Annotated in this window: 52 protein-coding genes and 6 pseudogenes; 27 read left to right on the top strand and 31 right to left on the bottom strand. The window is 54.1% G+C overall.

Annotated features, from left to right (window positions below):
* Window positions 1-135: 135 nt before the first annotated feature.
* Both AC5S26_RS27520 and AC5S26_RS27525 read right to left on the bottom strand, forming a co-directional pair.
* Window positions 136-600, bottom strand: a pseudogene (locus tag AC5S26_RS27520) (low affinity iron permease family protein).
* A 21-nt stretch (window positions 601-621) separates the two neighbouring features.
* Window positions 622-1,116 carry a YciE/YciF ferroxidase family protein gene (locus AC5S26_RS27525; RefSeq protein ID WP_494188160.1) on the bottom strand — a complete coding sequence of 165 codons (495 nt, stop codon included), beginning with the start codon at window positions 1,114-1,116 and terminating at the stop codon, window positions 622-624.
* Between the two features lie 320 nt (window positions 1,117-1,436).
* Here AC5S26_RS27525 and AC5S26_RS27530 point away from each other — a divergent pair, with 320 nt between their 5' ends.
* The 4 genes from AC5S26_RS27530 (at window position 1,437) to AC5S26_RS27545 (ending at window position 5,205) form a co-directional block, all read left to right on the top strand.
* Window positions 1,437-2,312 (top strand): SDR family oxidoreductase, encoded by an 876-nt coding sequence (locus tag AC5S26_RS27530; RefSeq protein WP_494188161.1) that lies wholly within the window; start codon window positions 1,437-1,439, stop codon window positions 2,310-2,312.
* Window positions 2,312-3,214: a DUF72 domain-containing protein gene (locus tag AC5S26_RS27535; protein ID WP_494188162.1), complete on the top strand. Its 903-nt coding sequence runs from the start codon at window positions 2,312-2,314 to the stop codon at window positions 3,212-3,214. The genes AC5S26_RS27530 and AC5S26_RS27535 overlap by 1 nt, the downstream gene beginning before the upstream one ends.
* Window positions 3,215-3,269: 55 nt before the next feature.
* Window positions 3,270-4,484, top strand: a complete 1,215-nt coding sequence (locus tag AC5S26_RS27540; protein ID WP_494188163.1) for a DUF763 domain-containing protein — start codon at window positions 3,270-3,272, stop codon at window positions 4,482-4,484.
* Window positions 4,485-4,575: 91 nt separating this feature from the next.
* A complete protein-coding gene (locus tag AC5S26_RS27545; RefSeq protein ID WP_494188164.1) occupies window positions 4,576-5,205 on the top strand; it encodes an alpha-ketoglutarate-dependent dioxygenase AlkB in 630 nt (209 codons plus the stop codon).
* Here AC5S26_RS27545 and AC5S26_RS27550 read toward each other — a convergent pair.
* The 6 genes from AC5S26_RS27550 to AC5S26_RS27575 form a co-directional block, all read right to left on the bottom strand.
* Window positions 5,182-6,870, bottom strand: a complete 1,689-nt coding sequence (locus AC5S26_RS27550) for a PHP domain-containing protein (protein WP_494188165.1) — start codon at window positions 6,868-6,870, stop codon at window positions 5,182-5,184. The two genes, AC5S26_RS27545 and AC5S26_RS27550, sit on opposite strands and share 24 nt — an antisense overlap.
* 69 nt (window positions 6,871-6,939) lie before the next feature.
* Window positions 6,940-7,629, bottom strand: coding sequence for a cysteine hydrolase family protein (locus AC5S26_RS27555; protein ID WP_494188166.1), 690 nt, complete (start codon window positions 7,627-7,629; stop codon window positions 6,940-6,942).
* A 200-nt stretch (window positions 7,630-7,829) separates the two neighbouring features.
* The gene (locus AC5S26_RS27560; protein ID WP_494188167.1) at window positions 7,830-8,804 is read right to left on the bottom strand and encodes a hypothetical protein; all 975 of its coding nucleotides are present in this window, start codon (window positions 8,802-8,804) and stop codon (window positions 7,830-7,832) included.
* Window positions 8,798-9,514, bottom strand: a complete 717-nt coding sequence (locus AC5S26_RS27565) for a glycosyltransferase family 2 protein (protein WP_494188168.1) — start codon at window positions 9,512-9,514, stop codon at window positions 8,798-8,800. The genes AC5S26_RS27560 and AC5S26_RS27565 overlap by 7 nt, the downstream gene beginning before the upstream one ends.
* Window positions 9,511-10,086: an SAM-dependent methyltransferase gene (locus AC5S26_RS27570; protein ID WP_494188169.1), complete on the bottom strand. Its 576-nt coding sequence runs from the start codon at window positions 10,084-10,086 to the stop codon at window positions 9,511-9,513. Before AC5S26_RS27570 ends, AC5S26_RS27565 begins: the two co-directional genes overlap by 4 nt.
* Entirely contained in the window at window positions 10,083-10,772 is a 690-nt protein-coding gene (locus AC5S26_RS27575) for a PIG-L deacetylase family protein (RefSeq protein ID WP_494188170.1), read from the bottom strand. The genes AC5S26_RS27570 and AC5S26_RS27575 overlap by 4 nt, the downstream gene beginning before the upstream one ends.
* A gap of 591 nt (window positions 10,773-11,363) precedes the next feature.
* On the opposite strand from AC5S26_RS27575, the gene AC5S26_RS27580 reads away from it, so the two are divergent.
* Genes AC5S26_RS27580 through AC5S26_RS27590 form a run of 3 tightly spaced genes read left to right on the top strand, consistent with a single transcriptional unit; the run spans window position 11,364 to window position 14,063 of the window.
* Window positions 11,364-12,152 (top strand): SDR family NAD(P)-dependent oxidoreductase, encoded by a 789-nt coding sequence (locus AC5S26_RS27580; protein ID WP_494188171.1) that lies wholly within the window; start codon window positions 11,364-11,366, stop codon window positions 12,150-12,152.
* 39 nt (window positions 12,153-12,191) lie between these two features.
* On the top strand, window positions 12,192-12,842 hold the full coding sequence (locus tag AC5S26_RS27585) for an SRPBCC family protein (RefSeq protein WP_494188172.1): 651 nt from the start codon (window positions 12,192-12,194) through the stop codon (window positions 12,840-12,842).
* Window positions 12,843-12,869: 27 nt separating this feature from the next.
* Window positions 12,870-14,063 (top strand): zinc-dependent alcohol dehydrogenase, encoded by a 1,194-nt coding sequence (locus AC5S26_RS27590; RefSeq protein WP_494188173.1) that lies wholly within the window; start codon window positions 12,870-12,872, stop codon window positions 14,061-14,063.
* A 103-nt stretch (window positions 14,064-14,166) separates the two neighbouring features.
* On the opposite strand, the gene AC5S26_RS27595 is transcribed toward AC5S26_RS27590, so the two are convergent.
* The 5 genes and pseudogenes from AC5S26_RS27595 to AC5S26_RS27615 form a co-directional block, all read right to left on the bottom strand.
* On the bottom strand, window positions 14,167-14,598 hold the full coding sequence (locus AC5S26_RS27595) for a DUF3147 family protein (RefSeq protein ID WP_494188174.1): 432 nt from the start codon (window positions 14,596-14,598) through the stop codon (window positions 14,167-14,169).
* 10 nt (window positions 14,599-14,608) lie between these two features.
* Window positions 14,609-14,947 carry a DUF3147 family protein gene (locus AC5S26_RS27600; protein WP_494188175.1) on the bottom strand — a complete coding sequence of 113 codons (339 nt, stop codon included), beginning with the start codon at window positions 14,945-14,947 and terminating at the stop codon, window positions 14,609-14,611.
* Window positions 14,948-14,952: 5 nt separating this feature from the next.
* The gene (locus AC5S26_RS27605; protein ID WP_494188176.1) at window positions 14,953-15,483 is read right to left on the bottom strand and encodes an inorganic diphosphatase; all 531 of its coding nucleotides are present in this window, start codon (window positions 15,481-15,483) and stop codon (window positions 14,953-14,955) included.
* 738 nt (window positions 15,484-16,221) lie between these two features.
* Window positions 16,222-16,383, bottom strand: coding sequence for a DUF3309 domain-containing protein (locus AC5S26_RS27610; RefSeq protein ID WP_494188177.1), 162 nt, complete (start codon window positions 16,381-16,383; stop codon window positions 16,222-16,224).
* 253 nt (window positions 16,384-16,636) lie between these two features.
* A pseudogene (locus AC5S26_RS27615) lies at window positions 16,637-16,798 on the bottom strand (DUF892 family protein); the annotation flags it as partial.
* Window positions 16,799-17,502: 704 nt separating this feature from the next.
* Between AC5S26_RS27615 and AC5S26_RS27620 the strand changes: the two are divergent.
* Together AC5S26_RS27620 and glgX are read left to right on the top strand one after the other, a co-directional pair.
* Window positions 17,503-18,012: a DUF4142 domain-containing protein gene (locus tag AC5S26_RS27620; RefSeq protein WP_494188178.1), complete on the top strand. Its 510-nt coding sequence runs from the start codon at window positions 17,503-17,505 to the stop codon at window positions 18,010-18,012.
* A 115-nt stretch (window positions 18,013-18,127) separates the two neighbouring features.
* Complete coding sequence (gene glgX / locus AC5S26_RS27625; RefSeq protein ID WP_494188179.1) at window positions 18,128-20,287, top strand: glycogen debranching protein GlgX; 2,160 nt, start codon at window positions 18,128-18,130, stop codon at window positions 20,285-20,287.
* 733 nt (window positions 20,288-21,020) lie between these two features.
* Here glgX and AC5S26_RS27630 read toward each other — a convergent pair.
* Window positions 21,021-21,191, bottom strand: coding sequence for a hypothetical protein (locus AC5S26_RS27630; protein WP_494188180.1), 171 nt, complete (start codon window positions 21,189-21,191; stop codon window positions 21,021-21,023).
* A 461-nt stretch (window positions 21,192-21,652) separates the two neighbouring features.
* Between AC5S26_RS27630 and AC5S26_RS27635 the strand changes: the two genes are divergently transcribed.
* Window positions 21,653-21,958 (top strand): hypothetical protein, encoded by a 306-nt coding sequence (locus tag AC5S26_RS27635; RefSeq protein WP_494188181.1) that lies wholly within the window; start codon window positions 21,653-21,655, stop codon window positions 21,956-21,958.
* Between the two features lie 127 nt (window positions 21,959-22,085).
* Here AC5S26_RS27635 and AC5S26_RS27640 read toward each other — a convergent pair whose 3' ends face one another.
* Window positions 22,086-23,348 carry a PAS domain-containing protein gene (locus AC5S26_RS27640; protein WP_494188182.1) on the bottom strand — a complete coding sequence of 421 codons (1,263 nt, stop codon included), beginning with the start codon at window positions 23,346-23,348 and terminating at the stop codon, window positions 22,086-22,088.
* 378 nt (window positions 23,349-23,726) lie between these two features.
* On the opposite strand from AC5S26_RS27640, the gene AC5S26_RS27645 reads away from it, so the two are divergent.
* Together AC5S26_RS27645 and AC5S26_RS27650 are read left to right on the top strand one after the other, a co-directional pair.
* Window positions 23,727-24,260, top strand: a complete 534-nt coding sequence (locus AC5S26_RS27645) for an MFS transporter (protein ID WP_494188183.1) — start codon at window positions 23,727-23,729, stop codon at window positions 24,258-24,260.
* Entirely contained in the window at window positions 24,242-24,811 is a 570-nt protein-coding gene (locus AC5S26_RS27650; protein WP_494188184.1) for an RBBP9/YdeN family alpha/beta hydrolase, read from the top strand. The genes AC5S26_RS27645 and AC5S26_RS27650 overlap by 19 nt, the downstream gene beginning before the upstream one ends.
* A 420-nt stretch (window positions 24,812-25,231) precedes the next feature.
* Here AC5S26_RS27650 and AC5S26_RS27655 read toward each other — a convergent pair whose 3' ends face one another.
* The 5 genes from AC5S26_RS27655 to AC5S26_RS27675 form a co-directional block, all read right to left on the bottom strand.
* Window positions 25,232-27,469, bottom strand: coding sequence for a xanthine dehydrogenase family protein molybdopterin-binding subunit (locus AC5S26_RS27655; RefSeq protein ID WP_494188185.1), 2,238 nt, complete (start codon window positions 27,467-27,469; stop codon window positions 25,232-25,234).
* Window positions 27,469-28,494 (bottom strand): FAD binding domain-containing protein, encoded by a 1,026-nt coding sequence (locus tag AC5S26_RS27660; protein WP_494188186.1) that lies wholly within the window; start codon window positions 28,492-28,494, stop codon window positions 27,469-27,471. The genes AC5S26_RS27655 and AC5S26_RS27660 overlap by 1 nt, the downstream gene beginning before the upstream one ends.
* Complete coding sequence (locus AC5S26_RS27665; RefSeq protein ID WP_494188187.1) at window positions 28,491-29,210, bottom strand: 2Fe-2S iron-sulfur cluster-binding protein; 720 nt, start codon at window positions 29,208-29,210, stop codon at window positions 28,491-28,493. The genes AC5S26_RS27660 and AC5S26_RS27665 overlap by 4 nt, the downstream gene beginning before the upstream one ends.
* Before the next feature lie 755 nt (window positions 29,211-29,965).
* Window positions 29,966-30,172: a hypothetical protein gene (locus AC5S26_RS27670; protein ID WP_494188188.1), complete on the bottom strand. Its 207-nt coding sequence runs from the start codon at window positions 30,170-30,172 to the stop codon at window positions 29,966-29,968.
* A 523-nt stretch (window positions 30,173-30,695) separates the two neighbouring features.
* Complete coding sequence (locus tag AC5S26_RS27675; RefSeq protein ID WP_494188189.1) at window positions 30,696-31,175, bottom strand: hypothetical protein; 480 nt, start codon at window positions 31,173-31,175, stop codon at window positions 30,696-30,698.
* 1,326 nt (window positions 31,176-32,501) lie between these two features.
* On the opposite strand from AC5S26_RS27675, the gene AC5S26_RS27680 reads away from it, so the two are divergent.
* The 6 genes and pseudogenes from AC5S26_RS27680 (at window position 32,502) to AC5S26_RS27705 (ending at window position 40,224) form a co-directional block, all read left to right on the top strand.
* Window positions 32,502-35,747 (top strand): efflux RND transporter permease subunit, encoded by a 3,246-nt coding sequence (locus tag AC5S26_RS27680; protein WP_494188190.1) that lies wholly within the window; start codon window positions 32,502-32,504, stop codon window positions 35,745-35,747.
* Between the two features lie 25 nt (window positions 35,748-35,772).
* Window positions 35,773-36,978 (top strand): efflux RND transporter periplasmic adaptor subunit, encoded by a 1,206-nt coding sequence (locus AC5S26_RS27685; RefSeq protein ID WP_494188191.1) that lies wholly within the window; start codon window positions 35,773-35,775, stop codon window positions 36,976-36,978.
* 1,097 nt (window positions 36,979-38,075) lie between these two features.
* Window positions 38,076-38,348 (top strand): DUF3892 domain-containing protein, encoded by a 273-nt coding sequence (locus AC5S26_RS27690; protein WP_494188192.1) that lies wholly within the window; start codon window positions 38,076-38,078, stop codon window positions 38,346-38,348.
* 12 nt (window positions 38,349-38,360) lie between these two features.
* Window positions 38,361-38,603 (top strand): annotated as a pseudogene (locus tag AC5S26_RS27695) (hypothetical protein); the annotation flags it as partial.
* A gap of 368 nt (window positions 38,604-38,971) precedes the next feature.
* On the top strand, window positions 38,972-39,172 hold the full coding sequence (locus AC5S26_RS27700) for a cold-shock protein (RefSeq protein ID WP_494188193.1): 201 nt from the start codon (window positions 38,972-38,974) through the stop codon (window positions 39,170-39,172).
* Between the two features lie 539 nt (window positions 39,173-39,711).
* Window positions 39,712-40,224, top strand: a complete 513-nt coding sequence (locus AC5S26_RS27705) for a DUF3800 domain-containing protein (protein ID WP_494188194.1) — start codon at window positions 39,712-39,714, stop codon at window positions 40,222-40,224.
* Between the two features lie 149 nt (window positions 40,225-40,373).
* On the opposite strand, the gene AC5S26_RS27710 is transcribed toward AC5S26_RS27705, so the two are convergent.
* Window positions 40,374-43,019, bottom strand: coding sequence for an ABC transporter permease (locus tag AC5S26_RS27710; protein WP_494188195.1), 2,646 nt, complete (start codon window positions 43,017-43,019; stop codon window positions 40,374-40,376).
* Complete coding sequence (locus tag AC5S26_RS27715) at window positions 43,016-43,360, bottom strand: PadR family transcriptional regulator (protein WP_494188196.1); 345 nt, start codon at window positions 43,358-43,360, stop codon at window positions 43,016-43,018. The genes AC5S26_RS27710 and AC5S26_RS27715 overlap by 4 nt, the downstream gene beginning before the upstream one ends.
* Before the next feature lie 316 nt (window positions 43,361-43,676).
* On the opposite strand from AC5S26_RS27715, the gene AC5S26_RS27720 reads away from it, so the two are divergent.
* From AC5S26_RS27720 to AC5S26_RS27740, 5 genes are all read left to right on the top strand, one after another.
* Window positions 43,677-44,024: a PadR family transcriptional regulator gene (locus AC5S26_RS27720; protein ID WP_494188197.1), complete on the top strand. Its 348-nt coding sequence runs from the start codon at window positions 43,677-43,679 to the stop codon at window positions 44,022-44,024.
* A 2-nt stretch (window positions 44,025-44,026) separates the two neighbouring features.
* Window positions 44,027-46,735: an ABC transporter permease gene (locus AC5S26_RS27725; RefSeq protein WP_494188198.1), complete on the top strand. Its 2,709-nt coding sequence runs from the start codon at window positions 44,027-44,029 to the stop codon at window positions 46,733-46,735.
* Between the two features lie 56 nt (window positions 46,736-46,791).
* Window positions 46,792-47,073, top strand: a complete 282-nt coding sequence (locus AC5S26_RS27730) for a GntR family transcriptional regulator (RefSeq protein WP_494188199.1) — start codon at window positions 46,792-46,794, stop codon at window positions 47,071-47,073.
* A gap of 235 nt (window positions 47,074-47,308) precedes the next feature.
* The gene (locus tag AC5S26_RS27735) at window positions 47,309-47,932 is read left to right on the top strand and encodes a recombinase family protein (RefSeq protein ID WP_494188200.1); all 624 of its coding nucleotides are present in this window, start codon (window positions 47,309-47,311) and stop codon (window positions 47,930-47,932) included.
* A 327-nt stretch (window positions 47,933-48,259) separates the two neighbouring features.
* Window positions 48,260-48,382, top strand: a complete 123-nt coding sequence (locus AC5S26_RS27740; RefSeq protein ID WP_494188201.1) for a hypothetical protein — start codon at window positions 48,260-48,262, stop codon at window positions 48,380-48,382.
* Window positions 48,383-49,440: 1,058 nt separating this feature from the next.
* Here AC5S26_RS27740 and AC5S26_RS27745 read toward each other — a convergent pair.
* The 5 genes from AC5S26_RS27745 to AC5S26_RS27765 form a co-directional block, all read right to left on the bottom strand.
* The gene (locus AC5S26_RS27745; RefSeq protein WP_494188202.1) at window positions 49,441-49,725 is read right to left on the bottom strand and encodes a helix-turn-helix domain-containing protein; all 285 of its coding nucleotides are present in this window, start codon (window positions 49,723-49,725) and stop codon (window positions 49,441-49,443) included.
* A gap of 178 nt (window positions 49,726-49,903) precedes the next feature.
* Complete coding sequence (locus tag AC5S26_RS27750; RefSeq protein WP_494188203.1) at window positions 49,904-50,896, bottom strand: AraC family transcriptional regulator; 993 nt, start codon at window positions 50,894-50,896, stop codon at window positions 49,904-49,906.
* Between the two features lie 131 nt (window positions 50,897-51,027).
* Entirely contained in the window at window positions 51,028-51,255 is a 228-nt protein-coding gene (locus AC5S26_RS27755; RefSeq protein WP_494188204.1) for a peptide deformylase, read from the bottom strand.
* A complete protein-coding gene (locus AC5S26_RS27760) occupies window positions 51,176-51,388 on the bottom strand; it encodes a peptide deformylase (protein WP_494188205.1) in 213 nt (70 codons plus the stop codon). Before AC5S26_RS27760 ends, AC5S26_RS27755 begins: the two co-directional genes overlap by 80 nt.
* Window positions 51,389-51,721: 333 nt before the next feature.
* Window positions 51,722-52,072 (bottom strand): hypothetical protein, encoded by a 351-nt coding sequence (locus AC5S26_RS27765; RefSeq protein ID WP_494188219.1) that lies wholly within the window; start codon window positions 52,070-52,072, stop codon window positions 51,722-51,724.
* Here AC5S26_RS27765 and AC5S26_RS27770 point away from each other — a divergent pair.
* Window positions 52,025-52,138 (top strand): annotated as a pseudogene (locus AC5S26_RS27770) (DDE-type integrase/transposase/recombinase); the annotation flags it as partial. The gene AC5S26_RS27765 and the pseudogene AC5S26_RS27770 sit on opposite strands and share 48 nt — an antisense overlap.
* A gap of 38 nt (window positions 52,139-52,176) precedes the next feature.
* Window positions 52,177-52,764 (top strand): annotated as a pseudogene (locus AC5S26_RS27775) (Tn3 family transposase); the annotation flags it as partial.
* A gap of 116 nt (window positions 52,765-52,880) precedes the next feature.
* Here the strand turns inward: AC5S26_RS27775 and AC5S26_RS27780 are convergent.
* From AC5S26_RS27780 to AC5S26_RS27790, 3 genes are all read right to left on the bottom strand, one after another.
* Window positions 52,881-53,228: a hypothetical protein gene (locus AC5S26_RS27780; protein WP_494188206.1), complete on the bottom strand. Its 348-nt coding sequence runs from the start codon at window positions 53,226-53,228 to the stop codon at window positions 52,881-52,883.
* Window positions 53,225-54,196: an NCS2 family permease gene (locus AC5S26_RS27785; RefSeq protein WP_494188207.1), complete on the bottom strand. Its 972-nt coding sequence runs from the start codon at window positions 54,194-54,196 to the stop codon at window positions 53,225-53,227. Before AC5S26_RS27785 ends, AC5S26_RS27780 begins: the two co-directional genes overlap by 4 nt.
* 78 nt (window positions 54,197-54,274) lie before the next feature.
* Window positions 54,275-54,499 (bottom strand): hypothetical protein, encoded by a 225-nt coding sequence (locus AC5S26_RS27790; RefSeq protein ID WP_494188217.1) that lies wholly within the window; start codon window positions 54,497-54,499, stop codon window positions 54,275-54,277.
* 287 nt (window positions 54,500-54,786) lie between these two features.
* Between AC5S26_RS27790 and AC5S26_RS27795 the strand changes: the two are divergent.
* Both AC5S26_RS27795 and AC5S26_RS27800 read left to right on the top strand, forming a co-directional pair.
* Window positions 54,787-54,927, top strand: a pseudogene (locus tag AC5S26_RS27795) (HU family DNA-binding protein); the annotation flags it as partial.
* Window positions 54,928-55,395: 468 nt separating this feature from the next.
* Window positions 55,396-55,791: a hypothetical protein gene (locus tag AC5S26_RS27800; protein ID WP_494188208.1), complete on the top strand. Its 396-nt coding sequence runs from the start codon at window positions 55,396-55,398 to the stop codon at window positions 55,789-55,791.
* 123 nt (window positions 55,792-55,914) lie between these two features.
* Here the strand turns inward: AC5S26_RS27800 and AC5S26_RS27805 are convergent, their stop codons facing one another.
* Entirely contained in the window at window positions 55,915-56,685 is a 771-nt protein-coding gene (locus AC5S26_RS27805) for an alpha/beta hydrolase (protein WP_494188209.1), read from the bottom strand.
* Window positions 56,686-57,049 lie beyond the last annotated feature (364 nt).

The following is a 57,049-nucleotide window of genomic DNA, read 5'->3' on the forward strand; positions in this document are numbered from 1 at the left end:
GACAAGGATGCGACAAAGTCGCGGAATGGAGGAACAACTAAGTACTGGGCAACGAGCACTCAACTCCAGAGAGCTGAACGTCAATGCCTCACAGTCGTAGGATGCAATTTATTCCTGCTGTCGCGAACTATTTTTCTATTGCTTATCGAGGCGAAGCGAAGAGCGTTCCTCATCGCAATCGGATCGCATCTGCGTGTAGTTCTCGTGGATTGTGTCAAGCTCTTCGTCACTGAGCTTCTCGATGTCCATCATCTCGTTCTTTGCGTTGTCGATCGCGTAAATTAACTCATCGAGCTTGAGGTTGATGGCGTGCGCATCACGGTTCTGAGTGTTCTGAATGATGGAAACCATCAAAAAAGTGATGATAGTGGTGCCGGTATTACTCACCAACTGTCATGTATCGGAGTAATGGAAAAGAGGCCCAGTTAGCGCCCAAACGAGGATGATGACAATTGCACCGACAAAGGCCCATTTAGAGCCAAGCCAATTCGAAGCACCCGAAGCGAACTTTCCAAACGCATCGCCTTGCCGTTGACTGCGACCGCTATCGGCCACGAGTTTAGTGACTTCAAGTCGACTCGTATTATCTAGATTCCTCATTTGAGTGTTAAGGGCGGCTGTTCAGCCCTCCTGCTTGGCCTGGTTGTTAACCTTCTTTGACGCGCCAGTCAGTGTTTTGTCCGCGTTCTTCTCTTCCGCCAATGTCTCATCGAGGAGGGCCGCTACTTCCTTCTGTCCAAGTGCTTTCGCGAATTCGCGAGCCGAGCCGTACCCGGCCATCTCGTAATGCTCTACTCGCTGGCAGGCGGAAATGAGAGCAGCGTCCCGCACCAGGCCCTTTTCGGTGTCTTCCAGTACTTCAGAACCTTCTTCAAGAACGCCTTTCATGCCGACACAGGTCTTGCCCGACATCTTTTTGCCAAGCAGTTCGCCGATCCTCTCAAGGCGAGCGACCTGGCCCCTGGTCTCTTCGAGGTGATTTGTCAGCCCTTGTTTCAGCTCAGGTGTTGAAACAGCTTTGATGATTTTAGGGAGGGCGCGAACGATTTGCTTCTCCGCCGAATAGAGATCTTTTAACTCATCTACCAAGAGTTCTTCTAGAGTTCCTACGCTCATGCTTCACCTGTATCAAGTGGAATAGATTCCGTGAGGTGAGATATGGGAATGGAAAAAAGAGTTGTACAGTGACCACGGCGAATTTGTTACTCAGGCATCTAATGAAAGTGATCGTCATGGCTACGCCTCCGCCGCTCTCCAACCCATGGATCGACCGTCCACCCTTGATGCCAGAACCATTTCGAGAACACCCTAAACTGACACCCAGATCGACCAGATAATTCAAGTCAATCCAGACTCTGGCCGGATAAGGGTCGGGCTACGGATTCTTGAACGTGGTTCGCTGTTAGTGCATCACAGAATGGCAAGGGAGAATCGCCATGGGCATCGATCCGCGGGAAATAGGACCAAAGCCGCCCTTTCCGAAACAAGAACAGACTCATCCCGGAACCGTCAAAAAACTCAATCCGCCTGCTGACCACGGCGAAGAGAGCTACATAGGCACGGGTAGGCTGAAGGGCCGTGCGGCAATCATCACCGGAGCCGATTCAGGCATTGGGCGGGCGGTTGCTATTGCATTCGCTAAAGAGGGTGCGGATGTGCTGTTGAGCTACTTGCCAGAGGAGGAGCCGGACGCTGCAGAAGTTGTTGCTGTCATAGAAAAGGCCGGGCGCAAAGCCGTAAAGCTTCCTGGCGACATTCGCAAGCCCGAATATTCGCAGGCACTCGTCAATACTGCATTGAAAGAGCTTGGCCGACTGGACATTGTAGTGAATAACGCGGGTTTTCAGATGACGCATGACAAGCTAGAAGATGTACCGCTCGACGAGGCAAAGCATACCTTCGATACCAACATCTTCGGCACATTCGCTCTCACTCAGGCTGCGCTCAAAGAGCTGAAGCCGGGTGCCTCTATTCTGAACACAACTTCAATCCAGGCATATCAACCGGGCGAGAATCTGGTAGCTTACGCTGCTACGAAAGCAGCAGTACTTAGTATGACGAAATCGGTCGCGAAACTAGCGATGGAACGGGGGGTACGTGTAAATGCCATTGCACCAGGACCGGTATGGACGCCGCTGATTCCCTCGACGATGCCGCCCGAAAAGGTTGAGAAGTTTGGCGAAAATACCGTTTTCAAGCGGCCAGCACAGCCGGTCGAGTTAGCCAAGCTGTTCGTCTTTCTGGCCAGCGATGATGCGAGTTATGTCACTGGGGAAGTCTTCGGCGCAACGGGTGGAAGGACACCGTACTAGTGGCCGGTAAAGTGCGCATCGGTATTTCAGGATGGCGCTACGCTGGTTGGCGGGGCGTGTTCTATCCACCGAAACTAACACAACGCAGCGAGCTTGCCTTCGCCGCAAAGAACTTCAACTCGATTGAGATCAACGGGACGCATTACTCCCTCCAGCGACCGGAATCTTTCGCACAATGGGCGGCAGAGACGCCGGATGATTTTGTATTCGCAGTGAAGGGATCGCGGTTCATCACGCACATGAAGAAACTCCGAGACGTCGAAGAAGCTCTTGCGAACTTTTTCGCACAGGGTGTTCTGCTTCTGGGCAGAAAGCTGGGGCCGGTACTATGGCAGTTTCCGCCGCGGTTTGTATTCGATCCAATGAACTTAGAGACTTTCTTCAAAATGCTACCGCGAACGATGAAGCAAGCAGCTCAGCTCGCTGCCGCGCATGGGTCAAAGTTGCGTGGCCGGGCTCATACAACCATCGAACGAGGAACCACAAAGCAAGTGATCCGGCATTGCGTCGAAATCCGGCACGAAAGTTTTGCTGTTCCGGAGTTCATCCAACTGCTACGGCTATATAGCATTGGCTCAGTTGTAGCGGACACAGTGGAGTGGCCATTATTGATGGACGTGACCACTGACTTCGTCTATTGCAGGCTACATGGGTCGGAGCAGCTCTACGCGAGCGGTTACGACGATAGAGCCCTCGATGTCTGGGCCGACCGTGTGGCCGCTTGGACAAGAGGAGGCGATGCGCTGAGTGGCCGCTTCGCTTGCGGGGAACGGTGCGAAAAGATTCCGGCGCGTGACGTTTATGTCTACTTTGATAACGACATGAAGGTACGAGCTCCTTTTGATGCCAAGAGCCTGCGCGAACGGGTGCAGCGGCGGTTGGATCCGCAAATTCTCGCCTGATCGGTAAGCTTGATTTAAGGCGAATAAAGAGCGAAAATACTAGTTGAACAACGATATGAAGCGCTCAGGCACAGCCGATCTTCCACTTCACGGCGGGCGTGTGCCTGCTTGGCTCGCAACTCGAATGACAGAGCTGGGTACTGCCATTGCCGAACAGGTCATCCTGAACTATGGACAATCCGAATTTCTTACTCGATTGAGCGATCCGTTCTGGTTTCAGGCGTATGGCGCCGTGATGGGTATGGACTGGCACTCCTCCGGAATTACTACCTCTGTGCTCGGAGCGCTGAAGCGCGGAATTAATCCGCGTTTCTCGGAACTTGGTTTGATGGTATGCGGCGGCCGTGGTCGACACTCCGTTCGTACACCAGAAGAGTTGCGTGCATTTTCGTTAAAGACTGGGCTCGATGGTGATACTTTGGCACGCACAAGCCGATTAACCGCGCGCATTGACAACAACGCGCTTGCCGATGGCTTTCAACTCTATCTGCATTCTTTCGTAATAACTCAGTCGGGGGAGTGGGCTGTCGTGCAACAGGGGATGAATTCCGACAACCATATGGCGCGGCGATATCACTGGCATTCGGCAAGTGTGCGCGATTTCGTGTCTGCCCCGCATACAGCCATCGTAGGCCAGCCACAGGGCGAGATACTCAACCTCGTTGACGTACGCGCAGTGAAGGCCCAGAGGGCGTTGCTCACGATTGTGAAGGAACCAGTCACGAGTGCCTTGAATGAGGCCCGTAAGCTCGTCATGCCGTTGCACCATGACGTTCGAGCCAAGGATGTGGACCTGAAACGATTAGGCGCAGTTTTGGCCGTTGCGCACGAGCAAGATCTTCGCGACTTTGCCTCGTTACTCCTTGTTGAGGGGCTTGGGCCGCGAACGTTACAATCCCTGGCGTTGATTGCGGAGGTCGTTCATGGAGCACCAGCGCGCTTCTCCGATCCAGCACGCTTTTCGTTCGCTCACGGCGGCAAAGACGGACATCCGTTTCCCGTTCCACTCAAGACCTACGATGAATCGCTCGGGGTACTGCGACGCTCTCTTGAGGCGGCTCGCCTCGGCCATACTGAGAAACTTGAAGGTTTCCGGCGTTTAGATCGGTTAACCCATAAAGTTGAGAAAGAGCGCGAACCGCTAGCGGAATTCGACGTTGCGATCAGACATGAGCGCACGATCTCCTCTACCGTCGGAGGGCGGACGGTGTTCGATGACAAAACGCCAAAGAAGACAACCATTCCGACATCACAGTTGGGTTTGTTTTGAAGAGCACCTCTAGCACTCGAAAGGCTTTGGTGGATGCGACTCGGTGTTCGCGATCAGCCCAGGGGGGGTGGGGATAAAGGAGCGAAGTTCCATGACTTCTGAAAGATCACTGTTTCCTGAACTGGTCTCTAAACAGCGAGGTCTCCTGCCTGACGGCTTTCGGTATGAAGAAGACATCATCAGCGAAGCTGACGAAGCCATTCTGGTGAAGTCTCTTGCCACGCTTGACCTGAAGCCGTTCGAATTTCATGGCCATTTAGGCAATCGCCGCGTCACCTCTTTTGGGCTTCGATACGATTACGCACGACGTGCCGTGAAGGTTACGGATGGATTTCCGGCTTTTGTTGCCGACCTGCGGAACAAAGTGGCTAAATTTGTGGGTCGGAAGGTCGACGAATTTCAGCAAGGCGGAGTTAATGAATATCCGCCGGGAGCCGGGATCGGCTGGCATAAGGACAAGCCCCAGTTTGGTGTCATCGTCGGCGTTTCGCTCCTGGCCCCCGCGACTCTGCGCTTCCGTCGTGAGGAGGGAACAGGTTGGATCCGAGCGTCTCAAAGGCTCGAGCCGCGCTCGATTTACATCCTGGAAGGTGAGGCGCGAATTACATGGGAGCATAGCGTTCCGCCGGTGGATGCCCTGCGATATTCCTTAACTTTTCGGACCGTCGCAGAGGGTTTCAAAGTTGATACTCAGAAACTATCTCTTGAAAAGTTGGGTTAGCTTTTCCAGAGGTTGGCAATTTAATACAGAAGTTTTTTCGAGGCCGGCCCTCCTGGCCTGTTCGATTCCGTAGCGGATCGTACCAAATTCGTGAATGCTGTGTGCATCGGTGGATATGGCGATGAGTATGCCGAGTCCTGCTGCAACTCTCGCGTTTTCCGCCGAAAGGTCCAAGCGGTCTGGACTTGAGTTTATCTCAAAGAAACAACCAACCTGCTTTGCGTGGGCAGCGATACGCTCCATGTCGATCTCGTAACCAGGGCGCTTCAAGAGAAGTCGGCCGGTAGCGTGTCCGAGGATCGTAAAAAATCGGTTGTCCATTGCGCGCAGGATCCGCTCGGTCTGTTTCTCCCTTCCAAAGGCGAAACGAGAATGGATCGAACAGACGGTGTAATCCAACTCGCACAGCAGTTCGTCCGAATAGTCGAGTCCGCCGTCCGCTAGGATATCGACCTCGGCCGATTTGAGGACACGAATTCCATTGAGATGCTCATTGAGCTGGTCGATCTTTCGAATCTGTATCCACAGTTTCTCTTCTGATACGCCGCCCGCGATCTTCAGGCTCTGCGAATGATCACTGATGCCGATGTACGTATATCCCGCGTCTTTCGCTGCAGCTGCCATCTGCTCAATCGAATTTGATCCATCACTTGCCTTAGTGTGCATATGAAGGTCGCCTTGGATATCCCCTTCAGTTACGAGAGTAGGAAGGGTTCCTCGACGGGCCTGGCTGACTTCCTCTAGCCCATCTCGCAGTTCGGGCTCGATGAAGGCGATATCGAAGTTATCATAAAAGGATCGTTCCGTAGAAAATGAGCCGTTGGCTGCAAGAGAAGTCAGGTTGCCACTAACTGCAACGAGCTTCTTCAAATGAGCCTTGCTTCCTGTGTTCCGGATCAATGAAAGACCCCAGTTTCTCGCCTCAGCCAAGCCAATACTCAACAGTGGTCCAGAGGAGAGCGCAAACACCGCCGACTCCTTCGCGGTTTCCACGATTGACGTTCGCCCCCCGTAACGCTCCATTTGGACGGTCAGTTTGGCAAAATCCTCTGTCTCCACTACAAACGAAAGTTCTTCAATCACTTCCACCCGACGCCGATAGTCGCCAACTGCCTGGGCGCGTGTGGCGCCAGCACGCTTGAGTAGATATGTCTCGATTGACAAGACCAAGTCATGCGCGTGATACAGAAGAATGGCACCCGTTTGCACGAGTCCTTGTCTGACGTGCTGAGCCATTCGCGAACCGAAAGTCTGTTCAATAAGGCCGTTCTCCAATGCTTGGTGTAACGCTTCAACCGATGAAATTTGAAGCTTCTTGAAGATGCGCAGGACTCGTTTGGGATCGAGCCTCGAATAGCTACTGATACTTAGAAGTTCCGGGCTCGCATTAGCCCGCAACTTCTCAAGACTTCCGAGGGTCCCGGTCAGAACAATCTCGCGGATGGCAGCGCTGATAGCCTCTCCGATGCCGGAGTACACAGTAAGATCCGCACTACTCCGGACGAGTTCGTCGATGCTTTCTCCCAGGCCCCGAATCGTATTTGAGGCACGCCGGTATGCCTTGATTTTGTAGGGATTAGCCTTCTCCATCGACAATAGTTGCGCCAATGTTGAGAGCCGATCCGCAATCTCCGCGTTGGTAAGAGCCGGGATATTGTTCTGCATAGTCACATACCGATCACGAGCGACACCTTCTCTCGCCGTCGATGCATACTAACTCCGATTGAAATGGAACTAGCATGCCCCATCGGCCCGCTTCGAGATTTGCGCTGCACGAACGAGATTGGGCAACCTGAGCGAAGTCGAACGCCTGAGGTTCGCTCCAACCATTGCCTCCAACTGTCTCAGGGCCTGAGCGTGTTCCTTTTCATTGCGCGCACACGAGCAATCCGATGGAATGTATATGTCGAAGCCGCGCATGTTCGCGTCATGCGCCGTGACGGTGATGCAGCTGTTGGACGTCAGTCCGGTCAGAATCAGCGTCTCCACCTGCAGATGCTCCAGGAGCACCTGTAACGGCGTCATGTAGAACGCGGAGTGCATCGGCTTCAGCACGAAGTAATCTTCGCCGTCTGGGAGCAGCGGCCGTACAAACTGCGAACCCTTGGCCTCCAGGCAGCGGCCCATCAACACCGCCTTTTCGCTACGCCAGTCGCCGAAGTTGTCGTTCACATACAATACCGGGATGCCCATCTCACGCGCGCGCGTTTTCAGCCTCACTAACGCATCCCTTATTTTGAGAGCCTCCTCCAAAATCGCATCCCCATCTGGAAACTGAAAGGTGGTTAAAACGTCGATCACTAGCAGCGCAAGAGGCACTGGTGAAGGGCGCGTTTGTGCATGCTTCCGAGATTTCATGTCATTTGTGATGCCGGCTCTGGGATCACTTGCCAAGCGGAAGGGAAGTTTGCGATCCGCGTTCATTAGTGATCGTGGTAGGCCCTGAAATCTAAAGTGTTGTCCAATCAGACAGCACGCGACCTGTCTTATGCGAATGCCTTTAGAATCTGACCCTTAGCAGTTTAGATGGAGCATTCGGCATGATGCGCCGAATTGGACGGTAGGTTATAGATGGTTCCCGGGTAGGCAGCGTTCGGATCGGCTCTACTTAGTCTTGTGTTGACTCAGTCTTTACCCTCTGACCCATCTCCGGCCTTAGCACCAACGAGTCCAATAATGCTTCTTCCCAGCGCTTCAAGATCGCGTTCTGCGTGCGATTGCCTCAGATAAAGATCTAGCTCTTGATAGCGGCGAGAGACGTCCTCGTCCATTGCGATTGGGTGCGGCCCATAGGCTCGCGCCAGCCGTCGAATGACCTCCGTGCAGGCTTGTTCCACTAGGTGTCTAACTGTCAGAGCACGCTGCATTCCTTCTTCTCGATTATGTGGGCAAAGGTCGATCTGATGTCCTGCCGAATCTAGGTACGATTTGAGGGCCCAGATGGATGCGTGCATCGCTCCGAGATGCGCCATGGTATGAGGATCCTGTCTCTGCTGCCGCCTGGCATAGTCGACGAGGCCAGCCGCACCGCCCGCCCAGCATGCAGCAGGACCGCATGCCCCGTGCCAGAATCCGGGGCGCTCGAGATACCATTTCGGCTCGCCGATCAAGTCGCTTCTGGATATAGGCACGTCGTCAAACACGGCGGTTTCTGTCCTCGTGTCACCGAAGGCTATCGTCTTCCATGCCGAACCATCAAACCGAATGAGATGAGCGTTTAGACGCAGATCGATATCGACCAATCGATGCTCACTTCCGCCTACAGTGAGCAATGCCCGATCAATGAGGCCTGCCCCACTGCAAAAGGCCTTGTGTCCGCTCACTTGAAACGAATTCCCGGAACTGTTCAAAGTGAGTTGCTGGCCTGGCTTCTCAGAAGCCCATACTCCATACATGCAGTCTGGCTTAGCCTCTCGACCGCTTTCGGCAAGAATTGCCACAGCATCCCAATGAGCTTCGGCCAGTCGGGCCAGAGAGAGGTCGGTTCGCCCGATGTCGAACAAGCGCCTGTGGCGTTCTGCGGTAGACCCGGCCCCGGGCAACGGGAGACTGTCTCGAAGCAGAGCGCTTAGAGTTTTCGCCTTGTCCGCGCTCAGCATGCTCTGACCTCATCATGAGAGGCCAGAGCGTCGGCGAAGCCGTGTGGCGCGCGACCAACACGCCGGCCGCTTGTGACGACGTGAATACGTGCGGTGGAATGCCGCCGCGAAGCAGATCGTACTAGACGGTTCCAAAGATCGTGGTCCTCTGCAGTCTCTAGATCTCGCCAGCCACCTAATTGAAGATACGTATCCGCTCGAACACCAATGTTCGCCCCGTGTACATGAGGGTGAGATCCATCGGAGTGGATGACGTAGCTGTCGCGAAAACGCATATCCGTGCCGGCGCCATGCTCTTCAAAAGAATCTACGCTAACGATGCCTGCAATCGCTTCTATTCCGTCCTCAGCGATAGCAAGCTGATCAACCAGCCAGGTCTTCGGCACGCAACAGTCGGCATCCGTATTGGCAAACCAACACCGGTCGAGCGGGCCCAAGTACCGCTCGAGAGCAACTCTGGCAGCTAATGCGCGGACATGCCCGACCATTGCTGCGTTGGTAGTTATGACTATGCCCGAGTCGACGAGCATATACTCTGCCAACTCAAAAGTCAGATCAGTCGAGCTGTCGCATGCCACAACAATGTCGGTCGTAACAGAAGGAGGGAGAAGTGCGCACGCATCCAACACTGAGTTCAAACATCTCCAGATCAAAAGCTCTTCGTTTCGAGCCGAAATTAGAACTGCAACATGCCATGTAGGCGAGGTCATTTGCACACCCACTTATCCAGGAGGAATTTTTGGTGATCTTCGTTGTGTTTATGAATCAGTCTCTGTGAGCAGGAAATGATTTTGTGCACCGTCGATCCATTCAAAATATGGTCGGGTGAAGAGCCCAGCCAATGCACTGCGAGGAAGACCGATCCGCTTTGCATATGATCGATGAGTTGGTCTGCCAACGCCTCTAATTGCAACTCGTCGAAGTAGTATCCGATCTCGCTAAAGATAATAAGGTCAAAGGTTTCCGAAGGGACGTCCGACGGCAAGGTCCCCTGTTTAATGGAGACATTGGAAAGTTTGCTGCATCGTCGAGTTGCTTGTTCGACTGCAATCGATGAGATATCAATAGCAGTAACGTGTTCACTAATCATTGCCAACTGCTCAGTGAGAACACCGATGGAACATCCCGGCTCAAACGCCCGCTGATATCTGCGGTTCGCCAATGCTCGGAGCGTTACCTGATATCTTCGAAGTTCATACTCGCTGGAGGCGAAGCTCCATGGATCATCGCTTTGGAGATAAAGACTTTCGAAGAATTCGCGGCTAGTGGTGTGTGTGTTCATGCGGGAAGAAATATCTCAAGCGGCTTTCTAGCTGGCCACAATAGATCATCGGGAAGAATCGGTTTCCCTGATGGATGTTCCATTTGTGATCGATGCAAATCTAAGGCCTCAGCCTTCGCTAGTTGAGCTTTCACGCTAAGTGCAACAGATATTAAGGGCAGACCGTTAAGAAGTTGTGGGGTTCCTCGATGCCAAGTCCAAAAGAAGTAAAAGGTTAGTGCAGCTCCCGATTGCATTGCCACCGCAGCAGCCGCTCGCCCACATGCCTCATGGTCAGGATGAAAATCTCCCGTCCATGGCGCAAAGATGTGAGTCTCGCGAGAAACTAAGGGCGTGAGGTGTTCGACCAATCTTTCTTCCTCAGCCGAAACCCCACTATCTGTGAGTTTGAGCCGTTTGATTTGCGAGGCGTATACGCCCAGCCTCTTCAAAGCCAAGGTTTGTTCATCAGATCGACGAAGAGAAATATCAATACCATCGTTGTAAGCCTTTTCCCCGTCGGTTACAGCGACGACTTGCACCCGTGCTCCTTTCGAAGTTTGCGTTGCTATGAGTCCCCCGATGGAGAGGGTCTCGTCGTCTGGATGTGGCGCGATAACGAGCATGGGTTTGGCGGATGGCTGCCAAGGTACCGCTGACCTCCAGGTGGGAATCCATTCTCTTTCTGAGAAAATTGGCTCAATCATATCCTCGTTCTGCGATAGGGCTCAGTTGAGGCCTCAGCATGTTGTTCTCGCCTTAGGCTCCCGTGCAATTGGGCACATTCTGCATTCGAACGGCTTGCCTCAAATCATTGCGGGGACAAGCACTCTGCAAAGAGTACCTATGTATGCGATGTGACGCTGTCTGACGAGGTGCTGTTGCTTCTCGCTACTAATTGCAAAACGTCCCGATAGGGTGACCCACCAGGTGATGCGCACCTGGTTCGGGGACAAAACGGTATGTAATTTCCATATTGTATTAGGCTACTTTCTTTCATTCTTGTTGCATCACAGGTGAAGTACGCCGAACGCAGATCCCCAGGGGCAGGGTTAAATGCCCACTCGAAGAGATACAGCAAGGCCGACCGGCAGACATACGATGGGACCTAAGCTGCCCTCTTCTTAACAGCGGCATCAAGAAATCCCGGGCACAGTACGCCAATTGGATTCTCATGCCGAGTATTCGAACGACCAGCGCTCAAACCAGTTGAATCGAAAACCTTGGTGTTTTGTGGCGTTGGAAGACACAGCTTTAGATCGGTCGCTCACTCTTCAGAAACACATAAGGAATCTACTATGTCGAAAGGTCTTGCACTTGTAACTGGCGCGTCGAGCGGTATAGGCAGGTCGTTAGCCGATGAACTTGCTGTGCGAGGATACGATCTCATCATTACTTCAGCGAGTGAGCAACTCGATATCGCCGCAGCGGAGCTTAGACAAACCGGTGTTGATATCACGGTAGTACGCGCGGATCTGGCATCGTCCGAGGGGGTAAAGCTTCTCTGGGATGAAATCGGTCCTCGCAATATAGATGTCGGTTGTATCAATGGGGGTGTAGGAGTGGGTGGCCTGTTTGCGGAGACCGAGCTCGAGGCCGAGCTCAACATGGTGAACCTGAATTGCGTGGGGACTGTTCAGCTCTCGAAGTACGTCGTTAAGGAGATGGTAGCCCGTGGAGCAGGGAAGATATTGTTTACGGCGTCCATTGCCGGAGAAATGGTGGCACCTCGGGAAGCGGTGTATGCCGCAACCACGGCCTTTGTCTTGTCTTTCGCTCATAGTCTGCGATACGAGCTTAAGGATACGGGCGTTTCCGTTACTGCGCTACAGCCAGGGCCGACCAACACTAATTTCTTCCACCGTGCGGGTATGGACAATACAGAGGTAGGGTCGAAGGGTAAGTCCGAAAGTCAGCCCCGAGAGGTTGCTCGTCAGGGTCTGGATGCTTTGTTCGCCGGCGAGGATCACGTCTACGCAGCCTCAGCGAAAACCAAGCTTGAAGGCATGCTTGCCAATGTTACACCCGGTGTATTAAAAGCGGCCATGCACGAGAAGATGGCGAAACCTCTTGAAGAACGTGGATAAGCGCATTCCTATCCCTCACGCAATTCCAAGGAGAATACGATGTCGAAGCCTTTGAGTGAAAAGCTTAATTTAGAACAACTGCCGCGATCAGGTAGTGCCGCGGTGATCCTCGATGGAAGGTACCTTGCGCCTCCAGAAGATAAGGATGGCAAGATCTGGGCCAGGGCGACCGCTCGCATCCAAGTCGAGGCTCAGATCTTGTATGAGATGTGGAGAGATGTGGAGAAAGCTCCTCTGTGGCAGGAACAGATCGTTAGCGTGGTTAGGACCGGCGATAAGACATCCCACTGGTCGATGAAGTCAGGTGACAACACCATCGAGTGGAACTCTGAGGTTTTGGCTGATGAACCTGGAAACCGCCTCGCTTGGCGCTCAATCGGTGGTGAGTCAGAGAATGCTGGAGAGGTGATTTTTGAACCTGCTCCCGGCCAACGCGGTACGCAGGTTACTGTATTGCAAGAATTCCGGATGGGAAAACTTGCAAGCGCTTGGGAAACCGTTGTTGGTCGAAATCCGAAGCAAGCAGTGATTGAAAATCTTCGCCACTTTAAAGCTCTTATGGAGACCGGCGAGATTCCTCGCGTTGAGGGCCAGCCTCATGGACCTCGCGGGTCTGTCGGAAGCCTTAAGCAGTCGGCGTATGGCGAGAAGATTCCAGCACCGCCCGCGACGGATCGGGTAGCAAGCTAACAACGAACGAAACTCAGGAGACAAGATATGAAGGCACTCTGTTGGATGGGAACCGGCAAAGTAGAAACATTGAATGTGGCCGACCCCACGATTCTCAATCCCCATGATGCAGTTCTTAAAGTCACGAAAACCGCAATTTGTGGATCTGATCTCCATCTCTTCGACGGCTTCATCCCGACGATGGAATCAGGCGACATTCTTGGTCACGAGTTTATGGGAATCGTGGAAGAAGTAGGAAGCGCGGTTTCGAATCTGAAGCGAGGCGACCGGGTCGTTGTTCCATTCACGATCGCCTGCGGCAGCTGCGAATTCTGTAAAAACAAGCTGTGGTCGGCCTGTGACAACACAAATCCTAACGCTCATCTCATGGAAGCTGCTTATGGATACTCGGGGTCTGGATTGTTTGGTTACTCGCACATGATGGGCGGATATGCCGGAGGTCAAGCGCAGTATGTGCGTGTGCCGTTTGCAAATGTGGGTCCCTTGAAGATAGAGAGTGACCTGCCTGATGAAAAGGTGCTCTTTCTATCTGATATCTTCCCAACTGGCTATATGGCTGCAGAGAACGCTCAAATTGAGGAAGGCGACACCGTCGCTGTATGGGGCTGCGGACCGGTAGGCCAGTTTGCGATTGCCAGTGCGATGATGCTGGGCGCCTCTCGTGTCATCGCCATCGATCGAATCCCGGAACGACTCGAATTGGCTCGATCCTTAGGCGCAATAACAGTCGACTACTCAGAGGATGATGTCAGTGTGCTTGTCGCGTTAAAGGATTTGACGGGCGGAGTAGGGCCGGCTGCCTGTATCGATGCTGTGGGCCTAGAAGCTCATTCGACGGAACTGCAGGGCGTCTACGACGTCGTCAAAAATGCACTTCTCTTGGAGACTGACAGACCAGCCGTTCTAAGGCAGGCTATTCAGGCTGTGCGAAAAGGAGGAACGGTTTCAATTCCGGGAGTGTATGGAGGCTTGCTGGACAAAGTCCCCTTTGGCGCAGCTTTTGGAAAGGGAATCACAATGAAGATGGGCCAAACCAACATGCATAATTATATGAAACCCCTTCTAGAAAGGATCGAGAAAGGGCAGATCGATCCTAGTTACATCATCTCCCATCGAATTACTCTCGACGAAGCCCCGGAGATGTACAAAGTGTGGCGCGACAAGAAGGACCGTGTCACAAAGATCGTCATTGACCCATGGGTAGAAAAGGCCGTCGCATAAACAGAGCACGCAGGCGGAAATCCCTTCTGAAACCCAGAAGCCAAATAAGTTGAGGTCGGCACCAGGAGTGCGGACCTTAATTTACTAATGCCTCGATACCGCATCAGAATGCCCGAAAGATTCGATATCGTCTTAGGTTCCAAAGGAGGAGTGCCAGTAACAACCAAGCTAGTGTTGCGACGGCTATTGCGAAGGTTGCGTCATAAGCCTTCAATAACCACCACGAAGCGGCAGCAAATCCCATCAAGCCAAGGGCGCCGAGAGCTGCGCCTGCCGAATCCATGCTTGCGGCCAGGCGTCCACGGGCAGCACCGTCAGCTCCGATCTTCGCCTTCTTTTCCTTCTCATGACTTTCAATCAAACTGGCTCCGGCAGGAAAGATCGCCGGAAATGCAAGAAATAGCCCTCCAATGACGGGACCGAATCGTTTCCCTATGAGGCCAGCGATAACCGTACAAAGGCCACCGATTAGAAACCTGATTGCATACTGGTGAGGCTTCGTTTGTTTCAACGCTGCTAAGTGGCCAGAAATCACAGATATATCCTTACTTCAATAGCCTGTATAGACCGAGTGTGCCGAGAAACCAAATTGGCAGCAAAGCCAACGTCGTCATTAGCGTTGATAAAGGCAGCCGTCGCAAAACAAAACTCGATGCGGCCGCGTAGATGAAAAAGGCGCACGCACCTACGATCATGGATCGCGATTCCAGTGCAGCATACGCATTACCGTGCTGATGGACCATTAGCCCAAGCGTCGCGAGAGCAATAGATGGGGCAGCGCCAAAGAGTCCGGCAAAGCTCTTCGGACGCAGAACCTCTCCCAATACAGCGAAGAGACTGACAACGGCGCCGCCGATCAAAAACCTAAACAGAATCTCGCCCATATCGGCTATGCAGCTTTCTTAGCCTGTTTGATCAAACGCATTGCCTGCTTGGTTCCTCGACATCCTAGGAGGCGATACTCCTTGCCTTCGAGATTGTGATAGTTGACGAAGAAGATCTGGAGCTCTTTGACCCATTTGTTGGGAAGATCCGACAGCTTCCGGATTGCCGCATACATATGCGTTGCTTCGGCAACGGCGACAAGCCTGTCATTCCGAATCTTTTTCTTGCCGTCGAGTTGCTCGCCTTCTATAACTCCGATCAGTCGGGCTCTCACAGCCACACCGGGAAAAGCGGGTTGGTCCATTAGAAGAAGGACGTCGATGGGATCGCCATCCGGGGCTAAGGTTTGAGGCAAGAAGCCGAAATCGTAAGGAAACACCATGCCTGCGGGTAAAACTTTCTTCAAGGCGAAGACGGACTGTTTGGGATCAAACGCAAACTTGTTCCGGCTCTGTGCAGGTGTTTCGATGATGACCTGAATGAGATCGTCATCCTCAATGGGCTTTAGTATGGTAGGGTTCGCGAGCGACTTCATGAGAGATTCCTCTTACTTTTATGAGAAATGGCGTAGTCTTCTATGGAGTTTTGATGCATCCTGGACACACGCACGTGGAGCAGTCGCATCTCATTTGTCGATATGAAAACGATCCGCACCGACGAGATAGAGATCGCATACCTCAATGATGTGCCGCCAAACGGCAAACCGATCCTGCTTCTTCATGGCTGGACCGAGTCTCCGGTGGGTTTTTAGCAAATCTCCGCTGGCCTTCACAGAGCAGGGCTTCCGAACGATTGCATCGTTTCTACACGGATTCGGAGGGACGCGCTTTCTATCGTCAGGCACCCTCGGACCGGGACCGCTGCTGCTGTTGCTCAAGCGCCCCTCAATCTTTTGGACGGCCTGGACATTCAGGTCGGTAACGATTGGGGGCACGCAGTGGCTATACCATGCTTCCGTCGCGAGCTTGGGAGATGGTCTAGAAGGCGGTAGCGACATGCGAGGCCAATGGAATTCATCTTTTGGGCTGCATACGGTAGATTCGCAGATCGCTAGGGTAAGGGTCTCTCTGTCGGTGATATCAACGGCAAGATTGACGGAGAGAGGAACAGGGAAGCAGGATGATGCACAAAAGGCAACTACTTCGCCTGGGGATCAAGCGATCGGTAAGACAAAAGCGGCAAGAAGACTGGGTAAGGAAGTTCCCTCCGTCAAAAGCGATCCTGAAGAAGGGCTAGGGAGGCGTTGGGTTGCTCGCCTCCCTTACCAGACAAGCTAGATCCGAGTCCGTCCCCTGCCATAGAGAAGATAGACAGCGATCAGACCGAGGATGATACTCAACCCTCCGCCGCCATAATAGCCAACGCCCGGCCCCATATAATATCCGCCGCCGCCTGCAACAATTGCCAGTACGACAATGAGAAGAATTAATAGCATAAACACCCCTTTGATTGTGGCAAATAGCGATCCGGTATCACCCACAGCAGAACTGCTGGGTGCATTCAATCCAATGAAATGGGTGCGACCAGATTCACATCTTGGATGCCAAAATTAAGGATTACGGAGGGTCATCAACCCACTCCTCGGAAGCGGACTCCATTGGTTGACCTTTAAATATCGAAGGCGCCTTGTGAAGGGAAGCCGCTCTAGTCCGAACTACCATAGTGCTCAACTCGTTGGCATGCAGAGATCAGCGCGCATCTCGCACGATTCCCTTCTCCGTGTCTTGAAGCACCTCTGATCCTTCCTCTAAAACACCTTTCATGCCGATACAAGCCTCACCTGTCATTTTCTTGCCGACAATCTCCCCGATCTTCTCCAAGCGGGCGACCTGCCCCTTCGCCTCTTCTAGGTGGCTTGAAAGGGCATCTTTTAGTTCGGGAGAGGTTCCTGCATTATTTCTACGCTCATATGTCTCCTCTGGGTATAGGTGGTCCGCTCGATGAGATTGCGAAGCTCACCACTTAGTTGCCTTTCTTTTATAAGGATGCGCTGGAGGATGCCACAGCCTTCAAAAACAGCGTCCTACTCCGCATACGAGGAAACGATCATGTCTGGTTTGCCGCCGATTCCCTATAACCCCTCTTATAGACAATCTACCGCTCGTTCCAGAGCCGCCTCAAGACAAGCGCGATCCCAATATTCCAGATGATCCGCCAATCGACCCCGACGCAATACCGCTTGAGCCGGATGATCGATAACTTGGCTCCATTCCGCTGAAATATGCAAGGCGCCAATCCCGGCCTACTCCTAAGAGGACGTAGCCAGTGAAGTCCAAATCCAGTCCTGCTAAACCACAAGACTTACGTCGGGAGCACAGGACCGCCGCGTCGTCGGACAAGGGAATGGAGTCTTGTAAGCTTATCGACCCCCTTGCAGTGGTCGGACGGGCGTTTTCATCAGTATTTTTGCTGCTTCTGCTATGCAGGAGAGCTCGCGATCCACGGGAAGCATCGCGTTTGTTGGGCTGAGCAACCAAGCTCACCCACGGGCACTCGTATTAATCGGTGCCCGCATCTATCCAGCGAAGACATAGCGCCCCATGGAGTATCCGATATGAAAAACCTGAGAAGAATCGCTTCAATCGCCGTCGTCCTGGGATCGTTAATGACGATCACGGCCAAAGCACAATCGCCGTCAGATGACGATAAGAAGTTTCTTGCCACGGCGGCACAATCCGACGTCAACGAAATCAAACTGAGCGAGCTCGCGGAACAGAAGGCAACCAACCCCGCTGTAAAGGCATTCGCAGCAAAGATGGTCACGGAGCATAAGAAGATGAGCGCGAGCATGAAGCCATTTGCCCAGTCGTGGGGTCTCAGCGCGCCTACCGATCTAGACGATGATCACAAATCGGACTACGCGAAGCTCAATGGCCTGTCAGGTGCTGATTTTGATAAGGAATACATGGATCTCATGGTGTCCGATCATTCGAAGGCCCTCGATCTATTTACCGATGAAGCAAAGAACACCAAAGATCCCAAATTCCGCGCAGCAGTGGTAAAGGGAAAAACTATGGTCGCCGCACACAAAAATATGGCATATGACCTGAAGAAGAAGCTATAGATTTCCTTCAAGCTCGCTTTCAACTGCATGAAGGGGTTGTCTGCACAAATGATAGGGCCCCTCAGGCCCCCACGCTGACAACCCCGAACAACTCGGGACGAGACAAGCGATCTTCTTGAAGAATGGCATCCTAGAAACTATGAACCGTACCCTTCTTCCTGGACGCCCCTATCCTCTAGGCGCCACCGCTTTAAGTAAAGGGACCAATTTCGCGATCTTCTCTCAGGATGCGACACGGGTCGACCTGTGTCTATTCGATAGGGATGGCAATCAGGTTGACTGTATTTCTCTTCGCGAGCGGACAGCGTTCGTTTGGCATGGGTTTGTACGAGACGTGAGACCAGGCCAACTCTACGGGTATCGAATCGAAGGCCCGTGGGAACCGGAGAAGGGACATCGATTCAACTACAACAAACTCCTTGTTGACCCTTACGCTAAAGCCATTGCCGGCAAGGTTGACTGGAAGGCACCTATTTTCCCATACGATCTCCCCTCCGGTGACGACCTGAAGATGGACACCCAAGACAGCGCGAACGGGGTTCCTCGAAGTGTAGTAGTCGACACCAAGTTCGATTGGGAAGATGACTGTCCACCGGAAACACCTCTTGCTGACTCAATTATCTATGAGGTCCATGTAAAGGGTTTTAGCGTGCGAAATCCGATCGTCCCAGAGGAGATCCGCGGTACCTATGCGGGGCTCGCCCATCAATCGAGTATCGACTACTTCAAAAAGCTCGGGGTGACAGCCGTCGAACTGTTGCCTGTTCATCATTTTATCGATGAAGGGCATTTGATTGATAAGGGTCTCGTGGACTACTGGGGGTATAACACCCTGGGATATTTCGCCCCAATGTCCCGATACAGCTCTTCCGGAGATGAAGGCGGTCAGGTCAACGAGTTTAAGAAAATGGTGAAGGCGTTTCACGCGGCAGGAATAGAGGTCATCCTGGACGTGGTCTACAACCACACCTGCGAAGGGAACCACATGGGTCCAGTGCTGAGCTGGAAGGGCGTCTGCAATAGCACCTATTACAGATCGGTTCAAGACAATCCCCGTTTCTACATGGACTACACAGGTACTGGGAACACGCTCAACGTTCGCAATCCGCAAGTCCTCAAGATGATCATGGATTCTTTGCGCTACTGGGTTACAGAGATGCACGTTGATGGCTTCCGCTTTGACCTAGCCGCCACCCTTGCCCGTGAGTTGCATGATGTCAGTAAATTGTCTTCCTTCTTCGATACGATTCATCAAGATCCGACCCTAGCGGATGTGAAACTGATCGCCGAGCCCTGGGATGTGGGCGACGGGGGCTATCAGGTTGGCCAATTCCCCGTTCTTTGGGCCGAGTGGAATGGCAGATATCGTGATACTGTACGGCGCTTTTGGAAAGGCGACCCTGGCCAGCTCTCTGATTTTGGTAACCGACTAACTGGATCCAGCGACTTGTATCAATTCGACGGCCGCAAACCCTATGCCAGTATTAACTTCATCACAGCCCACGACGGCTTCACCTTGTGTGATCTGGTTAGCTACAACGGAAAACACAATGAAGCAAACAAAGATGACAACAGGGACGGCACCGATCAGAACGATTCCTGGAACATGGGCGTCGAAGGCCCCACAGACGACGAAACCATAAATCGGATGCGGGAGCGTCAGATGAGGAACTTTCTTGCAACTCTGATGCTCTCCCAGGGAGTACCGATGCTGAACGGGGGCGATGACATAGCCCGTTCTCAGCAAGGCAACAACAACTGCTACTGCCAAGACAACGAACTCACATGGCATGACTGGAACCTTGATGGTTATCGCGAACGCATGCTCGACTTCACCGGCAAGCTGATCCACTTTCGCCTTGAGCATCCGAACCTTCACCGTCGCAAATTCTTTCAGGATCGCGAAATCCGGAGAAAAGGAGAGAACACAATTATTCAAGACATCGCCTGGTTCAACGCAGACGGGAATCAAGTTTCGGATGAGGTCTGGAATACTGCCTGGAGTCGTTCCATCGCGATATTGCTCAACGGTCAAACGCTACAAGTCATCGACGAAGAGGGCCATCCCATCGTCGACGACACATTCTTCCTCGTTGTAAACGCGGCTCAAGATGGAGTTGAATTCACGCTTCCACCTTCTCCTTCCGGAAAACCCTGGTGTCTGGCCATTGATACGGAGAACGCCGAGGATCCATTCGGCACTGCTGAACTGGCCGATAAGATCATCGTCGGCGGCCGCTCTCTAAAGCTGCTTAGCGATGCAGAAAATCAATAGAATTCCTTTCTTAGGATCCAGGTGGGCATCTTTACAAAACGTTCTTAGCAACTTTCACTTCGCCTCTGATCCTACGTCCTACGCTCGACCGTTCTCGCGTGCTATTCCAACTAGACCGACACCTCCTTGTTGCACAATTCACCTTGCGTCGGACCGGGATACCGTGATCGGTAAGCGCCGTTCAATAGCCTGAATGGATTTGGGACATCACACGGATATTTTCGTCTTAACCGGCTTGATATCTGTGGCATCCAGGCGACATAGTATGAGGGCTTGGCATCCACACCACGGTCGTGCTGCATCATAAGAAATCGTCATATCTCCATCCTTTGGCGAAGCTGGTCTTCGGTTAAATACAGGTAGGACAGGAGAGCAGACGACAGCATGCAGAGATCTTTGCGAGAGGTATTGAGATGGATGATTTGCGGTGCCCAAATTTGGATGCGTTAGGCCTTAGGTTGTTGGAAGCGTATCGCCAGCTTGGCGACGTGGAAATTGAATCCCCTTCTACTTCGAATCGGTTGAGTGCCCATTACCAAGTGAGCGTACTTGAAAAGGAAATCAGAAACCACTTTCAGGACTGCGCCATTTGTCACGCGATCAACTGGCAGAAGGAAGTGATGCGAGCGTTTTCTAAAAATGAACCCGCTTGGCGAGGGACGATGGCGAGTTGACCAGGCGAACGAGAACTCCGAAAACACTATACGAAATGTAAAAGAAAAACCGGAATTTCTCAGAGGGTTCCAGGGTCGGGATGGACCTCACCACTAACAGGAATTTTGCATTTCATGCATTGAATCGAGTAGTTGCCTTCGGCATCGACAGCACGAGCCGGTATTTCAATCTTTCCATCGCAGATGGGACACGTTGCAGTTTTGACGCCTGATCCCAGGTCAGAATCCATGGCGGGCCTCCTAAAGATTAGATGGCGGTGTCCGACTGAGCGTGTAACGGCATAAAGAAATGTAATTTGTGATCACTGAGAACTCCGGTCGCGGGACGAAAGTTGACGAGCCCGCGACCTAAGCTCCCACGAGCTAGGAGATGTCTCCTTTGCAGGCAGGATGGCCACAGTTGCAGGCTAATTCGACTGTATCTTTGTTCGCTTCACAGTAAGTGCTGCAGTATTTCTCCGTCGTTGTGCAGGTGCAGGAAGGATGCGCGCATTTCTTTTGATCGGCCATGAGTTTGCCTCACCTGAGATTGTGTCTCATGTTCTTGGATGCCTCCGACGTTCATGTCGCAGGCGCTGAGGCACAAACAGCAGTAGATTTCGATCGGAGATCACGATCCATCCGGGGTTGGAATGACAAACGCCGCACTCACGACTCGCGGTTCGCATCCAAATTTGGTAGGAGACTGTCAATGCTCGATCACGCCGAATTCATCCCCGATTTTCTGCTCAATATTCGGCTCGACGAAGGGCACGAGCCTTATGTAGTCTCCTGTTCGATGGTCGGAGTGGTTACCGGCTTTCGCGGGGTCGTGCGGAGGTTTGAGAGTAAAGATAGGTTGACATCTGAACCTGAAAAGATAGGGATTATTGCGGCTGAACGCTATTCAGTGCCCATTCAGGCGATTGAAGAGGAGCCAGGACAAACCAAGTCCTTCCCCATCAGTCTGAACGAGGGTCAGAATCTCTCAGTCATCCAAACCGATTCGACAGAGTAACCGGCACGAACGCGGGCTGCATAGATGAGGTCTTTGCCTCGATAGAAGCCAATGATTAAGGCGGACGTCCAATCTCTCTCTTCGGATGTCTGTCTCAACATCCGGGACTATAGCGCGGAAAAAATATCTATTCGTTACTTCCCAAGACAGACTCCTCATTGCTGCTCGTGAGAGGGATGGTGATGCCACGCTTACCGGTCGCCTGCTGAGTGGATTCTCGGCTGCGTAACTGGAGGCGACCACCGTCGACGACAGCGTCAAGTGCGTTACTTACGAGGTTAGAGATGACCTGACGGATCTCGCCGTCGAAACACAAGAGCTTTCTTTTGACGGATAAGCGTTTGTCCACGACGACCTTCGCGTTCGTGATGCGAGCCTGGTAGATCGAGAGGACCTCGGCGACGAGGCTATTGAGATCAACCTCCTGCGGCCCGCTGGATTGCTTGTGGAAGCGCAGCGTGTTGGTGGTGATAGCGGAGACGCGGCGAAGCTCGACTTCCGCCAGTTCCATATAGCTCTGTGCTTCTTTGAGAGTTTCGGCGCGGCGTGCGAGATAGAGTAGGTTGGTGACTGCTTCGAGGGGATTATTGATCTCGTGCGCGATCGAACTGGCGAGGCGTCCTACCACGGCAAGCTTTTCGCTCTGTATAAGGGCTTGCTCGGCCTTCTTTTGCGCGGTGATCTCCTGTGATGCCGCAGTAATGGCTTGTACCTCGCCATCGGAGCCGTAGACGGGGAAATAGCTGACGGTCCAGTAGCGGTAGTTGGAGGGGTCCGTGACGAGTGTACCCTCGAGCGGATAGTTGATAACGGGCTCGCCGCCCGCGACCTGATCGAAAAGTTGGCGGAGCCCTTCGATCGGGGCCATCTGCGTAAGCGTCTTGCCGACAATATCTTCGGGTTTGAGACCGAAGAAAGCAGCCTGGCGATTGTTCAGTCGAAGATAGTGATAGTCGTCGAGATCGAAGAGCGCGAGGCCTATGGGAGCTGTGCCGTAGATGGTGAGCAGCTCGGCGTGCTGACGTTCGGCCTCTTCAGTCTTGCGCTGGAGGGCTTCGCGATCGTGGTGTTGCTGGGTGACGTCGCGGAAGACAATCATCATGCCGTTTTCTACCGCGTGGCTCTGAATGCGGAACCACCGATTAAGCGGCGCACCGTAGAAAGCTTCGAAGTCGGAAGAAATGCCGCGCTCCATTGAATTACGATAGGCGTCAGCGAAAGGAGCCCCTTGATCAAGGGCGGCGGGGAAGAGCTCGTACATGTTGCGACCGACAAAGTCCGTACCGGCTGGCGCCAGTATTTCGATTGCGTGGCGGTTCAGGAAGGTGAAGTTATAGTCGCGGTCGAGGAATAGTATTGCGTCTGTGGTGACGTGAAAGAACTGCTCCATCTGACGATCAAGCAGTTCGTCCCGAGATATGTCATTTGAAGCCACACACTTCACAGTTGTAATTTTATGCGGGTTCCTCTCTAAACGGTAACTGCCATTCGGACGAAATTCCACGCAGGAACAGCTGCCATGACCTGAAGCGCAACAAGGAAAGTGAAAAAGTATTATGCATTTTCCAGTCGCTCCTTACGCATGGAAAACGGATTTGCGCTGTCGAACATGGACATTTTTGCAGGGTTTGAGCGAAGAAGTTGGCTCCATGTACGCCACTTAATCCCGAAATACTACACCAAATAATTCCGAAACTCGTCGCCATTTAAAGTCGAAAGCTACAGTTCAAGTCTTGGAATAAGAAACACGCTGCCGTGTTCCTCCTGCATGTCGCTTTCTCTTTGGACCGTTTCAAGCAAGAACCGTGCAGTTGCTGCCGCATGCAACGGCAATATGATGGAATGGTACGACTTTATTGTCTTCGCTACGTTTGCCGTACAGATCTCTCACGCCTTCTTCCCAGAGAAAAGTGAATTTGCTTCACTCATGGCCACGTTCTTGACGTTTGGGGTCGGTTTCCTCGCGCGCCCCTTAGGGGCTGCTATATTTGGCGGATATGCAGATAGAGTTGGGCGCCGGGCGGCGCTTACCGCTACCGTGTTGCTCATGGCTTTGAGCACCCTGATTATTGCGGTTTGCCCCACAGCGAGGACGATCGGGATCGCAGCCCCACTCATCTTGATCCTAGCCCGCCTGATGCAAGGGTTTTTCAGCAGATGGAGAGTGGTCGCCGCAGGGACTAGACGCATTGCGGTTTCGCAACATACTTCCCGGAACCCAATCAACGTAAAGACAGCCACTACGGCCTATCCAACGATCGGCATTCATCGGAGACATGAACAGTGCGTAGTCCTCTTTTGATTCTTCCGGGGCGCAACGACTCCGGACCCCAGCATTGGCAAAGTTGCTGGCAGACGCGAAGGCCAGATGCATTGCGACTGGAGCCTGACAGCTGGACCGCTCCTGAGCTCGACGACTGGATGGCAGCGCTGAATAGGGCAGTGGACATGTGTCCAGCTCCTCCGATTCTCGTGGCTCACAGCATGGGCTGCTTGCTAAGCGTCTGTTGGGCGCATCGTCATCGCCCGGACCAGTCGATCGCCGGAGCGTTCCTCGTGGCGCCTCCAAACTTCAAACGCGACGGTTTTCCCTCTCCGTCGTTCAGTCAGATTCCAGAGTCGCCGTTGCCTTACCCTGCGCTGGTCATTGCGAGCACGGATGATCCGTATTGCCCAATCGAGGTGGCCACCGGGCTGGCAAAAGGGTGGAAGGCGGGGTTCGTCTCTGTCGGGCCGCGCGGCACATTTCCACGGAGCCAGGCGATGGAGACTGGGAAGAGGGCTGGAATCTACTCGAAGCATTTGCAGCAGGACTTCACGTCCAGCTGTGATTTGCAAATTGCTCACACCTGACTCCGTGATGTAGGGCATGGTTCAAGCGGCGAAGGGTCTTTATAGTTCCTGAAAGTACCGATCTTCTGCCTCTGACACCTCGCTGTTGTTTTGAGAGTCATCTGGCGTAAATATTTGAGCGATAAATGGCGTAAGCGGCATCTCAGCGCTGCGGGCTGTCCTCTCACCGCAAAGAGGCTTGGGCGCAGGTTGTCTTTATGAACGACCCCGATTTACCGGGAAATCGGTCTCTACCAAATCGGAAGACGCGATGGAAATTCCAGCTTCTAGGTGCCGCTTGGTACCGGTAAGCCCCAAATAGTGCTCAAACATTTACGCCACTTTGCGATCCAAGCTACACGAGGACTCGTTGAGATCGTCGAGCGAGCTGAAACGATGTTCCCCGGATCGAACCGAGAAGCAGCATCGGGCGTGTGACTTTCACGCCATCATAATTTTGTCTGGGGTAATCGGGTATTCCCGGACGCGTTTCCCCGTCGCGTTGTAAATTGCATTCGCAACCGCAGCGGCGGTCCCGGTAATACCAATCTCACCTATGCCCCGTGATCCTAAAGGATTGAATTTCACGTCTGAAATATTGAGTACCGTAACGTCGATCGTTCCGATATCCGCATTTACCGGGACGTGGTACTCCGCCAAGGACTGGTTCACAACATGCCCGTACACCGGGTCGATATGCGCCTGCTCATGCAGTGCAAATGAAATACCCCAAACTATTCCACCCATCAGCTGATTAATACCAGTCTTACGGTTTAGAAGCGCGCCAATATCGTATGTCGCGACTACGCGCCGAACCTTTACCATGTGCGTATCTTTGTCCACGGCTACCTCAACAAAGACCGCACCCCAGGAACTCGAGCTCATGGAATCCTTCGATTCGGAAGGCTCTGCCGACCCCATTGCCTCAACCGGTTTGCCTCCGTTTCTAGCGATCAGATCAACAAGGCTTTCCGATTGCGAATGATTGTTCTTATTGATCAGCATACCGTCCTGCGCATCGATGTCGATCGTCTTCAGGCCATGTAATGGCGATCCAGTGTCTGCAATCGCCAGATCCGCAAGCTTCAACTTCAACTGCGTCGTGGCATCCTGGATAGCAGGCAGTACGGACGCAGACGATTGAGAGCCTCCTGATACAGGGGCCTTAGGTAAGGTCGAGTCACCAAGCTTCACTTCGACCGATTTGGGGTCTATTCCCAAGCCCGCCGCAGCTTGCTGCGCCATGATGGTATACGTTCCCGTTCCCAGATCCTGCGTGCCTGAGCCAACAAACATCTTTCCACCAGGCAGCATACGGACGACCGCCTGAGCCGCACTCCGATTAGCAGGATAGGTCGCCGTTGCCATCCCATATCCAATCAGCGCATTGCCCTCGACCGTCGTCCCCGGTTTAGCGCTTCGCTTTGACCATCCAAACCTTTCAGCCGCCTGGGCGTAACAGTCCCGCAGATGCTTATCTGTCCAGGGCCGGTCGTGACTTGGGTCTTTTTCGGCGTAGTTCACCAGACGCAGCTTTACGGGATCCATCTTCAACTTCTCGGCCAGCTCATCCATTGCGACTTCGAGCACTGCGGTTCCGGGAGCTTCTCCTGGCGCACGCATGAACGTCGAGACCCCGAGATTCACCTCAACGATCCTTGCGCTAACCGAGTTAGCCTCACTCATGTAAAGAGTCTTTGTAGGCCCTTCTGCATGCTCCACGAAATCCTCCATGACTGAACCATTCATCACGACGTCGTGTTGCATCGCCAGCAACTTGCCATCCGCGCCTGCACCAAGCTTGATTGTATTCACCGTCGCGGGCCGGCCGCCCACTGGACCAAACATCTGCCCGCGTTCAAGCACTAGCTTTACCGGTTTGCCTGTGACCTTCGATGCCATGGCGCAAAGAGGTACATGCGACCACATCGACCCCTTCGATCCAAAGCCGCCGCCAACCACCGGATTCACAACACGTACGTAGTCCAGCGGTATATTGAGCGACTTCGCTAGGGACATGCGAACCCCTGAGATGTATTGCGTTGCATCGTAAACGTTGAGCTTCTCGCCCTCCCACCAAGCGATCGTGGCATGAGTTTCCATCGGATTGTGGTGCTGAATGGGAGTTACATAGGTGTTCTCGATGGTGACAGAGGATTGAGCGAATGCTGCCTGCAGATCTCCGCGATGATTTCCTGCAGGTTCTTTACCCGGATTCTTTGGCCATCGAGCATCCCCGCGCCGTTCCATAAAGCTCAGCTGAGGAGGTTTGGGTACGTACTTCACCTTCAACATTGCAGCAGCAGCCTTCGCCTCGTTCAGGGAATTTGCTACGACCAGTGCGATAGGTTGCCCGTTGTACGAGACACTCGTGTCCTGAAGAAGGCTGAGGTTTCTTCGCGCGGGAGGTTGCGGAGGCGCCTGGCTAAGCTTTGGCGCGTTGAAAGGAGTCAGGATCGCAACCACTCCAGGTGCTCTATCAGCCGAGATGCGGTCGATCGACACAATGGTCCCGCTTGGAATGGTGGCTTGAACGATAAAGGCATAAACCATGTCTCGCTTCGAGAATGGCTGGGAGAACTCGGCGGCGTACTTCGCCTTGCCTGTAACCTTCGCGAACCCTTCATAGCGATGTCCAAGTTCTTTAACTGGTTTTGGATTCGTTTCCGTGGTCTGCATTATGCCTGCGGCCCTCCCGCTGTAGCTTGCGATGCAAGAGTCAATGCGCGCACCACACTTAGCTTTGCTAGCTCGATCTTGAACTTGTTGTGCTCGTAGCCCTTTGCCCCGTGCAGCAGGATTTCCGCTACGTGTTTGAAGTTCTCCGGGGTAGGCGGTTTACCCGCAAGAGCCTGCTCTGCCTCCATCTGACGCCATGGCTTGAGAGCCACCCCACCAAGCGCAATTCCGGAGGAAGTGACGATATTCCCGTTGACCTCAAGTCCGGCTGCGACAGAGATTAGGGCGAACGCATAACTGTTCCGATCGCGAACCTTCAAGTAGTAAGCGTTCTTTGCGAACTTTGAGGGAGGCAGGCTCACAGCTATGATCAGCTCATCCGGCCGTAATGCTGTCTCGACCCAAGGTGTGCTGCCCGGCAGCCGATGGAAGTCCGCAAACGGGATCGTCCGTTTTCCCTTTGGCCCTTCTACCTCAATCTTCGCAGTGAGCGCGGCCATCGCGACACACATATCCGACGGATGGGTAGCGATGCAACTTTCACCACTGGTTGCTCCCTTGTCGGTCTGCCCTAAGATCGCGTGAATCCGGTTATATCCGTGTACAGCTGCGCAGCCCGAGCCGGGATTACGTTTATTGCAGGCAGGAAATTCGACATCCGTGAAGTAATAGCAACGCGTCCGTTGCAATAGATTTCCGCCTGTCGTGGCCATATTCCGTAGCTGTGGAGACGCGCCGCTTAGCAGCGCTTGAGAGAGCAGCGGATACTTCTCTTTGATCGTTGGATGGTCTGCCAGATCTGAGTTCCGCACCAATGCCCCGATCGTTACACCACCATCCGGATCCTGAGTCACCTGTTTTAGATTGAGACGGTTTATATCCACGAGCACCGTCGGCGCCTCGACCCGATATTTCATCAGGTCCACGAGGTTTGTTCCGCCAGCCAGAAACTTCGCCCCACGCGCCGCGCCCGCGTGTACGGCCTCCCTGGACGTAGTCGCCCGCTCATAATTAAAGGTGTTCATGCCGATACTCCTCTAGCTACCGCCCGCACTGCAGCGACGATGTTGGGATAGGCTCCGCAGCGGCAGATGTTGCCGCTCATCCGCTCCCTGATCTCGTCGTCAGTCATCTCTGGCCTGTCTGTCTTGCCTGTATGCAGGCTCACAATCGAGAGAGTCCCCCGCTTGTGCTCTTCAATTGCTGCAACCGCCGAGCAGATCTGCCCGGGTGTGCAATATCCGCACTGGTACCCATCATGTTCAAGAAAAGCTGCCTGCATTGGATGAAGCTCGCTCACGTCCTGTGGATCGGATTTCTTCGCCAGCCCTTCGATGGTCGTAATCTTTGATCCCTCGGCAGCGAATGCCAGGATCAGACAGGAGTTCACTCGGCGGTCATCAACGAGGACCGTGCAAGCGCCACACTGTCCGTGGTCACAACCCTTCTTGCTGCCGGTCAGATCCAGATGCTCTCGCAGAGCGTCCAGCAATGTCGTCCGCGTATCCAGTGAAAGAGCTTGCGCCTTGCCGTTCACCGTCAATGTGATCGGTCTCGCTGTATCGGGGACTTCTGCAATTGCCATCTCAGGCAGACCGACAGCCACGGCGGCCGATAAAGCTCCGGCAGTCTGCATGAAACGTCTTCGCGTCAGTTCAGAGCAGAGGCCGCTGTTTTCAAGTTCCCGTTCTTCGTGCTCAAAATCTTCGTAGCTGGGATCGGTGCATAGGGGATCACTCATTCGCTGAAACTCCAAATCAAGCGCAATCAATGTTTAGATGCAGACTTTAACACCGACGGTAGCGGAGGACATGGGTGGTTGGTTCATCGCCTCTCTGACCATCGTTGTAAGCGGTGTGTTCCTAGGAGGAACCATGTCAATGGTTCTGGGGCTATTTCGCTACGTGTGGCTCAGATGGAAATTCTCGCGGTCTGGACACTAACGCGCCAGCCCCCGAAAATTAGGACTTCGGCTACTTCCGAACGCGTCGTCGAACTGCCCGTAAAGTCCGGTTTTCGGCAACTTGGCTTCGCGTCCGTCTTTCCTTTTCACTGAGAAGCTGCGATGCAGATTCATCCAAGGTAGAAAATTAAGAAATAGCGGAAATCCTCCAAAACTTAGGAGGTGGCGATGGAAGTTGAGGAAGTTGACGTTGTCACAGAAGATCTATGCGTGATTTATGGATGTGAGCTGGTCAGAAGAAACAGGAAAACCGCGACTCCGACGACCAAAACCTAGACGAACAAAGCAGAAGCGAAAGAGTCATGAAGAAAGGCCAAGGGCATCGGAGAAGTATACAAACTATACGAAATAAACCAGTTTTGATTTATGGATGACTCTCGCTTTTATTTCGCCTAAACGCTGCTGAACAGCAAGTGATAGTCTGCCGCACTTTTCCGCACGCGCGAGGAAAGGCCTCGGCGATCTTCCGTTTGTCCAAGCGTCAATAATAGCGACCACACATATGATCTGATTTCTGCTAATGGGCCATCGCTTCACTCCGGAAGTTCATGGGTAAAATCCGTTTCCAGCCCACCGAGATGGTCGTTGACTTCTATCCCCTTAATTCTTACGGCGACCTCCCAGTCTGTGCCTTTGTAATCAACGTCGAAGGTCTGGGGGATGCTCCCCGCATCCCATGCCAGTTCGACAAGGGATCTGGCGAGGGAGAGCTTGGCTGTCTCTATAGGGTTCGTAGGCATTTCAAAACCCTCCTGTAACGGTTGGATGCTCGCTGATGTCCGCAGGGCTGCGACGCTACTCCTCCAGCGTCCCTTTCAATGATTCAACCGCTTCCGCCAGCTCGTCTCGATCGAATGCTATAGGGCTCGGTTAAGGAATCGGGTCGCGTCAAGACGCAAACAGAATTACCGTGTCCTTCACTTACTCCGGGTGAATAAGAAAACCAGCTCTGTCGGTCGCCTGTTGCCTGTGAGGCGAACCCTCACAATTGGTTGGTGCATGAGACTTCATACCGTCTGCAACATCGCAGGCGGAATCCAGCAACGACCACCAAATTTGCTAAACGGACATCCTAATAACTGGTGGTGTCTGCGCAAGGCCCGCCTCGAGCGCCTCAAGTCAAGAGCGTGCGCTCCGTCTCAAGGGTCTCGGGGAATGCCGGGGAGGCCTCTCCGAGGCCCATAATAGAAATGCAAGTGCCAACGCTTAGTCCTCGAGCCAAACAGGAATTCCCTGAATCACCTTGTTTGGTGTATTAACGATTCACGTTCGTTTGAGAAAGACCGTTTGTGCGAGATGGAGTCGATTTTTCTCAACCCGATCGTATTGTTGTTGAGCCCTACAGCTTAGCGCCTCGAAATCGAAACCTTCCAGCCGAGAGTCCGTCCTAGAAACCACCAGAAGTGCTTTCCAGAGGCACAGTTTTCCGTGTATGCCCAGCACGAGCAATTCGAGTGACTCGAACATCGCGAAATCAGTTGAACCGGTATGACCAAGTTTTAGTCGTCCTGCTTTTTCAAGAATCCATCCGCCCACTTCTTTGATAGGGCTTGGGCCTGGACCGATCCTTTCTGCGATGGCACCGAGAACGTGATCATCGTCTCGAATCGCCGGCAACAACACTGAGGCAAGATCTCGAAAGTTTTGATCATCATGTTGATCCCGCATCGCTTCGAGGAGTTGAAGAGCTATACGGGCACCACCAAGGTGATCGTTTACATAGGTGACAAGGGGGTCCGACATGCGAATACCTCTCAATTAGTAGACGAATACGAGAGAAGGTTGCGGTCCACTTTACGAGAATGCATTGTGGGATTCTGCCTGCATAGCACCCGGCATGCGGGATCACCAAGGCATAAGGAGAGCGTCAAATGATGCAACATGGCAGGCGGCCCACCAAGTCTGTAAATCTGACATCACAGATTCAGGGAGTCACGGCCCGACTTCCGATTGAGCGCTACACTCGCAGTGCTGGGCGCTCCACCAAGTACCTCAGCTTGGTGTGCTTTGGTCTCGGGGAGGTCCACGCACTACTTCCCCGAGATCCTTCGAAGATTTCCCGAGGAAGCGAGGGTTCAACTGGGAATAGTTTTGGATGCTTCCGGGAAGATGATTGGCCTCTATGGATTTTGGAGTCCTGCACCGGTCTATGAATATCGCCTTGTGCTGGAACAGGTGGCATCGATAGAAGTCAATCCGGAGAAGTGACATAACGCGATCCGGCGGTCGATTCAGAGCACAAACAAAGGTCGGTGAACCACTTGTCCACTCCTGCGGGGGGTGTTCGAAATCTCCCTCGGCCTACGACTTCACCATCTTGGTTGACCGTGCAGTAATGGCTCCAGACATCTCCAAGGTCGATACCAATCGTCATCTCGACCTTCGAGTTGCTGTGTGGAACTTCAAAGATAGGGTGTTGCGCCGTCTTTAATGGCGAACAGTCTCTCCGATCGGAACGACCTGCTCATCCTATTTTTCGGCAACTTCGCCCGACGTTGCCGGTAATCCGTTTTGAGGGACTTCGGCTCCATTCAATCCTCTTTCGATCATCGGGAATGGAACAGGTCTACAGGGATTAGCGCCAAGTAGAGCGCGCTCCCAACACATCCGCCAAAGATGAAGACCCAGCCGACCAGTCGGCTCAATGAGAGCCCATCAAAAACGACGGTTTGTGAATCGCTCTAAATCGCTCCATAAGCTATGTCACAAACAAACAAAGTGAGAGCCGATGCATTGGGGAACCGAAACTCGGTTTGACTTGAGGCCCCCGATTTCTGCTTTCAGTGCATAGATGCTTTCTGCAACACATTCTGCAACAAGCGAATGGCGTCGAGCCGTTGAGCGGTGGAGCAGACGCAGGACACAATCCAAGGTTTGCTCCGTTCCGCCACCAGAGAAGCATCCGCTCAGAATCCCGGCTTGCCCCTCCGGAATCTTCGATCGGGGTTTAGGCCCTGGTCGTGGCCGTTAAACGCACAGTGATCCGATGATCGGAGCTTCTCGTGACACAATGGTTCTGCTTCCCCGGCATAGAATTTAGGTCACTGAACCGAAGAAGGATCATCTGCTATGTGGATTGTTCGGCTGGCACTCCGGCGACCTTACACGTTTGTCGTCATGGCAGTGCTGATTCTGGTCCTGGGTATCGTGAGCATCGAGACGATGAGCACGGACATCTTCCCCACCATCGACATTCCTGTCGTGACCGTGGTGTGGAGCTACTCCGGCACCAGCCCCGACGAGATGGAAAAGCGCTTCACGACGATCAGTGAGCGCTCGATGACGACGGCGGTCAACGATATCGAGCACATCGAATCGCAGTCCGTGAGCGGCATCTCGGTCATCAAGATCTTCTTTCAGCCTGGGACCAAGATCGAAGCCGCGGTCGCGCAGGTGACAGCGGTGAACCAGACCATCCTGCGCATTCTTCCTCCGGGAACGACTCCGCCGTTCATTCTCCAGTTCAGCGCATCCAACGTGCCGATTCTGCAGGCGGTAATGTCCAGCGACAAACTGTCGGAGTCTGACCTCTACGATCTCGGGCTTCAGTTCGTGCGCACCCAACTGGCGACGGTACAGGGCGCGCAGGTTCCCGCGCCATATGGAGGTAAGGCGCGCCAGATCATGGTCGACCTCGATCTGGGCCAACTCTACTCCAAGGGTCTATCTCCGACCGACGTCGTCAACGCGCTGACTGCGCAGAATCTCATTCTTCCTGCTGGAACGGCAAAGGTGGGAACGACGGACTATATCGTCCGCACCAACGCGAGTCCCCAGGTTCTCGACCAACTGAACGACCTGCCCATCAAGAGCGTGAACGGTGCGATGGTGTACATCCGCGATATCGGCCACGTCCACGAGGGCTTCGCGATCCAGCAGAACATCGTTCGCGTCAACGGTCAGCGAGCCGTTTTGTTGACGATCCTGAAGGCGGCTTCGGCCTCGACGCTTGACATCGTCAAGCGAGTGCGCAAACGGCTGCCGGTGATTCAGGCGGGCCTGTCCCGCGATCTGAAGATCGACCTGCGATTCGATCAGTCCCTCTTTGTGCGGGCCGCGCTGCAGGGAGTCGTCCGCGAGGCGATCATTGCCGCCAGCCTGACGGCGTTGATGATCCTGCTGTTCCTCGGAAGCTGGCGCAGCACCCTGATCGTCGCGATCTCGATCCCTCTCTCGATCCTGACCTCGATCATCGTGTTGAAGTTCCTTGGCCAAACGCTGAACACGATGACACTTGGCGGCCTCGGGCTCGCGGTAGGCATCCTCGTCGACGACGCGACCGTCGAGATCGAGAACATCCACCGCAATCTGGGGCAAGGAAAAGAGATCGAATCTGCGATTCTGGATGGGGCTGCTCAGATTGCCGTACCTGCTTTTGTTTCGACGCTCGCCATCTGCATTGTCTTCGTCCCGGTGGTCTTCCTTTCGGGGGCGGCGAAAAGCCTCTTCACTCCGCTCGGCATGGCCGTGGTCTTCGCCATGCTCGCCTCGTATCTGCTCTCGCGAACCCTGGTCCCCACGATGGTCAAGTTTCTTCTGGCCAGTGAGGTGGAGATGTATCAGGAGCACGAGCCGGGCGCAGAGCACGGCTCTGTTGCCGCAAAGGCGCACTGGATCTGGCGCATTCACTTCCGCTTCAACGATGCCTTCGAACGTTTTCGCGCGCGCTATCACGGTGTGCTCGACTGGGTTCTTGGCCACACGGCCTTTTCGCTGGGATGCTTCGCTCTGTTCATCGCCTTCTCCGCCTGCCTGCTGCCATTCATCGGGCAGGACTTCTTTCCCACAGTCGATGCCGGAACCTTCCGGCTGCACGTCCGGGCTGCTCCTGGAACCCGTATCGAAGAGGTGGAGCGCATCTTTAGTGAGGTCGACGCGACAATTCGCGACGTGATCCCGGCGAAGGAACTCGACCTCATCCTCGACGACATCGGGATTCCGAATGGCAGCTTCAATCTCGCCTTCGGTGACGGTAGCCTGACCGATGTGCAGGATGGCGAGGTCCTGGTCGCGCTCAAGGAAGGCCATCATCCTACGATGGACTACCGCATCCGCCTGCGTGAGGTCTTGCAGAAGAAGTTTCCCGATGTGACGTTTTACTTCCAGGCCTCCGACATCGTGAACCAGATTCTGAACTTCGGCCTGCCTGCTCCCATTGATATCCAGATCAGCGGTCGAGCCTTCTACTCGAACTACGAGGTCGCCAAGAGGATCCGGCGTGAGGTGGCCGCGATTCCCGGAACGACCGACGTGCACATCAACCAGGTGGTCTATGCTCCCGAGTTCCTGGTGAACATCGACCGCAGCCGCGCTCAGACGATCGGACTGACGGCCGGTGGAGTCGCCAACAGCATGCTCTATGCACTCGCGGGCAGCGGACAGGCCTCTCCTAACTACTGGCTGAACCCGCAGAACGGCGTCAACTACTCAGTGGTAGTGCAGACCCCGCAGTACCAGATGGACTCCATCGAAAAACTGAACAGCATCCCTGTGACGACAGGAAACGCGCGTGGGGTTGCCACGGACCCCGCTGCGGCCGCCCCCGTTTTGAGTGTCGCGCCAGGACCGCAGATGCTGAGCAATCTCGCGCACGTCGATCGCAACTTCAGCCCGGCAGTTACGAATCACTACGACGTGCAGCCGGTCTTCGACGTCTTCGCCGATGCCCATCGCCGCGACCTGGGCGGCGTGGCGCGGGATATCGACAAGGTCATCGACAAGTATCGCAAGGAGCTTCCCCCGGGAACGACGATTACGATGCGCGGACAGGTGAAGAGTATGCGCGAATCCTTCACCGGCCTGGGCCTGGGAATGATCTTCGCCGTGTTGCTCGTCTACCTACTGATGGTGGTGAACTTCCAGAGCTGGCTGGACCCGTTCATTATTCTTACGGCGTTGCCTGGAGCCGCATGCGGCATTCTCTGGATGCTGTTTCTGAGTGGCACCACCTTTAGCGTTCCATCGTTGATGGGAGCCATCATGACGGTCGGAGTCGCGACTGCGAACTCAATCCTGATGGTCACCTTCGCCAACGATCAGCGTGCCGCGGGCCTCAGCGCGATCGAGGCCGCATCGTCGGCGGGAGCCACTCGTCTGCGCCCAGTCCTGATGACCGCACTGGCCATGATCATCGGCATGCTGCCCATGTCACTGGGCCTGGGCGAGGGCGGAGAGCAGAACGCTCCTCTAGGCCGCGCTGTCATCGGCGGCCTGATTGTCGCGACCTTCACAACGCTCTTGATTGTGCCGTTGATTTATAGCCGACTTCGCAGCAAGGAACCAACTGTGATTCAGATGGAAGAGGTGTCAGAGTAGAAGGCACCCCCCAGAGAGAAAGAAGATGACTCAAATCACCAAGGCCGATTCCGTTCGCTCCAGCCGCGCCCCTTATATAAGCGTTGCCGCGTTCTTTTTGTTCCTCCTCGTCCTGGGGATCGTCTTTCTGATCCCGAAGCTGCATCACCGTGATGCTCTTGAGGCTGAGGCCAGAACCGCCGCAGGACCTCCGACGGTCCTGGTGACGAAGCTCAAGCAGGGCGAGGCGGGAGGTCACATTGAACTTCCTGCAACGGTACAGGCCTTTGACCAGACGCCGATCTATGCGCGTACCTCTGGCTACGTAAAGGCCCGATATGCAGACATCGGAGACCACGTCCGTAAGGGCCAGCTCCTGGCAGAGATCGACGACCCACAGACTGCACAGGCGCTCATGCAGGCTAGAGCAAGCCTGCTTCAGACAAAGGCGCAGCTGCAACAGGCCGAGGCGAATGCGAAGCTTTCAAAGGTTACCAATGAGCGCTGGCAGAGCCTCCAGAAAGAAGGCGTTGTCGCTCGACAGGATGCCGATCAGCGTCTCGCGCAGGCAAACGCCGATATCGCCAACGTCGCCGCAGCTAATGCAAACATCTCGGCTGGCGAGGCCAATGTCCGCTCCCTCTCGGAACAAGCCTCCTTTGCTCGCGTCGTAGCGCCGTTCGATGGAGTCATCCTTTCGCGCGGCATCGACCGGGGATCGTTGATCAGCTCAGGGAGCCAAAACAGCGTGACCGAGATGTTTACCATCGGGCAGGCTTCCGTGGTGCGTGTCTTCACCAACGTTCCGCAATCGAGCGCCGTCGGCATTGTGAAGGGGCATCTCGCCAGCGTTGCTTTTCGCGAACTTCCTGGCAGGATCTACACCGGCAAGGTCGAACGCACCAGCCAAAGCATCGACACCAACACCCGCACGCTTCTCGTTGAAGTAGACCTGAAGAATGACGGTCGAATCCTGCCGGGTATGTATGCAACCGTTAGTTTTGACCTGCCCCCTGGGGCAGGAGCTCCCGTCCTGCTGCCGGCCAATGCGCTGGTGATCCGGATGGCCGGACCGCAAGCGATAGTCGTTGATTCAAATAACGTAGCTCGCTTCCGTTCCATCGCCCTTGGACGAGACTTGGGAACGGAGACTGAAGTTGTCGGAGGTCTCGAAGCCGGAGATACCGTCGTCCTGAGCCCGGGCGATGCCGTTACGGATGGAGCTAAAGTTCAACCTCAGATGAGGCAGTAGAGACCTTTTCATATACTCTGAAGAGTCGCACGATAAGGAACTGTGATCCTCGAGCTGAAGGCCTGATAACAGACAAGGACTCGGAGACGGGGCTCAATGAGAGCGACGACGTTTTCAATGGGCTTGCAACTGTCCAAGCCATAACGACAGCCGCGAAGAATAGACCAAGAAAGCCCAGACTATTCGGTCTGGGCTTTCTTTTCGCAATAGCGCGGCTGTACTCGTCGATTACGATGGTCAGCCAAGGTCGCGAAGTCTGCCCGTCTTCCCGAACCAGAAGGATGCCGAATTGTGCATGGTCTGCCTGCCAGATGGTGTTTGATCGAGCCGCTTCTCGCCGATGCACCAGGTCGTAGCCTTCGCTGTAAGCCTTTGTGCTTTGATGTGCAAGAGTGAGCAGGCCGCTTGGAACTTCCGCACGAGATCATAGACAGTTCCATATGCGGGTATTGGCTCGCCAGTTGCTTCTGCGAAGGCCCGCACCTGCCGGCAAATTGACCTGACCGGGAGAGGCGGTCTCTCAAGCGCCAGTCCTTCTATCGCCGTCTTAATCATTGGAGATACAACCCGTCATCCGAGCGACGTCGGCCGAGGGTGTTGCGAGGAGCCTGCACAGGCTACTAAATAAGCTGTGTCGTGTACTACCCGTGCTTGACTAAGTCGTTTGGCACGAGCTATTTTCGGGGTCGTGCGAAATTGTAAGTGTTCTGCTGAAATGCGTCGGTTGGAGCGACGAGGTTTTTGGGAAAAGAAAGTCTTCAGCCGTCTTGGTTTCTTTCCCTGGGAGTGCTCCTTTTGTAGAGTACGTCGCCTCGTCCGAGACCGGGGCCAAAGGCGAGATCAATAAACTCCTAATTGTAGTAATGGGAGTAACCCGTTTGTTTGCAATAGGATAATAGTTGACGTTGTTAGAGCGTTTAATTGCCGGAATTACTGTCAGTATAAATTTACATGGGACAGATGGCTTTATTAGTGATTGTTCCAAGATTTGGCCCATCCCCACTCCATAAGTGGTAGTGCTCTCACCCGATTCCGTTGGCTACCATTGCGCCGCTCCGGTTTTTCATCAGGAGCGAGGAAAGCTAATGGCGATGAGTGTGCCGATAACTTGCATAAACAAGACTCCGCGCTACGACCCGCACGAACGGATTAGTCACGTGGGAGGGACGAACGACGACGGTACCAGATGGAAGATGACTCTGGACCGAGCGATAGATGGCATAGAGCTAGGAAAGTGGGAGTTCTGGACGATGGGTGGTGGCAAGAGAGCTGATGTCATCATCGCAACCCACAACGGGCGCAAATACCTGAAGACGACAGCGGACGGCGTCCAGCCGGACAACTTGCTGAAACTACTCGAGTGCCCATAGATGAACTAAGGGATGGGTAGAAGCCGTGTTCGGATTGATTCAAATGTTTCCATACACGACGGAAAGTTTGCGCACACCCGATGTTTCACCACTGACATTACAGAGAAGAAACGCGCCGATGAGGCTTCCCCTTCGGTTGGCAGCCATCGTCAAGTCTTCCGAGGATTCGATTCTCAGCCAAGATTTGAACGGAGTTGTGACAGTTGGAATAAGGGCGCTGAATGTATCTTCGGCTATACGGCGGAAGAGATGATTGGACGACTGAGCACACTAATCATCTCCGCAGAACTCCAGGATGAAGAGCCTGTGATTCTCTGCGCGTAGCTCTCCTGCAAGAATGGCGGCGATCTCGAGCAGATCAAGTTCCTTCTCGGCCACTCCTCGATCCAGACCACCGAACGTTATCTGGAGTCGGAGCAAGACATTGAGATCGCGGTGAACGACAACCTGAGACTTTACTGGAGACCGCGACTTCTCGCGAATTTTGGGGACGCCACAATTTGACGAGCGGGGTGCTAATATGCAAACACCTTGCACGGGAACAAGTTTGGTTTTTAGCAATGATGCGACCCGAACCCCAATTTGACTGAGCATGGCAACAGATGAGAACCGAGGAAAACACGATGGAACAAGGAACAGTGAAGTGGTTTAACGATGCCAAGGGGTTTGGCTTCATCAGCCGTCAAAACGGCGAAGACGTTTTCGCACATTACTCCGCAATCACCACGAGCGGCTTCAAGAGCCTCCAAGAGGGGCAGGCTGTGCAGTTCAATGTGATTAAAGGGCCCAAGGGATGGCAGGCAGCCGACATTCAGCCTCTTTAAGGTGTTTACTTCTTTGCGAAAGGGACCGGCTTAGCAGACTCGCGGTCTGAAGGCGTTTGCTGATTTCTGGGCCCCACAAAGTAACGACAATTGCGTGATCAAAATACGACGAACGATTAGATAAACGACACCCCCCTACACTAACGACGCCGGGGCACTGGAGCAGCGCCTCAGCCACGACGTCACAAAGACACCCGCCGTTGATTTTCGACTGCCTGCCCCATCGATTTCTGTTCATAAAACGCATGAGGCTCCACGGATTCGGCATGTAGCGCGGTATAAGAAACTCATTCTAATTGGAACTCTGTCGATATAACTTGGGAGCCCTTGAACCTCGAATCGTACGTCCTCGGTGAGGAGATGCTTGCATCTCTTTCCGCGACCGCTTACTCTAATGGAGTGGGTGGGTAAGTCCTGAGTAATCCGCGAAGCCCCCAAAAAGGGTATCGTAAGCGCGGTGTAAACGCGTCGGCCTCAGGGGCCACCCGAAATATCTTAGAAGCCCTCCAGCATTGGGGGGCTTTTCCTTTGCGAGAGTCATGTCTGTCGAAGAAGTGTCGATCTACTTGGATGAAAGCGGCGATTTAGGGTGGAAGTTCGACGCCCCCTACCTCGCTGGAGGATCGAGTCGGTACCTCACAATCACCGCTTTGTGTGTTCCGCCCGGAAAAGACCATTTCGTGGATCGAGCAATAAGGCGGATGTATGAGAAGTACCACTGGCCGCCAGGTAAAGAGAGAAAGTGGGTTCAATTGAGCGCCAACCAACGCACTGAATTCGCGGAAATCGCTCTTGAGCTCTTGGGCGACCACCACGACATCGCAGCTCATGCGATCGTCGTGAAAAAGCAAAACGTGGCTGCTCACATCCGCTCAGATGGAAACAAACTCTATAACTACATGATAAAGCTTGCCTTGCTTAAGAAGATGGCCACATTCGACCACGTTACATTCGTGCCTGACCCAAGATCAATCAAAGTCAAAAGCGGGAATAGCCTGAATGCCGTCTGCGAAGGCCATGTTGCCGGAGTTGTCGATCGTGAGGACTCCTAGATGTCACAAACGACGGTTTACGAATTTCTCTAGATCGTCTCATATGCCATGTCATAAATAAGATCCATTGGTCGAGGCTCGATGAGTGCATCAACTTGTTAGCACCATTCGACGTTAGTCACTGATCTACTTGGTACACAATCAAACCACTATTCGGCGCGCAAGGTCACTGCTGGCTCCACGCGCGTTCCAGCGCGAGCGGGGATAAGGATTGCAACGATAGCTACGAGGGACAGAAGCAGCGGAACAACGATGTACGTCACCGGGTCATAGACGCTGATCTGGAACAACAACGTCTTAAGCGTGCGCGATACCGCCAGCGCAGTACCGAGCCCTACCGCCAAGCCCACCAGCAACATGCGCAATCCGTCATTTGCGATCAAGCGCAGGATATCGGCTCGCGTGGCTCCGAGAGCCATACGCACGCCGATTTCCTGTGTCCGCTGCGTCGTCATAAACGCAATGAGGCCATAAAGGCCGACAACTGCTAGCACCAAACCCGTCAGCGCAAAGACTCCGAGGAGTGTCGTTTCAAAACGCGGGCGGTCCGCCATCCGGCCAATGGTTTGATTCAGAGGCTCCATTACAACCGGAATGGTGCGATCAATCGAAGCAACCTCCGACCTGACCCATGGTCCAATCGTTGAAGCCGGCATCACAGAATCGATGACGACAATCAATCTGTCTCCGCCCCAGTCGTCGGATACGCTGCGGCGGAGCGTGTACATTTCCGGATCGCTTTGTGCTGTGAGTCCATTGTTTTTGACGTTGTCTGCCACGCCAACGACCATGGCTGCTGCGCCGCTGCTGATATGCGCGCCCGGAAGGAGTCGTTTTCCAATGGAATCCTCACCGGGGAACAGGCGCTCGGCCAATAACCGGCTAAGAATCACTTCGCGCTCGGTGCCGGTACGCTCCTGTTCCATAAAATTCCGTCCGCGCATAATTGGAATGTTGAGTACGCGAAAATAATCGGGCGTGACGGATCGGCCCACAGCAGTTCCACCGGTCCCTGGAGGGATCGGTGGCTTTCCCTGTACGTGGAGATCGGAGTACCGAAAGCCCAGCGACCCTCCCGGCGGAATCGAATCAGCCATTGCCACCGCACGTGTGCCGGGTAGCCGCCGCAGCGATGATTCAAGACGAAGGTAGTAGTCCATGACCTTCTGATTGGTGTTATAGCGCCACCAGGGAAGTGCCACCTTCACAGTGAATACCCCGCCCGTGTCAATTCCGAGATTCTGCTCTTCAATTCTTGTAAAACTACGCAGCAACAGGACCGCACCCGACAACAAAATGACGCTGACGGCGATCTGCGCAGTGACCAGGCTGCGCCGTAGAAAAGCATGACTGCGTGACAAGGATGCCTTAGAGGTGAGCGCGGCCAACCCCGGCTTTTCGAGCGCGGCGGCGAGACCGAAGGCCACTCCGCAAAGGCATGAGACCAGAGCCGCAAACACCGCGATACGCAGATCTAGGTGGGTCTTGCTGATAAATGGAATTCCGGTCGGAGCGAGCCGAACAAATACCATGACCAGTGCTTGCGCCATCCCAAGTCCGGCGAGTCCGCCCGCGAATGAAAGTAGCAGTGCTTCCGTCAGCGCTTGGCGAATGAGCCTGCCCCTGCTAGCGCCGATCGCCGCACGAACCGCAAGCTCGCGCTGCCTCCCCACTCCACGTGCCATCATCAAACCGGCTACGTTCGCGCACGCAATCAGCAAAACCGCAAGGACAAACCCAAAGAGAACCCAGGCAACAGGTCGCGCCTCCTGCGTCTCGCGATCGCGCAGCGTCCGGATGCTGAGATGAGTTTCACTTTTCGCCGAAGGAGGAAACCATTTGAGGTCGTCGTCGAACAAAGGCCGCATCTGGGAGTATGCCTGCGCCACGCTGACCCCGGGCTTGAGCCGCGCAAATACGCGTTCTGGGTACCCGAAACCCCCATTTACCTTCTGCTGAACTGCGGGATCGAGAGCAAAAGGAGAGACGATATCTGCTGCTTCCAGAGTAGGAAACTGAAAATCCTTGGGCAGGACACCCACAACTCGGACCGGATTGCCATCCACATTGATCATACGGTCCAGGATGTGCGGGTCGCCGCTGTAATGCCCCTTCCACAGCCCGTAAGAAATCATCACCACGGGAGGTCCGTTGGGACGATCTTCCTCCGGCAAAAAGTTGCGGCCAAGCACCGGGGAGATTCCGAACAATGGAAGAAAGCTCGCCTGGAATGAGATGCAGCCCAGTTGCTCCGGATCGTTTTCAACCAGGTCGCAATTGTGCACCATCGTGCTCTGCGCCGCGATGGTCGAAAAGGGTGTTTGATTCTTCTGCCATTCCACGTAGAAGCGACCCATCACGAACTCTTGCTGTTCCAGCGAGTGCACGAATCCCACCGAAACGATTCGGCTTGGGTTCGGATACGGCAAAGGGCGGAACAAGATGCGGTCTACAACGCTAAAGACCGCAGTCGTCGCTCCAATGCCAAGTGCGAGAGTGATCAGGACACTGATGGTAAACAGCGGATTGCGGCCAAAGCCACGAAACGCGTAATGAACGTCCTGCATTACGGTTCCGATCCACCACCCGGGACGCTGCCGATTGCACTGTTCCCGCGTGGGCTCGATCCCGCCAAATTCAATCAGCGCCTGACGGCGCGCTTCGGCCGGGTCCATTCCAGCCGCAATTCTGGTTGTGATTGCGTGTTCGAGATGAAATCCGATCTCTTCATCGAGTTCGCTGCGCCTTTTGCGAAAAATCAGGAAGCGAAGCCGCGTCAGGAGTTCAGAGATCATGAGGACGCCTCAGTAGCTCGCCCAAGGACAGACGCCATTGCCGAGGACAAGCGATCCCAGGTAGCCAACTCTGTTGCGAGTTGCTTCTTGCCTGTCTGGGTCAGGCGGTAATACTTCGCCCGTCGATGGTTCTCCGTGATCTGCCATTCCGATCGTATCCATCCCTTGTACTCAAGGCGATAGAGCGCTGGATAAAGCGAACCCTGCCCGATCTGCAAGACGTCTCTCGATAGCTGTTGGATACGCTGCGCGACGCCCCATCCGTGCATTGGCTCAAGCGCGAGCGTCTGAAGGATCAGTAGATCCAGTGTTCCTTGCAAAAGATCGGTTGATTGCGGCATCTTCTTCTCTCGATACTCGACAATAGCTTTACGCGCCGTCCTGTCGAATGTCAAGGGTAGTACAAACGGCCAAGTTGCTTCGTCGACGGTTCCCGCCAAATCCCCAATGCGCTTATCGAAACAAACTCTATCAGTGAGTTGCCTAGTATCGCCAAACTAACCTGAAGCCAAACCAGCGAATCAAATAAAGGGTTGTCTCTATAGCCATACCGCCAAGTGACGCAGCTGGAAAGTTATGGTTCGCGGCTACGGCATCAACATTTCACTTGACAAACAAGTGCTGGAAGGCCGACTCTCATCCAGAGGTAATACTTGAATGCCAAGTAGAGAAAACGAGTCGATTCAACTTCTTCAGGGAACCTTGGATCTCATTGTCCTTCGCACGCTTGCTAGCATGGGATCACAGCATGCGTATCAGATTGCAAGCCGCCTGGAGCAGGTCTCAGGCAGCCTTCTCAACCTCAACCAGGGCACGCTCTATCCGGCGCTGGTGCGTCTCGAGCAGTACGGGTGGATCAAAGGAACCTGGGGGAAGACGGAGAACAACCGGGAAGCCAAGTATTACGCCATCACCCGCACCGGCCAGAAGGCGCTTGGAGAAGAGACTCAGCGATGGAGAAGGATGGCGGGCCTAGTCGAAAAGCTTCTCGTCGAGGAGTTCTGAAAATGAAGGATCTAAGGCGAATTTTTCTCAGGTTCCTTAGCCTTTTCACCAACTCCAGGGCAGAGGCCGAGCTGGACCGGGAGATCGCGGCTCATCTCCAGTTGCTGGAAGACGACTTTATGGGGCAGGGGATGACTCTGAAGGAGGCCCGCCGCGCTGCCCGCCGCGCCTATGGAGGAGTGGAAAAGGTGAAGCAACTGCACCGCGACGAACGAGCCTTCCAAGGGCTGACCTCCATTGTGATGGACATTCGGTACACCCTACGCCAGCTGCGGAAGTCCCCGGGCTTCACGCTCACGGCGATTCTGATGCTGGCATTCGGAATTGGCGCGACGACAGCCGTCTTTTCGATCGTCGAGGGAGTTCTGCTGCGTCCGCTTCCGTTCGCCGATCCCGATCGCCTCGTCATCCTTGGCGATGACCTCGTCGGATCGCATTGGACCCGGCCTACCGTCACCCCGCCGGACGTCCGCAACTACATGCGGGACACGCACAGCTTTCTCCACCTCGGTGGCTATCAGCGAATCGGTCGCGAGTTGTCCGGCGACGGCGATCCCGTGCACATCTTTGCGACGAGAATGAGTGGAGAGATCTTTTCGACACTGGCTACGGCCCCGCTGATGGGCCGCTGGTTCACCCAGCAGGAAGACGAGCAGCATCAGCCGGTCGTCGTCTTGAGTTATGCCATGTGGCGCAACCGCTTTCATGGAGATGAGAAGATTCTTGGAACGAAGATCCTTCTGGATCGCCAACCCTATCTTGTGATTGGCATCATGCCTCGCGATTTTGAATTTCCCCTGGTGCCGGGGCATTTAAACAGCAGTGAACTTTGGATTCCGCTGAGCCTGCGCCCGGAAGAGTTCACGGCGGGCTACGCGGCATCGTGGAACTTTCGCATGGTGGGCCGTCTCAAACCTGGCGTTACACCGGCACAGGCCCAGAGAGATGCCCAGCTTGTCGCCGAAGAGACGATGAGGAACTACCCGGGATTTATGCGGAGCCTGCGAATTCAATCGCAGGTGACACTCCTGCATGAAGACACCGTGACGCAGGCCCGTCCCCTGGTGCGCACGTTGCTGATCGCGGTCGCGACGGTTTTGCTGATCGCATGTGCAAATCTGGCCGGTCTTCTTCTGGTGCGCTCGATCCGGAGAAGAAGAGAGATCGCCGTCCGCCTTGCCCTGGGGGCGAGTACCGGGATGCTGTTGCGGCAGGCGCTGGTGGAAAGCCTGGTGCTGAGCATTGCGGGAGGCCTCATCGGATTGGCCTTCGCTGCCGCCTGCATTCGGATCGGCATCAGCCTCCTGCCGGAGACCTTGCCGAGGATCCGTGAAATCTCGCTGGATTGGCCCGTGGTGGGCTTTGCTCTCGCACTGGCGATCTTGACGGGTCTGGTCTGCGGCCTGGCGCCTGCATTCGCTGCCATACGGACCAGCGTCAACGACACCCTGAAGGAGGGTGGAAGAACCGGCACCGCGGGGAGTGGACACGGAAGACTGCGTTCCGCGCTCGTCATCGCGGAGATCGCAGTGGCCCTGGTCTTGTTGACGGCCTCCGGGCTTCTCCTGCGCAGCTTCGAAAAGATGCGTCAGGTCGATCCAGGCTTTCGGGTGGATCACACACTCACCGCATACTATGTTCTTCCCAAGGAGCGGTATGCGACACAGTCCGGGGTCGACAACGTGACGAACGACCTGCTGCGCAGTCTGCGGCAACTGCCCGGAGTCAGAGCCGCAGGCATAACTTCCTCACGTCCCGGCTCGGGGAATAACGGAGGAATCGCAATCTCCGTGGAGGGCGTTATCCCTCGCAAAGACGCGGAGCTGAATATGGCGACGGTATCGCTGATGCAGGGCGATCCCTTCCAGGCGCTCGGCATCCGCTTGCTGCGAGGACGGGTGTTTACGGAGTCGGACAAGGCAGACTCCCAACTCGTCGCGATCGTGAATCGGAAGCTGGCCGAGCACTACTGGCCGGGCGAGAACCCTCTGGGAAAAAGACTGCGTCGCGGGATGCCGGAGACACCGACTCCCTGGCTGACCGTCGTGGGCGTCGTGGATGACGTCAAACTGGGATCGGCCGATGGAGAGACAGCAGAACAGTTCTATCAGCCTGCAACTCAGCAAGCCATCTCGGAAGGAGCGTTTGCGCCGGCCGGCGAACTGACCGGTACCTACGGCTGTATCGTCCTGCACACGGGGACTCCTCCGGAGCAGCTGGAGAACCCGCTTCTGGCCGCCGTCCGAAAGATCGATCCTCAACTTCCCCTGGTCGACATGCAGACGATGGAGAGTGTGATCTCAGAGAGCGAAGCTCCACGCCTGTTCAACACCGTGCTGATCTCCTCCTTCGCGATGATTGCCTTGTTGCTGGCCGTGCTGGGGATTTACAGCGTCATAGCATTCTCGGTCGCCTTGCGCGAACAGGAGCTGGCGATACGTATGGCGCTCGGCTGCCAGCGCAAGGGGATCCTCCACCTCGTTCTTACCTCGGCCGTGAAACTCGGTGCCCTTGGATGTTTCCTAGGCCTGCTGACCTCAACCGCTGTATCCCACCTGCTGCGTACATTTCTCTTTGGAGTCAGCCCCTTCGATCCCTTGGTGCTGACGCTCTCTGCCGTCGCCATGTTGTCGTTTGCGCTCTCTGCATCCGCTCTTCCCGCAATGCGCGCAGCGAAGATTAACCCCATCATCGCCTTGCGTGGGGACTAGCAGAACCGCGTCGAAAAGCTAACGCGAAAGGCATACTCTGAAAAAAGGAGATCTTGGTGCACAGTGAAAATCAGCCGATGAGATTAGCGATTACGGATTGCAGGCTCGATCGCCAGAGCTTCGTTCCCCTGTATCGGCAGATCAAGGATCTCGTATTGGATCGCATTGAACACGGTGACCTTTCCACCGGCGATCTGATTCCGTCGGAGACGCAGCTTGGGGCCGCATTTAAAGTCAGCCGCCTGACAGTGAGACAGGCTCTTTACGAACTTCGCGTGGAAGGTTACATCATTCGCGAGAAGGGTCGCGGCACGTTTGTTGGAGGGCCTGCGATCTAGCTGCATGTTGTCTGGGGATGCAAGCGCGCTCTCCTTAGTCAAACTAACAGTTGTGTGATGTCGGCTTGTGATAAATCGCCAACTCACTTATCGACCAACGATAGGCTTCAGAAACGACGGTTTATGGAACGTTTGCGAGCCGGCTTTTGATGCGAGTTCAGAATTCTCTCAAATCATATCACAACTAACGTCAAAAACAAAGAGATTATGACACTGTTTGTGATATCTTTTTTGCATGATTATTGGATACGCTCGCGTTTCGACGGACGACCAGACAAACGCGGCCCAGCTCACGGAGCTGAAGAAAGCCGGTTGCAAAAGGATCTACGAGGAGAAGATCAGTGGGCGGAATGTCGATCGGCCTGAGCTGACTCGGTGCCTTGACCGGCTGGATGAGGGAGACACGCTAGTGGTGTGGCGTCTTGACCGTCTAGGGAGATCGTTAGCCCATTTTTTAGAGATTGTGAATACTCTTCAGCGGCGCAAGGTCGCTTTCGTCTCTCTGAAAGAAAAGTTCGATACGAGCCATGCCGCAGGACGTTTGATCTTTCACGTCTTCGCATCGCTGGCCGAGTTTGAGAGGGAACTGATCCGAGAGCGGACTATGGCCGGGTTGTCCGCCGCTAAAGCCCGCGGGCGGCTGGGTGGACGGAAGCCAAAGCTGGCGAAGGACCAGATGAATAAGATTCGCTCACTGTGGGACGGTAATCAGTATTCGAAACACGAACTCGGAGCGATGTTTAATGTGTCGAAGTCCACCATTGACCGCATCGTTAGGCCGGGACCGGTGAAGCTAAAAGTTACTGCGAAAGCGAAGAAGTCGAAAAGAACATCAATCAGGCTGAGGGGAGGGAAGTGATGCGAGTAATTTGCACTGGGGGTGGGTTCGACGTTGAGGGAGAAGTTATCGGCGGTGAAGACTTCGACCCGATCACTGGGACGTGCGATCTTGATTCAACTTTCACTGTGCGCTGCGATGACGGAGCATTGTTCCAGGTCCACGGTTGGATGGTTGAGGTTGAGGCAGTTGAATCCCGACGTCCTTGGGTCATGTGAACGATGAAGAAGAAGCCTATTCAACGTGCAATCTGTTGTCCCTGTGGGTGCGAGAAGATTCTCGCCTTGGGACTCTGCGCGACTTGCTACACCCTGAAGAGGCAAGACGAAGAATACTTCGGAGGCTATCGTGAGACTGTTCTTGCTCGAGATGGTCATCTATGTCGAATCCCTGGTTGTCCGAGCCTCAAGCGCGGCAAGCGGTCATTGGCCGTACACCATCGCGCACTGGGAAACCATAACCCCGATCTGATGATTACGCTCTGCCTGGGTCATCATGCTATGGTGACCCGAACGCAGGTGCTTCGGAAGGAAAGACCGGAGCTGCTTCGCGTTCTATGGCGTGAACAGCATCCTGAAGCACATGAGCAAACGATCTTGAATTTTGTAGTGAAGCCGGTTCCAATGAAGCGCGTTCCTTTATTTCCAGAGGATCGAACGGTGGCAAACAGAAACGGAGGGCAGAGATGAAGCATATATACGTAGCGATGGCGGCGTTGATCTGTTTAGTTGGGTGCACGTCTAAGTCTGGGCAAGGTCCTAGCGAAAGCGCAGACCAGCATTGTCAAGCAGGTTAAAGATGCTGGGGTAAAGGAAGCGGACCTGAGCAAGGCTGATGTAGCAGGACTGCAAGTGTGGTTGATGCGGCATGGAGATGTTGCGAAGAACATCGCTGCACAGTGTGAGTGTAGCTTTCGACTTTAAATGGCGCCGAGTTTCGGAATTATTTGGCGTAGTATTTCGGGATTAAGTGGCGTACATGGAGCCAACTTCTTCGCCAGGCTCCGCGTCAACCGACTCATGTGAAATGAGTTGAAGGTCTTTATGCCTTTTAAGCCTCGGACTAGTAAGAGTTGCTTTGACACGAAGTTCAACCCTTTGAAGCCAGTGTCTTGCGCCAAATAGCTCTGAAACTCTACGCCAAATAATTCTGAAAACTACAGGCTAGAGGGAAGTATGACGAGTACGATGGGACGATTCATATCGCCCGATTGGAGCGAAAATCCAGCGGCTATACCTCACGCGGAGTTGAATGACCCGCAAACCCTGATCCTATAGTCCTACGCGGGTAATAATCCTCTTCGTGATATCGATCCTGATGGCCATGAAGTGTGGCTTTGCGCTACAGGACCGTCCACCTGTACGCACTTTGATGATGACCAATGGTCAGCTTTCCTGAAGCAGCAAGCAGACTCCGTAAAGAATGGGACAAACGGCGGCATCACAATCAGCGGCAATGGGTTCAATGGAACCGGGACAGTCTCAGGCGGCGGACAGGAGTGTGGCCAGGCGGTATATAACCAAGAGCATTCACGACGAAACCGGGGCTATCTTGGGAGGATATGCCACAGGCAATCGATGAGAAGTGGTACGTCGTTCACCGACATCGGTGCGCTCCTTTCGGACGAGCCCAGCCAATCCCCCGCGCTTGTAATTCGCAACCCATCGCTGCAGTGTGCGGAAAGAAACACCCGAGCCCTCAGATACGGAACGGAGCTCCCGTCCGTTCTGCGATTGCGGCTCAAAGAGCCGCAATCGCTCGAGAGCGAGCTTGCGTTCGATCTCGGACAGCGCTGCCAACGTCTGCACGGTCACAGCCTACGACAAATATCGCCTCAAAATCCACGACAAATAATTCCACAAACTACAGACTCTGCCTTAAGTTGACGATGCCGTTTTAGGGCCAAATTATCCAAGATAAGAGAATCGTAACGGGACGCCGAAAGGTCAAAGAGATGTTCAGCGGGATGTGGTCCGACTCAGACCAGAGATATTAGGCAACGGGAAGTCCGTCTCGAAAGTTTCCATCAAAATCTGCCGCCGCAAAACTTCTAGGAGACTGCCCTGTCACTCGCTTAAATGCATTACCGAAGGCGCTTTCCGATTGATAGCCCAACGACAAAGCAATCGTGGAGACAGATTCTTTCCCTGCAAGCAGGCGCTTGGCAGCTAGCCGCATCCGCCACCATAACAGGTAGTTGAGAGGCCCCGTTCCGACTCTCTTTTTGAAAAGCGATAAAAACGCCGACCGTGACATGCCCACTGCTTGCGTAAAGTCTTTCAATGTCCATCTATAACCCGGATCCCGGTGCATAAGATTGAGAACAATCGCGATCTTGGGATCAGCCAGTCCGCACAACCAGCCCACGGGGAAATCTTCAGCAGACGCTAAATGAGCCCGCAATATCTCTACCAAAAGCATGTGGGCGATATGATCGATGATCAGAACACTACCGTGGTTGTGAACTATCAGTTCTTTGATCAATCGGTCCAACAACCACGGAATGACAGCGGCACAATTGGACTTTGAGGGAATCACGATTACCACTGGCAGTGCGTCCAGCAAAATCGAAGACTGCAGCGAATCAAAGTTGAAGTGTCCGCCGATGATTACCGTGTCATGAACGGTACCATGAAATATGCTTCTCTCAGGCGACCGCTCCCACACTACTCGTGCGTTGATTGCCTCTAGTGAAAGGTCACTGGCGACGCGATACGCATGTCTACCTTTTATTAAGTAGCAGTCACCTGTTTTGGCGCGAATCGGTTCACGAACTCCTTCGACTAACAGCCAGCATGACCCACGTTCTGCCGCTAAAAATGTCGGCCCATCAGTAGGAGGGAAATCAACCCACCAGTCACCCCCTGTAAGAAGTCTCGCAGACGCGCAGGAGGAGGGACTGAGAAGTGACAGAATATTGGAGATTACGTCCCTGGGAGGAATCCGGTTTGCATGATCAATAGAGTTTTGTAGTCGCTCAAGCATAGGAACTATCTGCGATCCACCTTAGTATTCAGATGTAGGCACCGTGAACTTAATGGCGCTATGTTGAGGAGAGGCAGGTAGGCCTGAGATGGAGAGCTATTCCGGAATGATGGCGATATTGAACTGTCGGCTCAGATAAATCGACGCTTGCTACTGAGGCAGCCTTCGTATTCTGAGACTTCGGAGGAGGACGAGAGGAGCTCGATCCGAGGGTTAATAAGGACGCGATAGTCGTAGACGGTACTCTGCCACTCTTTCACCTCGGCTTCAGTCAGCTTCTTATGAAACGCCTGCCTGTCTTCGAGGACTGCCAGTTGCAGGGATTCCGCAACCTGCGGAACTTGCCAAACCCACTCCATGAGCACGCCATATCGTCTCCCTCATATTCTTAATGCGATTCTGGATCGTTGGACTCAAGATTTCTTCAGCGGACAGCGTGCGCGCGGTCTGTCGTAAGACAGGGTCCCCAACGGTACAGATATTAAGAGCCATGACGCGTAACCTCCATTCTCTTTAGGAGCCACTAATAAAACACCGCAAGTCCTTGTTTATTCCCTCGCGTCTTTCTTGAGCTTCCCTCCAACAATTGGGCGACTTGCCTAGCTCTTCTGCGCCTCGGAAAGAAGCCGAACCGCCTTTTCAAGGCATACGGCTCTGTTGCAAAAGATGCGCAGGTCGTGTGGGATTTGGACGGTAAGTCAGTTCAATCGAATAGCGCACGACCCAGTGAAGAATGATGCATGGCGCAACCGCAATTCCCAGTTCGTACATGATCCTGGGCCAATCCCTATAGCAGAGCTTGAACTCTAGAGCCTGTCAGGAACTTCACTTAAGAGTGTCTGCGAGATTGCGGAGCATGAGTGTGGCGAAGAAGTTTTCAATCAGGTGGCGCGCTTTAGAGTTCCTTATCGTACTCACGCTGCACTTTTCGATTTGCCTTGGGCGGAATGACGGCCTTTTTCCGGCTTGCTGTAAGGGCTCCAGGATCCGCTTGTCGGCACCGAAGCCGTTGTCGGCGATCACAGTTCTGGCTTCGAGTTGAGGCAGCAGCACATCGGCCTCGTCCAGTTCGCAGGCGTGGCCTTCTGTGAGGTAAAAGCCGATCGGGTTGCCGAGCGCAACAGATCCAAGTGGCACTTGGACGAAGTCTTCATCCAGATGAATGGCGTTCAACATTATTTGTGGCGAGCCGTGGACCAAAACGGAGTGGTCATTGATATTCTGGTTCAGTCAAAGAGGGATCGCTGGACAGCGTTACACTGTCGAACAGCAAAATCAAGTACCAAACACTGGCACCCATGACAGGCAGGACCATCAATTTCAAGGCAATTCGCACGCATTGGAACGAGATCCTTCGTCTGGCCACTTCGATCAAGCAGGGCACCGTTACGGCTTCGCTCATGCTTCGCAAGCTTGGCAGCTATCCTCGCCAGAACGGCCTCGTTGTCGCGTTGCCTGAACTGGCGCATCGAACGAACTTTATTCATTCTCTCCTGGCTGCAGAGCGTCGACTTTCGCCGCCGCGTTCACGCGGGCCTCAATAAAGGCGACGCTCGGAACGCGCTCGCATGAGCAGTCTTTCTCTGCCGCTTGGGTGAAATCCGAGACCGCAGCTTCGAGCAGCAACGCTACAGGGCAAGCGGTCTCACGCTCGGCACGGCCGCAATCGCACTTTGGAACACTGTCTATATAGATACAGGGCATATCAAGCCTCAGAGCTCCGAGGCTAAACCGTCGATCACGCGCTGCTCAAGTACCTCTCACCACTCGGCTGGGAGCACATCAACCTCACCGGAGACTACCAATGGAAAGGCAAGAGGCCGGCACCTGGCAGATTCAGGTCGCTGCGAACACCAAGCCACCCTTAGCGTGATCTATCGTCCGTCTTCTGACGGGACCCCTTATTCAACTTGCGACGAAGATTAGGACGCTCTCAGTCCCTTTGTTCGTTGCGATTTCCACACATTCTGTTCTCCTCTCCAGCTTATTCTGCATGAAGATACGCAAATCGCGATAGGAACAGCAACGCCAGCAGATAAATCATCCAATGCTGCCGCCGTCCGCGGCCGGTCGCCAATTCCAGCGCCGCGAAGCTGATGATTCCAAACGACAGACCCGTAGCGATCGAGTACGTCAGAGGAATCGTAATGAGCGTCAAGAACGACGGGATCGCCACCCGCGGTTCCTCCCAGTCAATTCTGGCCGCGCCCGCGAACATCAGCGCACCCACTAGAATCAATGCCGGCGCCGTGGCAAAGTCCGGAATCGCGCCAACCACCGGCGCCACAAAGATTGCCGTCAAAAACAGCAACCCGGTCATAATCGCCGTCACACCCGTGCGCCCGCCCGCCGCCACGCCGCCACGCCGGCCGAGCTCTCAATATAGCTGGTTACCGTGCTCGTCCCCGCCAGCGATCCCACCACCGTCGAGGTCGCATCCGCAAAGAAAATCTTGTCCAGCCGCGGAATCGTATGGTCTTCCCTGATTAACCCCGCCCGTTCCGTCACCGCCACGAGCGTCCCAATATTGTCGAACAGATCGACGAACAGGAACACGAAAATAATCTCCAGCGCATTCATCTTCAGCGTGCCGCGAATATCAAGATGAAACGCCGTCTGTCGGATCGCCATCGGATTGAACGTCGAAGGCTGCCACTTCACCTGGTGACACGCAATCCCCAGTGCCAGCGTCGCCAGCACGCCAATCAGCATAGACGCCTTTACGCGATACGCCTGCAGCACCGCAATCAGAAGTATCCCAAACATTGCCAACAACACCGCCGGCGAATGCATATTTCCTAACGTCACCGTAGTCCCCGCGCTCGGCACAATGATCCCCGAGTTCCGCAGCCCGATGAACGCGATAAACAACCCGATGCCGCCCGCAACCGACGCATGCAGTTGATACGGAATCGCCCCCACGAGCTTCTGCCGGATGCCTCCAAACGTCAGCATCAGAAAGATCACGCCCGAAAGAAACACCGCGCCCAGCGCCGTCTGCCACTGCACGCCCATGCCCTTCACGACCGTATACGTGAAGTAGGCGTTCAGCCCCATGCCCGGGGCCAGCGCCAGCGGATAGTTCGCCAGCGCACCCATCATGATCGACCCGAACGCCGCGCATAAGCAAGTCGAAGTCGTCACCGCCGCTAATGGCATCCCGGTCTGCGAAAGAATCGCCGGGTTAACGAAGATGATGTAAGCCATCGTGATGAACGTCGTCAGCCCGGCCAACATCTCTGTCCGCCACGTGGCGGACAGTTCTGCAAAATGAAAGTAATTCTCCAGGCGGCTTCGCATGGGCTGCTGATTTTCCTTCGTATCCGGATTCGTCGGTACATTTCGCTTTCGCACTATTAAAGGTGACTCCCTTTGTCATTACTTCCTGTCCGAATGACTCTCTCCACTCGACGGATTCAGATGGGAAGGTACACCACCGCGCCATTCTTGCCAGTATTCAGAGATATTCGTCACTAGGGGAAGGCCAGCACGATAGAGGTTCTCGATCGCAGGCGCAAAACCTCCTGCAGACTCAAAACTGAAAAGACTGTCAAATGCACTCTGCTTGTCTTGTCGCATCTTCGATTCTGAAAGTGTTACCAGTTAGTTCTTTTCTGATTTTCATCAATACAGCAACAATCATGTTAAGAGCCTTGTCTAGCTAAATGGACATCGTGCTTGAAAATAGCGCTTGTCTTTATAGAACACCTAGCATCACTAAATATTCCGAGCAAGAGCTCTGGATGAAGCATGTATAAGAGATCGCGAATGACATTCCGACTGTATGACTCTCATATTGGGGTGACCACACCAAACATGTAGAGTCAAGATGTGACGCGGTGGTTTAGGTTCGGCCTATCTGTATCCGGCCCTTTCGTCTGCCGGGGCCTCATTATCCGGTCAAAGCTCAGCGTGAGGCTCGAATCGGCCGCAATCCTCAGACAGGGGAGTCGATCAAGATCAAAGCAAAAACGACGGTGAAGTTTCGCGTTGCCAAGGCAGCTAAAGATGCTATCGCCCCTGTGAAGTAATTTTGTTACAGATTGAACACGGTCCTCCGCCGAGCGGAGGGCCGTGCACTTTAAGTCCGCCCCGTTTTCAAGTCCGAGAAGCCGACTATTCGTCCAAGTGAAATGCGCGCCGTAAACGAGTGAGTTGGCGGTCTATCACCACTTTAGACGAGAATGCGTTCATCCAGCAGTTCCTTGTAGTTGCCGAAAGCCCCCGTTCTAGGGAAACGAGCCTTTTTAGCGCACGCCGTCACTGTCATCCCGGTATACTTGTGCCGCTATGCGCCTTACCCTTGTACTGCTCCTATCCCTAGTCCCATCCTGCCTCCAGGCTCAAGCCAGCTCGACCAACAACTCGCCCACGTCTGTCTCTGACAATGCAACATTGACCGAAATGTTCACCGTGATCAGAAGGCTAGAGACGGCGATCACATCGAATGGGCGAAACTAACGAAAGACGATGAACAGCGGAGGAACGATCTACGTCAGATGCTCTCCGCTGGCGGAGTTCGCACCGGGAATGACTACTTTCATGCGGCAATGATTTTTCAGCATGGCCAAAATCCCGATGAGTACTTGATGGCTCATGCGCTCGCGATGGTTGCGGTTTCACTAGGCAGCAAAGAGGCCCGGTGGCTTTCCGCAGCCACTCTGGATCGGTACCTTCTATCGATTTGGCAGCCTCAGGTGTTTGGGACGCAATTTCACGGTGGACCTAACTTCGGGGCCATGACCCATGACAAGATCAACCCGGCGATTGTCAGTGATTCCATGAGAAGCGCTACTTGCGTAGTTTCAACTTCGGAGCAAGACAAGGTGCTCGAAACCGTCAATCACGGCGGGAAGTTCGGAAGCACTCAATCGAAGGAGGATCATTGTAAGTAGCCAGTAGCGCTCTCCGTTAGTTTCGCCAAGGGGTACACACGGGCTTGCCCGAAAGTCGGCTTTTGGGAAACTGTGCCGTAGTTGGTCAAAACCACGTTTTTGGGGAATGACATCGCGTCAATGTCACCGGCTGCCCAGAAGAGTCCAGTACTGTGAGTTTGTTTGAACAGTATTGTGGCCAACGCCGGGTAGGACCGCGAAGGAGACGATGCCCTCCCTAAACCGTTTGGATAAAGCATCGGAACTCGAACGTGGGACGATCTCATCATGCTCTGCAACGATGATCCGAGTTGGTGCTGTCACTAGTGGAGCGTATCTACGAGACTCGAACTTATCGCGCAGTAGCCAACGAACAGGTAGGAATGGGAACTGGTTTTCGGCAGCGTCTGCGAGGGTGTCGAATGGTGTGATCAGGACGAGACGAGTCACAGGTTTTTGGCTGGCCAACCAAACGGCAACCCCTGATCCAAGGCTTCGCCCGACCACTGTCACGTCTGAATGCTCAGCATGAATGCTCTCAAAGAGCCTTAGAGCATCTGTAAAAATGGCTCTCTGTGAGGGGCTACCGGAGCTTCCTCCGTAACCCGGATAGTGAAGTGCGTAGATGGCACTCTCCGGAAAAGCTCTTCCTAGATCCGGAATGTCTAGTGACACATCTTCCGCATTGCCCCCGAAATAGATAAGAGCCTTCGGACCGGGGTGGGGACGCACAGAGACGTGTAAGGTTTCAGACCCCACTGGAAACGACATTAGGGTGGTCGCATCGCGAGCGGATCTCGGCTGAGGGAAATAGATCAGCGACCGTTGGTACACAAATAGAACTCCGCAGACCAGCACGTATAAGCCCGCTATCAGTGCCACCAGAATGATAGACGCAAGTCGTGCAGTTCGCATCGTTCGCCTTTCTTGACAGATGCCGTTCTGCGATTCTAGTTGACGGGTAAGATTCGGCGGTGACGCTACTTCCTCCCGCAAAGTCGGGCTATCGGCAAGTTCAAGGGCGGTGCTGACCCAGATTGCGAACTTTCCGAAAACCCCGTTTCCGAGGAGCTTGACGGAGCCCTTACACTAGGCTCATGAGAATGCTCTGGTGCTGGAGGTGTAGGGCAGATATGCCGATGCTCGATGAGCAAGAGTACCTACGGGTCACTTCGTCCAGAGCGAAGGGAGTAAGCCTCAGAGATTCACTCGTTCCAGTGATGGCTGAGTACGAGCGGGTCACCGGATACAAAGAGACCAATCCGAACGCTATTTATCA

The organism is Edaphobacter sp. FHG110511_03 (genome assembly GCF_059115365.1).

What these genes read in the sequence shown, in the direction of transcription:
- AC5S26_RS27525 (WP_494188160.1), bottom strand. Translation starts at nt 1,116, where the DNA reads ATGAGCGTAGGAACTCTAGAAGAACTCTTGGTAGATGAGTTAAAAGAT.
- AC5S26_RS27530 (WP_494188161.1), top strand. Translation starts at nt 1,437, where the DNA reads ATGGGCATCGATCCGCGGGAAATAGGACCAAAGCCGCCCTTTCCGAAA.
- AC5S26_RS27540 (WP_494188163.1), top strand. Translation starts at nt 3,270, where the DNA reads ATGAAGCGCTCAGGCACAGCCGATCTTCCACTTCACGGCGGGCGTGTG.
- AC5S26_RS27545 (WP_494188164.1), top strand. Translation starts at nt 4,576, where the DNA reads ATGACTTCTGAAAGATCACTGTTTCCTGAACTGGTCTCTAAACAGCGA.
- AC5S26_RS27550 (WP_494188165.1), bottom strand. Translation starts at nt 6,870, where the DNA reads ATGCAGAACAATATCCCGGCTCTTACCAACGCGGAGATTGCGGATCGG.
- AC5S26_RS27555 (WP_494188166.1), bottom strand. Translation starts at nt 7,629, where the DNA reads ATGAACGCGGATCGCAAACTTCCCTTCCGCTTGGCAAGTGATCCCAGA.
- AC5S26_RS27560 (WP_494188167.1), bottom strand. Translation starts at nt 8,804, where the DNA reads ATGCTGAGCGCGGACAAGGCGAAAACTCTAAGCGCTCTGCTTCGAGAC.
- AC5S26_RS27565 (WP_494188168.1), bottom strand. Translation starts at nt 9,514, where the DNA reads ATGACCTCGCCTACATGGCATGTTGCAGTTCTAATTTCGGCTCGAAAC.
- AC5S26_RS27570 (WP_494188169.1), bottom strand. Translation starts at nt 10,086, where the DNA reads ATGAACACACACACCACTAGCCGCGAATTCTTCGAAAGTCTTTATCTC.
- AC5S26_RS27575 (WP_494188170.1), bottom strand. Translation starts at nt 10,772, where the DNA reads ATGATTGAGCCAATTTTCTCAGAAAGAGAATGGATTCCCACCTGGAGG.
- AC5S26_RS27580 (WP_494188171.1), top strand. Translation starts at nt 11,364, where the DNA reads ATGTCGAAAGGTCTTGCACTTGTAACTGGCGCGTCGAGCGGTATAGGC.
- AC5S26_RS27585 (WP_494188172.1), top strand. Translation starts at nt 12,192, where the DNA reads ATGTCGAAGCCTTTGAGTGAAAAGCTTAATTTAGAACAACTGCCGCGA.
- AC5S26_RS27590 (WP_494188173.1), top strand. Translation starts at nt 12,870, where the DNA reads ATGAAGGCACTCTGTTGGATGGGAACCGGCAAAGTAGAAACATTGAAT.
- AC5S26_RS27600 (WP_494188175.1), bottom strand. Translation starts at nt 14,947, where the DNA reads ATGGGCGAGATTCTGTTTAGGTTTTTGATCGGCGGCGCCGTTGTCAGT.
- AC5S26_RS27605 (WP_494188176.1), bottom strand. Translation starts at nt 15,483, where the DNA reads ATGAAGTCGCTCGCGAACCCTACCATACTAAAGCCCATTGAGGATGAC.
- AC5S26_RS27610 (WP_494188177.1), bottom strand. Translation starts at nt 16,383, where the DNA reads ATGCTATTAATTCTTCTCATTGTCGTACTGGCAATTGTTGCAGGCGGC.
- AC5S26_RS27620 (WP_494188178.1), top strand. Translation starts at nt 17,503, where the DNA reads ATGAAAAACCTGAGAAGAATCGCTTCAATCGCCGTCGTCCTGGGATCG.
- AC5S26_RS27630 (WP_494188180.1), bottom strand. Translation starts at nt 21,191, where the DNA reads ATGGATTCTGACCTGGGATCAGGCGTCAAAACTGCAACGTGTCCCATC.
- AC5S26_RS27635 (WP_494188181.1), top strand. Translation starts at nt 21,653, where the DNA reads ATGCTCGATCACGCCGAATTCATCCCCGATTTTCTGCTCAATATTCGG.
- AC5S26_RS27640 (WP_494188182.1), bottom strand. Translation starts at nt 23,348, where the DNA reads ATGGAGCAGTTCTTTCACGTCACCACAGACGCAATACTATTCCTCGAC.
- AC5S26_RS27645 (WP_494188183.1), top strand. Translation starts at nt 23,727, where the DNA reads ATGTCGCTTTCTCTTTGGACCGTTTCAAGCAAGAACCGTGCAGTTGCT.
- AC5S26_RS27655 (WP_494188185.1), bottom strand. Translation starts at nt 27,469, where the DNA reads ATGCAGACCACGGAAACGAATCCAAAACCAGTTAAAGAACTTGGACAT.
- AC5S26_RS27660 (WP_494188186.1), bottom strand. Translation starts at nt 28,494, where the DNA reads ATGAACACCTTTAATTATGAGCGGGCGACTACGTCCAGGGAGGCCGTA.
- AC5S26_RS27665 (WP_494188187.1), bottom strand. Translation starts at nt 29,210, where the DNA reads ATGAGTGATCCCCTATGCACCGATCCCAGCTACGAAGATTTTGAGCAC.
- AC5S26_RS27670 (WP_494188188.1), bottom strand. Translation starts at nt 30,172, where the DNA reads ATGCCTACGAACCCTATAGAGACAGCCAAGCTCTCCCTCGCCAGATCC.
- AC5S26_RS27675 (WP_494188189.1), bottom strand. Translation starts at nt 31,175, where the DNA reads ATGTCGGACCCCCTTGTCACCTATGTAAACGATCACCTTGGTGGTGCC.
- AC5S26_RS27680 (WP_494188190.1), top strand. Translation starts at nt 32,502, where the DNA reads ATGTGGATTGTTCGGCTGGCACTCCGGCGACCTTACACGTTTGTCGTC.
- AC5S26_RS27685 (WP_494188191.1), top strand. Translation starts at nt 35,773, where the DNA reads ATGACTCAAATCACCAAGGCCGATTCCGTTCGCTCCAGCCGCGCCCCT.
- AC5S26_RS27700 (WP_494188193.1), top strand. Translation starts at nt 38,972, where the DNA reads ATGGAACAAGGAACAGTGAAGTGGTTTAACGATGCCAAGGGGTTTGGC.
- AC5S26_RS27705 (WP_494188194.1), top strand. Translation starts at nt 39,712, where the DNA reads ATGTCTGTCGAAGAAGTGTCGATCTACTTGGATGAAAGCGGCGATTTA.
- AC5S26_RS27710 (WP_494188195.1), bottom strand. Translation starts at nt 43,019, where the DNA reads ATGATCTCTGAACTCCTGACGCGGCTTCGCTTCCTGATTTTTCGCAAA.
- AC5S26_RS27715 (WP_494188196.1), bottom strand. Translation starts at nt 43,360, where the DNA reads ATGCCGCAATCAACCGATCTTTTGCAAGGAACACTGGATCTACTGATC.
- AC5S26_RS27720 (WP_494188197.1), top strand. Translation starts at nt 43,677, where the DNA reads ATGCCAAGTAGAGAAAACGAGTCGATTCAACTTCTTCAGGGAACCTTG.
- AC5S26_RS27725 (WP_494188198.1), top strand. Translation starts at nt 44,027, where the DNA reads ATGAAGGATCTAAGGCGAATTTTTCTCAGGTTCCTTAGCCTTTTCACC.
- AC5S26_RS27735 (WP_494188200.1), top strand. Translation starts at nt 47,309, where the DNA reads ATGATTATTGGATACGCTCGCGTTTCGACGGACGACCAGACAAACGCG.
- AC5S26_RS27750 (WP_494188203.1), bottom strand. Translation starts at nt 50,896, where the DNA reads ATGCTTGAGCGACTACAAAACTCTATTGATCATGCAAACCGGATTCCT.
- AC5S26_RS27755 (WP_494188204.1), bottom strand. Translation starts at nt 51,255, where the DNA reads ATGGAGTGGGTTTGGCAAGTTCCGCAGGTTGCGGAATCCCTGCAACTG.
- AC5S26_RS27760 (WP_494188205.1), bottom strand. Translation starts at nt 51,388, where the DNA reads ATGGCTCTTAATATCTGTACCGTTGGGGACCCTGTCTTACGACAGACC.
- AC5S26_RS27765 (WP_494188219.1), bottom strand. Translation starts at nt 52,072, where the DNA reads ATGTTGAACGCCATTCATCTGGATGAAGACTTCGTCCAAGTGCCACTT.
- AC5S26_RS27785 (WP_494188207.1), bottom strand. Translation starts at nt 54,196, where the DNA reads ATGCGAAGCCGCCTGGAGAATTACTTTCATTTTGCAGAACTGTCCGCC.
- AC5S26_RS27800 (WP_494188208.1), top strand. Translation starts at nt 55,396, where the DNA reads ATGCTCTCCGCTGGCGGAGTTCGCACCGGGAATGACTACTTTCATGCG.
- AC5S26_RS27805 (WP_494188209.1), bottom strand. Translation starts at nt 56,685, where the DNA reads ATGCGAACTGCACGACTTGCGTCTATCATTCTGGTGGCACTGATAGCG.